50 protein-coding genes (2 of these 50 cut by a window edge) are annotated in these 57,671 nt (G+C 40.8%); 18 read left to right on the forward strand and 32 right to left on the reverse strand.

Annotated features, from left to right (window positions below; translation table 11 throughout):
• A protein-coding gene (locus QNI22_RS34135; RefSeq protein ID WP_314518200.1) for a sensor histidine kinase crosses the window boundary here: on the reverse strand, positions 1 to 964 show its 5' portion. It extends 563 nt beyond the left edge of the window; 964 of the gene's 1,527 nt are visible here — the first part of the coding sequence; the start codon lies at positions 962 to 964; its stop codon lies off the left edge, out of view.
• Between the two features lie 270 nt (positions 965 to 1,234).
• Between QNI22_RS34135 and QNI22_RS34140 the strand changes: the two genes are divergently transcribed.
• Positions 1,235 to 1,369: a hypothetical protein gene (locus QNI22_RS34140; protein ID WP_314518202.1), complete on the forward strand. Its 135-nt coding sequence runs from the start codon at positions 1,235 to 1,237 to the stop codon at positions 1,367 to 1,369.
• Positions 1,370 to 2,289: 920 nt separating this feature from the next.
• Here QNI22_RS34140 and QNI22_RS34145 read toward each other — a convergent pair.
• The 4 genes from QNI22_RS34145 to QNI22_RS34160 all read right to left on the reverse strand — a co-directional run bounded on the left by QNI22_RS34145 (position 2,290) and on the right by QNI22_RS34160 (position 7,981).
• Positions 2,290 to 2,733, reverse strand: a complete 444-nt coding sequence (locus QNI22_RS34145) for a BLUF domain-containing protein (protein WP_314518205.1) — start codon at positions 2,731 to 2,733, stop codon at positions 2,290 to 2,292.
• 1,113 nt (positions 2,734 to 3,846) lie between these two features.
• Positions 3,847 to 6,615: an ABC transporter permease gene (locus QNI22_RS34150; RefSeq protein WP_314518206.1), complete on the reverse strand. Its 2,769-nt coding sequence runs from the start codon at positions 6,613 to 6,615 to the stop codon at positions 3,847 to 3,849.
• A complete protein-coding gene (locus tag QNI22_RS34155) occupies positions 6,612 to 6,947 on the reverse strand; it encodes a PadR family transcriptional regulator (RefSeq protein WP_314518208.1) in 336 nt (111 codons plus the stop codon). The genes QNI22_RS34150 and QNI22_RS34155 overlap by 4 nt, the downstream gene beginning before the upstream one ends.
• Positions 6,948 to 7,612: 665 nt before the next feature.
• On the reverse strand, positions 7,613 to 7,981 hold the full coding sequence (locus QNI22_RS34160; protein ID WP_314518211.1) for a VOC family protein: 369 nt from the start codon (positions 7,979 to 7,981) through the stop codon (positions 7,613 to 7,615).
• 123 nt (positions 7,982 to 8,104) lie between these two features.
• On the opposite strand from QNI22_RS34160, the gene QNI22_RS34165 reads away from it, so the two are divergent.
• Positions 8,105 to 8,701: a MarR family winged helix-turn-helix transcriptional regulator gene (locus tag QNI22_RS34165; protein WP_314518212.1), complete on the forward strand. Its 597-nt coding sequence runs from the start codon at positions 8,105 to 8,107 to the stop codon at positions 8,699 to 8,701.
• Between the two features lie 263 nt (positions 8,702 to 8,964).
• Here QNI22_RS34165 and QNI22_RS34170 read toward each other — a convergent pair whose 3' ends face one another.
• Positions 8,965 to 10,428, reverse strand: a complete 1,464-nt coding sequence (locus QNI22_RS34170) for an MFS transporter (protein WP_314518214.1) — start codon at positions 10,426 to 10,428, stop codon at positions 8,965 to 8,967.
• 1 nt (position 10,429) lies between these two features.
• A complete protein-coding gene (locus tag QNI22_RS34175) occupies positions 10,430 to 10,993 on the reverse strand; it encodes a TetR/AcrR family transcriptional regulator (protein WP_314518216.1) in 564 nt (187 codons plus the stop codon).
• A gap of 116 nt (positions 10,994 to 11,109) precedes the next feature.
• Between QNI22_RS34175 and QNI22_RS34180 the strand changes: the two genes are divergently transcribed.
• Together QNI22_RS34180 and QNI22_RS34185 are read left to right on the forward strand one after the other, a co-directional pair.
• Positions 11,110 to 11,370 (forward strand): hypothetical protein, encoded by a 261-nt coding sequence (locus tag QNI22_RS34180; protein ID WP_314518218.1) that lies wholly within the window; start codon positions 11,110 to 11,112, stop codon positions 11,368 to 11,370.
• Positions 11,371 to 11,396: 26 nt separating this feature from the next.
• The gene (locus tag QNI22_RS34185) at positions 11,397 to 11,642 is read left to right on the forward strand and encodes a T9SS type A sorting domain-containing protein (RefSeq protein WP_314518445.1); all 246 of its coding nucleotides are present in this window, start codon (positions 11,397 to 11,399) and stop codon (positions 11,640 to 11,642) included.
• Between the two features lie 457 nt (positions 11,643 to 12,099).
• Here QNI22_RS34185 and QNI22_RS34190 read toward each other — a convergent pair whose 3' ends face one another.
• The gene (locus tag QNI22_RS34190) at positions 12,100 to 13,329 is read right to left on the reverse strand and encodes a multidrug effflux MFS transporter (protein ID WP_314518219.1); all 1,230 of its coding nucleotides are present in this window, start codon (positions 13,327 to 13,329) and stop codon (positions 12,100 to 12,102) included.
• 373 nt (positions 13,330 to 13,702) lie between these two features.
• On the opposite strand from QNI22_RS34190, the gene QNI22_RS34195 reads away from it, so the two are divergent.
• Complete coding sequence (locus QNI22_RS34195) at positions 13,703 to 13,882, forward strand: hypothetical protein (protein ID WP_314518220.1); 180 nt, start codon at positions 13,703 to 13,705, stop codon at positions 13,880 to 13,882.
• 238 nt (positions 13,883 to 14,120) lie between these two features.
• Here the strand turns inward: QNI22_RS34195 and QNI22_RS34200 are convergent, their stop codons facing one another.
• Positions 14,121 to 14,438, reverse strand: a complete 318-nt coding sequence (locus QNI22_RS34200) for a hypothetical protein (RefSeq protein WP_314518222.1) — start codon at positions 14,436 to 14,438, stop codon at positions 14,121 to 14,123.
• A 149-nt stretch (positions 14,439 to 14,587) separates the two neighbouring features.
• On the reverse strand, positions 14,588 to 14,770 hold the full coding sequence (locus QNI22_RS34205; protein WP_314518223.1) for a hypothetical protein: 183 nt from the start codon (positions 14,768 to 14,770) through the stop codon (positions 14,588 to 14,590).
• Positions 14,771 to 15,828: 1,058 nt separating this feature from the next.
• On the opposite strand from QNI22_RS34205, the gene QNI22_RS34210 reads away from it, so the two are divergent.
• Positions 15,829 to 19,455: a VCBS repeat-containing protein gene (locus QNI22_RS34210; protein WP_314518225.1), complete on the forward strand. Its 3,627-nt coding sequence runs from the start codon at positions 15,829 to 15,831 to the stop codon at positions 19,453 to 19,455.
• Positions 19,456 to 19,556: 101 nt separating this feature from the next.
• Here the strand turns inward: QNI22_RS34210 and QNI22_RS34215 are convergent, their stop codons facing one another.
• The 6 genes from QNI22_RS34215 to QNI22_RS34240 form a co-directional block, all read right to left on the reverse strand.
• Entirely contained in the window at positions 19,557 to 19,946 is a 390-nt protein-coding gene (locus QNI22_RS34215; protein ID WP_314518228.1) for a hypothetical protein, read from the reverse strand.
• A gap of 199 nt (positions 19,947 to 20,145) precedes the next feature.
• A complete protein-coding gene (locus tag QNI22_RS34220) occupies positions 20,146 to 21,594 on the reverse strand; it encodes a RagB/SusD family nutrient uptake outer membrane protein (RefSeq protein ID WP_314518231.1) in 1,449 nt (482 codons plus the stop codon).
• A 27-nt stretch (positions 21,595 to 21,621) separates the two neighbouring features.
• Positions 21,622 to 24,813, reverse strand: a complete 3,192-nt coding sequence (locus QNI22_RS34225) for a SusC/RagA family TonB-linked outer membrane protein (RefSeq protein WP_314518234.1) — start codon at positions 24,811 to 24,813, stop codon at positions 21,622 to 21,624.
• A gap of 1,180 nt (positions 24,814 to 25,993) precedes the next feature.
• Complete coding sequence (locus QNI22_RS34230) at positions 25,994 to 26,707, reverse strand: response regulator transcription factor (protein WP_314518236.1); 714 nt, start codon at positions 26,705 to 26,707, stop codon at positions 25,994 to 25,996.
• Between the two features lie 176 nt (positions 26,708 to 26,883).
• Positions 26,884 to 27,534 (reverse strand): hypothetical protein, encoded by a 651-nt coding sequence (locus QNI22_RS34235; protein ID WP_314518238.1) that lies wholly within the window; start codon positions 27,532 to 27,534, stop codon positions 26,884 to 26,886.
• A 481-nt stretch (positions 27,535 to 28,015) separates the two neighbouring features.
• Positions 28,016 to 29,014: an SDR family oxidoreductase gene (locus QNI22_RS34240; RefSeq protein ID WP_314518240.1), complete on the reverse strand. Its 999-nt coding sequence runs from the start codon at positions 29,012 to 29,014 to the stop codon at positions 28,016 to 28,018.
• A gap of 413 nt (positions 29,015 to 29,427) precedes the next feature.
• Here QNI22_RS34240 and QNI22_RS34245 point away from each other — a divergent pair, with 413 nt between their 5' ends.
• The 4 genes from QNI22_RS34245 (at position 29,428) to QNI22_RS34260 (ending at position 32,910) form a co-directional block, all read left to right on the forward strand.
• Complete coding sequence (locus tag QNI22_RS34245) at positions 29,428 to 29,715, forward strand: hypothetical protein (RefSeq protein ID WP_314518241.1); 288 nt, start codon at positions 29,428 to 29,430, stop codon at positions 29,713 to 29,715.
• 831 nt (positions 29,716 to 30,546) lie between these two features.
• Positions 30,547 to 31,359: an oxidoreductase gene (locus QNI22_RS34250; protein ID WP_314518242.1), complete on the forward strand. Its 813-nt coding sequence runs from the start codon at positions 30,547 to 30,549 to the stop codon at positions 31,357 to 31,359.
• Positions 31,360 to 31,611: 252 nt separating this feature from the next.
• Entirely contained in the window at positions 31,612 to 32,055 is a 444-nt protein-coding gene (locus QNI22_RS34255; protein WP_314518245.1) for a hypothetical protein, read from the forward strand.
• A 39-nt stretch (positions 32,056 to 32,094) separates the two neighbouring features.
• Positions 32,095 to 32,910, forward strand: a complete 816-nt coding sequence (locus QNI22_RS34260; protein ID WP_314518247.1) for a helix-turn-helix domain-containing protein — start codon at positions 32,095 to 32,097, stop codon at positions 32,908 to 32,910.
• Positions 32,911 to 33,590: 680 nt separating this feature from the next.
• On the opposite strand, the gene QNI22_RS34265 is transcribed toward QNI22_RS34260, so the two are convergent.
• On the reverse strand, positions 33,591 to 33,776 hold the full coding sequence (locus QNI22_RS34265; RefSeq protein ID WP_314518248.1) for a hypothetical protein: 186 nt from the start codon (positions 33,774 to 33,776) through the stop codon (positions 33,591 to 33,593).
• Positions 33,777 to 33,800: 24 nt separating this feature from the next.
• Between QNI22_RS34265 and QNI22_RS34270 the strand changes: the two genes are divergently transcribed.
• The 5 genes from QNI22_RS34270 (at position 33,801) to QNI22_RS34290 (ending at position 41,056) form a co-directional block, all read left to right on the forward strand.
• Positions 33,801 to 35,885, forward strand: a complete 2,085-nt coding sequence (locus tag QNI22_RS34270) for a tetratricopeptide repeat-containing sensor histidine kinase (protein ID WP_314518251.1) — start codon at positions 33,801 to 33,803, stop codon at positions 35,883 to 35,885.
• A 350-nt stretch (positions 35,886 to 36,235) separates the two neighbouring features.
• Positions 36,236 to 36,865: a response regulator transcription factor gene (locus tag QNI22_RS34275; protein WP_314518253.1), complete on the forward strand. Its 630-nt coding sequence runs from the start codon at positions 36,236 to 36,238 to the stop codon at positions 36,863 to 36,865.
• Between the two features lie 562 nt (positions 36,866 to 37,427).
• A complete protein-coding gene (locus QNI22_RS34280; RefSeq protein WP_314518255.1) occupies positions 37,428 to 38,294 on the forward strand; it encodes an outer membrane protein in 867 nt (288 codons plus the stop codon).
• A gap of 788 nt (positions 38,295 to 39,082) precedes the next feature.
• Positions 39,083 to 40,708 carry a sensor histidine kinase gene (locus tag QNI22_RS34285; RefSeq protein WP_314518256.1) on the forward strand — a complete coding sequence of 542 codons (1,626 nt, stop codon included), beginning with the start codon at positions 39,083 to 39,085 and terminating at the stop codon, positions 40,706 to 40,708.
• Between the two features lie 117 nt (positions 40,709 to 40,825).
• Positions 40,826 to 41,056, forward strand: a complete 231-nt coding sequence (locus QNI22_RS34290; protein ID WP_314518258.1) for a hypothetical protein — start codon at positions 40,826 to 40,828, stop codon at positions 41,054 to 41,056.
• Between the two features lie 194 nt (positions 41,057 to 41,250).
• Here the strand turns inward: QNI22_RS34290 and QNI22_RS34295 are convergent, their stop codons facing one another.
• The 4 genes from QNI22_RS34295 to QNI22_RS34310 form a co-directional block, all read right to left on the reverse strand.
• Positions 41,251 to 41,817 (reverse strand): cupin domain-containing protein, encoded by a 567-nt coding sequence (locus tag QNI22_RS34295; RefSeq protein ID WP_314518259.1) that lies wholly within the window; start codon positions 41,815 to 41,817, stop codon positions 41,251 to 41,253.
• 623 nt (positions 41,818 to 42,440) lie between these two features.
• Positions 42,441 to 43,190 (reverse strand): SDR family NAD(P)-dependent oxidoreductase, encoded by a 750-nt coding sequence (locus tag QNI22_RS34300; protein WP_314518261.1) that lies wholly within the window; start codon positions 43,188 to 43,190, stop codon positions 42,441 to 42,443.
• Between the two features lie 64 nt (positions 43,191 to 43,254).
• Positions 43,255 to 43,983 (reverse strand): NADPH-dependent F420 reductase, encoded by a 729-nt coding sequence (locus tag QNI22_RS34305; protein ID WP_314518263.1) that lies wholly within the window; start codon positions 43,981 to 43,983, stop codon positions 43,255 to 43,257.
• Between the two features lie 36 nt (positions 43,984 to 44,019).
• Positions 44,020 to 44,598: a Crp/Fnr family transcriptional regulator gene (locus QNI22_RS34310; RefSeq protein ID WP_314518265.1), complete on the reverse strand. Its 579-nt coding sequence runs from the start codon at positions 44,596 to 44,598 to the stop codon at positions 44,020 to 44,022.
• A 286-nt stretch (positions 44,599 to 44,884) separates the two neighbouring features.
• Here QNI22_RS34310 and QNI22_RS34315 point away from each other — a divergent pair, with 286 nt between their 5' ends.
• Both QNI22_RS34315 and QNI22_RS34320 read left to right on the forward strand, forming a co-directional pair.
• A complete protein-coding gene (locus tag QNI22_RS34315; RefSeq protein WP_314518268.1) occupies positions 44,885 to 45,022 on the forward strand; it encodes a hypothetical protein in 138 nt (45 codons plus the stop codon).
• 348 nt (positions 45,023 to 45,370) lie between these two features.
• Positions 45,371 to 46,507 (forward strand): hypothetical protein, encoded by a 1,137-nt coding sequence (locus tag QNI22_RS34320; RefSeq protein WP_314518270.1) that lies wholly within the window; start codon positions 45,371 to 45,373, stop codon positions 46,505 to 46,507.
• A gap of 1,132 nt (positions 46,508 to 47,639) precedes the next feature.
• Here QNI22_RS34320 and QNI22_RS34325 read toward each other — a convergent pair.
• The 7 genes from QNI22_RS34325 to QNI22_RS34350 all read right to left on the reverse strand — a co-directional run bounded on the left by QNI22_RS34325 (position 47,640) and on the right by QNI22_RS34350 (position 52,672).
• Positions 47,640 to 48,443 carry a helix-turn-helix domain-containing protein gene (locus QNI22_RS34325; RefSeq protein ID WP_314518273.1) on the reverse strand — a complete coding sequence of 268 codons (804 nt, stop codon included), beginning with the start codon at positions 48,441 to 48,443 and terminating at the stop codon, positions 47,640 to 47,642.
• Between the two features lie 439 nt (positions 48,444 to 48,882).
• Complete coding sequence (locus QNI22_RS34330; RefSeq protein WP_314518276.1) at positions 48,883 to 49,185, reverse strand: DDE-type integrase/transposase/recombinase; 303 nt, start codon at positions 49,183 to 49,185, stop codon at positions 48,883 to 48,885.
• A complete protein-coding gene (locus tag QNI22_RS34335) occupies positions 49,176 to 49,550 on the reverse strand; it encodes an IS3 family transposase (protein WP_314518279.1) in 375 nt (124 codons plus the stop codon). Before QNI22_RS34335 ends, QNI22_RS34330 begins: the two co-directional genes overlap by 10 nt.
• 814 nt (positions 49,551 to 50,364) lie before the next feature.
• A complete protein-coding gene (locus QNI22_RS34340) occupies positions 50,365 to 50,772 on the reverse strand; it encodes a nuclear transport factor 2 family protein (protein ID WP_314518282.1) in 408 nt (135 codons plus the stop codon).
• 216 nt (positions 50,773 to 50,988) lie between these two features.
• On the reverse strand, positions 50,989 to 51,312 hold the full coding sequence (locus QNI22_RS40430; protein WP_419836262.1) for a TetR/AcrR family transcriptional regulator: 324 nt from the start codon (positions 51,310 to 51,312) through the stop codon (positions 50,989 to 50,991).
• A gap of 279 nt (positions 51,313 to 51,591) precedes the next feature.
• The gene (locus QNI22_RS34345; protein WP_314518283.1) at positions 51,592 to 51,981 is read right to left on the reverse strand and encodes a RidA family protein; all 390 of its coding nucleotides are present in this window, start codon (positions 51,979 to 51,981) and stop codon (positions 51,592 to 51,594) included.
• A 127-nt stretch (positions 51,982 to 52,108) separates the two neighbouring features.
• Complete coding sequence (locus QNI22_RS34350; RefSeq protein ID WP_314518284.1) at positions 52,109 to 52,672, reverse strand: Crp/Fnr family transcriptional regulator; 564 nt, start codon at positions 52,670 to 52,672, stop codon at positions 52,109 to 52,111.
• Positions 52,673 to 52,783: 111 nt separating this feature from the next.
• Between QNI22_RS34350 and QNI22_RS34355 the strand changes: the two genes are divergently transcribed.
• Positions 52,784 to 53,731: a hypothetical protein gene (locus QNI22_RS34355; protein ID WP_314518286.1), complete on the forward strand. Its 948-nt coding sequence runs from the start codon at positions 52,784 to 52,786 to the stop codon at positions 53,729 to 53,731.
• Between the two features lie 103 nt (positions 53,732 to 53,834).
• Here QNI22_RS34355 and QNI22_RS34360 read toward each other — a convergent pair whose 3' ends face one another.
• The 4 genes from QNI22_RS34360 to QNI22_RS34375 form a co-directional block, all read right to left on the reverse strand.
• On the reverse strand, positions 53,835 to 54,392 hold the full coding sequence (locus QNI22_RS34360) for a hypothetical protein (protein ID WP_314518288.1): 558 nt from the start codon (positions 54,390 to 54,392) through the stop codon (positions 53,835 to 53,837).
• A 66-nt stretch (positions 54,393 to 54,458) separates the two neighbouring features.
• Positions 54,459 to 55,337 (reverse strand): hypothetical protein, encoded by an 879-nt coding sequence (locus QNI22_RS34365; RefSeq protein ID WP_314518290.1) that lies wholly within the window; start codon positions 55,335 to 55,337, stop codon positions 54,459 to 54,461.
• Positions 55,338 to 55,609: 272 nt separating this feature from the next.
• On the reverse strand, positions 55,610 to 56,260 hold the full coding sequence (locus QNI22_RS34370; protein ID WP_314518293.1) for a response regulator: 651 nt from the start codon (positions 56,258 to 56,260) through the stop codon (positions 55,610 to 55,612).
• A gap of 132 nt (positions 56,261 to 56,392) precedes the next feature.
• Positions 56,393 to 57,671 carry the 3' portion of a tetratricopeptide repeat-containing sensor histidine kinase gene (locus QNI22_RS34375; protein WP_314518295.1) on the reverse strand. Its footprint extends 740 nt past the window's final position, so 1,279 of the gene's 2,019 nt are visible here — the last part of the coding sequence; the start codon falls outside the window, past its right edge — the gene reads right to left on this strand; its stop codon occupies positions 56,393 to 56,395.

A 57,671-nucleotide genomic window follows, 5' to 3' on the forward strand; every position in this document is an offset into this window, starting at 1 on the left:
AAGTTGACATGCGATTGGCGGCTGATTGCATCCGTTCCAGAAGAGAGATGCCCTCACCTAATGCCTCACTGTGTTTGATTTTGAGCGTATGAGCGAAAACCTGAATCTTGCGAAGTGGTTCCTGCAGATCATGTGAGGCCATATAAGCAAATCGTTCCAGTTCAGTATTGGAATAATGTAATTGTTCATTGGTAATAAGTAATTCTTCATTGGTAGTTTGTAGTTCCTCATTGGTGTGAGCCAGTTCGTCATTGGTATGAGCCAGTTGTTGATTAGTCTGCTGGAGCTGCTCATTAAGCAGGCTAAGCTGACTTTCATATTCGACTCTTTTCTGAAGCAGATACTTTATCACCGTAAAGGTTAACAGAACGATGAGTACATAGGAGATAATAATCCAATACATACTGTATTGTGCTCTTAAAATCGATTGATCCAGCTCCCTGGTTCGTATCCCGAGCAATGTTTTTTCTTCCTGTTCAAAGATAAAGAGCAACTGTTTGATCTGATCCATTCGTTGTTTTCCTACCTTTGAATGATAAAACTCATTCATTTTCTCAGGGTGTGTATTGGTTAATTCAATACCTTGTACGGTAACCTCTAGTTTTTTTTGGACAGCCTGCCGAATGGCCGGGATCCTGGCCTGCTGGGTAGGATTATCTTTGGTAAGACTTTCCAGTCTGATAATGGAATACTCCACTGAGTCAATCCCTTGAAAGTAGGCTTCCAGATAGGTACTGTCTTTCGTTAACGAGTACCCTCTCTGTCCGCTTTCGGCATCTTTGAGCAAGGATAAAACAGTTTCAGTAGTTAATAAGACCTGATTGGTATGGTTGACCCATTTACTTTTATCAATAAGCATATGCATGCTTCGGTAAGCCAATAGTCCGGTTAGCAACAGCACCAATGCACCTGTCAGGTAAGCTATAAAAAAAGTGATGCGAAGTTTGTGATCTTTCTGAGCCATAAACTTTGTAAAATTACCGCCTCATCTGTCTCCTCTCAGGCAAAACACTACTAAGGGAGCGTTCTAAGTTGGTCATTGGTAAACATCCATGCCATGTTAACTATCCCTATAAAGTGGTATATATATGCTGTAGTATATATATGATTTATTCACTATCAGTGTAACAATACTCAACAGTGTCTCTTTTTCCTCAAGTATCAATGCTTCTACAGTTATCTGATCCTATAGGATTACCTGGATTGATAAGCCATATAAGCCTGTCTTAAAAATTTGAGTCTTTCTATTCACACATTACCATCTTTAGCATATCCATTATTTAGCGTATCCGTTATTCATCGTATCTGCTATTCATCGTATCCGTTTGACGGACTGCCTGAACTGGGTGCTTATCCAAATGGATACTAAGAATTCTCAACGAAAGAGCAAGTGTATCGCTACTGTATTGCTTGTTGTAGCCTAGGGATTGTTGCACTGCTAACGTCTCAATAGTGAGTCAAATAGAGTCGCAATACAACCGATTGCTTACTTTCAATCTATAATCATGTTTTTTTACTATAATCCTCAATCATGTTTTCACCATAATCATGTTTTCACCATAATCCTGTTTTTGCTACCGTTTTTTGTTCTGATATCCAAAAAAATCATTCCCTTATTTTTGACCTGGATTCAAGTCCGATACCTTCCTCAAACGATTATCCATCCCGAATCTGCTTTCTTGGGCGTGCTCTCAATTGTGTTCTTTATCTCAATTGTGGCCTTCAGATCAGTTCCTTTTGAAAGCAAAATACCCTAAGCATGATACCTTGGTTAAAAGCATACTGGCAAAGGGGTCTTTTTAAAGATCATATTCTTTATATGGTATTGGGCATTGATGCAAGCCTGCTGGTAACCGTTTTGTATTGTAGCTGTTGGTCGTTTCTTATTTGTTGGTCGTTTCTTATCCGACATACTGTTATCAAGCCATACGGTAGTCATTGTATTTTTGCAAAATACTACATCTGCAGGCCGACTGTGGTTTTTCGATTGGCTGTCGGCAAAACAAATTGTTCTGTAGTAAGCATATAATACGAAACTAGTAGAGTAGCAGCAAAGTAACTGGAAATGGGTTCAATCAGCCTGGCGGAAATCCCCACTCTCTGAGAAATACCTACTCTCTGAATAAGTTCTTGCCAGCAGTGCCCCAGAGCGGATGGATAAGAGCTCGTAGCAGAATGGGCGCGTTGGATGTGATTCGGTTTTTACTGACCCGTTACCAATTTGTCCCCAAAGGACGAGGCGAGAACCGCTGCCCGAAACTGTTTCGGGCAGCGGTCATGCCTTGCAGATTATGCCTTTACAGGCTGGGCAATCGGTTCGAAAAACTTTTTAAGCAGTATCAGTGCCCGTGAGTCGGATTGAGTCTGTCCGGTCAGTAATTGTTGGAATGTCTGCTTGTCCTGGCCGGTGATATCGGTTCTGAATGCCAGTTCACTGTGGGAAAGAGCTTTGGTAGCCATATGCCAGCTGGGGAAAGCCCGCTCGGAAACAGGCCCGTAGCAGATCATACGAACCTGCCCGTGCCGTGGATCGGTTTTGATCTGGTCGTACAGGCTCAGAATTGTCTTTGCATCCCCTTCCAGATACTGAATGAAGTTGGTTTCCGAATAGAGCAGTACCCCGGTGATGTCCAGGCTTGCATTGTTTTTCTGGCATGAGGCCACTATTTTTTCGATCTCGGCTGCAGTGCAACTGCTTTTTCGCGAGGAAACGTAAACCAATTGTGATAACATAAGAATGTAAAGGATATATGTTAAAATAAATTAAAATTATAGATTAAAATTGGCAGTCAAGAAAACATGCAGTCAAAGACCACTGCAGGCAGGAAACAATGATGGTGCATCTCTGATATGTAATGCCAATGACATTCTCTTAGCTGAATACAACAAACCAGCTATAGGTAACTATATATAAATGCAACCTCGACAGTGATCAGACACAAGATAATAATAAGTGCCAGCCGGGCACGAGGTTGGGGCTGGTCAGGCAACAACTGGTCAGGTAGTAGGCAGCGGCTCCTGCAAATCATAGTAGGCCACAAAGCAAAGCGTTCCAGCTTGGAAGCCTGCAACTGGTGGTTGGCTTTTGGTCAGCCAGTGCCCGATTAGACTTTCCCGCTTAGACTTACTGAGCTGCCCGGTCCGTAGGTGATGATTTCCCCCCAGCTTTTGGGGGAATGTCTTTTGCGTTATGATTCGACCAAAGGAGTTGGTCACTGGCTTAGCCCGAGGAATGCCAGCGGTACTGTCCGGCGTCATTTCTGAGCGCAACTCGTGATGAAGCAAATAATCACTGACAACCATGATTCGTAAGCTGTTCAGTCTGCTTCCTTGTTCTGGAGATGCTTCATGTATTCCCACGAATCCCACATATTTTCCACTCTGGAATACTCCCTTCACCTGCTGGAAAGCTACTCGTTGGTATCTGTCATGTCCGAGACCCAGACTACCCATCTACATTGAGCAGATACAGGATTGAGCAGATACAGGGGACTAACCTGCTGGAGAAGTACCAATCCATAAGTATCGTACAGACAAACAATCAGATGCAGAAATGAATTTGCAAACAAGGCCAAAAGGAACGTGTCTAATCCGGATTCATACCAACAAAGGCGTTTCTGTGCAAGAGGTAGTTGTTGAGTAAAATCAATTTTATCTCAGAAAAGAATCTGAGATAGAATTATACGATAGTGGAAAACACCTTAGTGTAGAGTGGATTTATCAGAATATGCAATTTTGCATATTGGTCTGGCAAAAAGGAACATTATGTATTAATTGAGTCTTATCGGTCATACCAGCCCGAAAACATGTCTTCTCAAGCTCTTTTGACTTTACTCTTTTCAAGACTCATTCGGTTCGCAGGCTTTTGACCGGGTTGGCCAACGCCGTTTTGATCGCCTGATAGCTTACAGTGAGCAATGTGATGAGCAGCGCCGCTGCGGCAGCCACCACAAAAATCCACCACGATAGTTCAATGCGATAGGTATAGGTTTGCAACCATCGGCTTAAAAAATACCAGGCAATGGGCGTTGCCAGCAGACAAGAGACAACAACCAGCACGAGAAAGTCTTTGGAAAGCAATTTCCACAGATTCCCTACGCTGGCTCCGAGAATTTTGCGAATGCCGATTTCCTTTCGGCGCTGCTCGGCTGTAAATGAAGCCAGTCCAAAGATGCCCAGGCACGAAATAAAAATGGCTAGAACCGCAAATACCGATGCCAGCTGCCCGATTTGTTGCTCGGCACTGAACTTGCGTCCGTATTCGGAATCTACAAACTGATAATCGAAAGCAGCAGAAGGAACAATTCGTCTGAACACTGCTTCGATGGCTGGAAGTGCTTGAGTGGCGCTTACTGTAGGGCTGATCTTTAGAACGATGCGATTGGTTTCTCTATGTGTTGCATCCAGGAAAAAGAAACCTCGCTTGACCGGCTCATAGGGCGACTGCATGACCATATCTTTGACAATACCCAGCACACGCCACGAGCGGCTGTTGTCGTTGTATTTAATCGTTTGACCAATCAAATTCTGAATTGAGGACTTAGCCGGACTAATGTATCTGGCGGCAGCTTCGTTGATGATCACACCGGTTGAGTCAGTGGAAAATTCCTTGGAAAAATCGCGACCAGCTATAAACTGCCAGCCTACGGTTTTGCCAAAATTATGGGAAACCCGGATTACTGAAAAATCGGAAGCCAGCTCGGGATCTTTGCCTGTCCAGGTGTAGCCGCCCGAGTTGTTCCAAACGGCGGTGAGCGGACTGGACGAATAGGCAACATCAGACACCATTCCTGTATTGATCAATTGACTGGTGAGTACCTGCTGCCTGCCTTTGTAATTGGGATCATTGTGAGGCACATGAATCAATCCCTCCCGGTTGTAACCCACTGGCCGATTCTGGGCGTGCTGAATTTGCCGGTACACAATAATTGTTCCGATGATCAAAGCAACAGAAACGGTAAACTGAACCACCACCAATAGTTTGCGGGGCAAAGCTGCGTAGCGACCCTGGCGCAGGGTGCCCTTGAGCACTTTGATCGGTTGAAAGGAAGAAAGATAAAATGCTGGATAAAGTCCTGCCAGAAAACCAGTGAGCAACAAAAATACAAGGCAGACCAGCCAGAACAGCGGCTTGTCAAGTGGAAACGTAATGTCTTTGCTTGCCAGTTGATTAAACCAGGGTAATGACAGTACAGTTAATACCACAGAAGCCACAAAGGCCAAGCAGGCAATCAGAAGCGATTCGCCAAGAAACTGACCGACCAGCTGGCTGCGCACAGATCCAATGGCCTTGCGAATACCAACTTCCCTGGCCCGTTTTTCGCTACGGGCCGTACTCAGATTCATAAAGTTGATACAGGCCAAAAGCAACACAAACACACCAATAATACCAAACAACCAGACAAAGGTAATGCGGCCCCCAACAGCGATGCCATTTTCAAATTCGGAGTACAAATGCCACTGCTTCATCGGATATAAAAACAACACAGGCTTGTATTTGGCTATATCCTTTGCAAAATCTTTGGGAAATTGCCTGGCATAAAAATTTCGGATTGCCGCATTGGCCGTTTCGACAGAGGTGTTGGGCGCAAGTTGTACAAAGATGGTAAACGAACTGTTGTCCCACTTGTTGACGCATTCTTTCACCCAATCGTTAGAGGAGACCCACAAGTCCCAGGGTGCAAAAAACTCTAAATCGCCGAAGCTGGTATTCTGCGGCAAATCTTCAAACACGCCCGTAACCGTTACATCTATCCGATTATCAATTTTCAGGGTTTGGTTGATCGGGTTTTCATTGCCAAAAATGGCTTTTGCTTTGGATGCTGAAAGAATCACCGAATGCGGATCGCTTAGCGCAGATGCGTTGCCATTCAGCATCTTGAGTGAAAGCATATCAATCACACCAGGTTCAATGAACCTGCCGTAGGAAGGTATCTTTTTGTCTCCATATGAAACAGTAAAATCGCCCGCCCAGAATGTCATCAGAATGTGTTTGAAATAGGGTTTATAGTTACCTTTCAACGCGGTGCCCAATGGAATTTGTATTGATTCGCCTGTAGTGGTAACTCCTGTGCCGGGGTAGGTGCTGAAATGCCGTATCTGTGCAATATCGGCATAGTTGGGATGGGAGGTATCGTAGCTCACTTCGTCATAGACCCACAAGCCGATGAGCGTTGCCACGCACATGCCGACAGCCAGTCCGCCAATGTTAATGAAAGAATAAGCTTTGTTTTTGAAAAGATTACGAAGGGCGATTTTCAGGTAGTTGCGCAGCATGATGGTGTCGATTGCAAGTGGATGGATTGGTATGTTTGAATGGATGGATACAGGAGCAAGCAGGGAAGTAGATACCGGTGAATGAACCGGCATGGAAGAGGAGCTTTCTCTTTTGCCCAAAAGAGGCATCCGTCCGAATGGCCTCAGCAGCCGCAGGGCATTGTAGACATAGCACCAGTCGGCAGTCCGCTTGCCACGGGTCTGCAGCCAATAAACGTACAGTTCGGCTAGATCCCCCTGCACCTCTTCCAGGTCCTGATCCGGGCAGAACCGTTCCAGTAACGCTTCCGCCCAGCGGGGCGGGGTCTTCCGATGTGGATTGATAGGGCTTTGCTTCATATGCCTTTAAGCTGGAGGTTTTTCGGAATCAGCGACCAGTACCGGTTACGCAACTGCTGAATATCTTCCAGGGCGCGGTAACCGGCCAGAGTGATGGCAAAGTAGCGTTTCCTCCGCCCACCCCTTTGGGCGGTGGCCCCTCCCATCCAGGAGGAAAGAAAGCCCTTTTCTTCCAATCTCTTCAGGGTGGTGTGCACGGTGCTGAAGTCGACACTTCGCCCGGTCTGTCTTTCTATTTCCTGAGTGATGATAGCCCCGTAGGACGGCTCGGGTAGGACGGCTATGGTTAGCAGCACTACTTCCTCAAATTCTCCCAAATAGGTTCGTGTCATATGCTTTCCTAAAAAATCATTCTGTCAAAGTATCCAGGAAAAGTGTTTGTTAAAAGTGTCTGTTAAAACTTTCCGGCAATGACCCGTTGCATTGCCATCAAATGCCCGGTAGAATTGTATGGTTATTTCTTTGGGTTTTGTAGATCAAATCGTGGGCCAAAACCAAAAAATCTCTTAAACTCTCATTTACGGCCCTAAAACCTGATTTAGGTAAGTATCCCTTGTCCGAATGCGGACAATTTCTGTACGTAACTGAACACTAGGTAGCTAACAGGGCATAAACTTTACTAAGCACGGACACCTGCCAAGCACAGAGTCAATAATGGAGAATGGCAATAAGCAGGAGTTAAGCACAAACTGACCCTAAATCCTAAGCTTGACAAACGACTAAGTTTACTCAAGCCCACAGGATGAAGAGCTTCAGTGCAGGAAAAAAACTCAGGGTGGGTTTGAACTGCGGAAGTAATTACTATCCTGTTTGGTTAAAAAATCTCCATGGGTTTTCAGATACGTTTCTATTCTGGTAGTAACTTCTCCCTGGTAAAATAAGACCATATACTATTTGATCGGTTCTTACCTGATGCAGTCTTTATTTTATAGAGTTTACTCCTTCCGGCAGCAACAATATATAATTTAACACTATCGGCTAGCCACATCCGCTTCGATTATTGATCCTTATTCATCCAAAAGCGTAGGATGTTGCCATCCGGATCGGTAAAGCTGGCAATATAAGCCCCTTCTCCCAAATCCATAATAGGATGGAGTAGCTTAATATCGTGGGTGGCGACAAAACTTTCTATATCGTCTACCACAAAAGAGAGTACGATTGTCTCGTTTGGCTGCTTATTCTCTTTTCCTTTAAGCACCGCGTAGTGAATACCATTATAATCACATTCCCAATGTTCCGGCATGTTACCATGACGGTTAAGTACTAAAGGTATACCTAACACGTTTTTATAAAATCTTGCCAACCGTTCCGGCTGAGCAGATGACATGATGACTCCTGTCAATCCCTTTACGAATAAATTTTCCATAATTATATCATGTATGATGTTTATAATCACAAATATATATCATGAATGATACAATAACATCATATATGATGTTATTTTTTATTTTTACGATAAATAGGATGCATATGAACAAATAGGATATATATGAACAAAACAGTCGAGTTAGTTAACCTATGGGCTAAGTATGAGCAGGAAAATCCTGCTGCTGAATTAAGTCAGTTTTGCCAAGCCTATTTGATCAGTCAGGAGCAAAAAAATAAAAAGGCTGACTTTTGGCAGTCACCCATTCCACCTGATAATATCAGTATGCTCACTAAGCTTATTGGAAGGATTGCCAAACTTCACCATCTCTATGCTGTTATAGCCTTTAAGGAATGTGGCATCAGTAGTTTTGACGAGTTTTTATATCTTAACTCGATTGCCACTGCACCCAATTCAAAGAAAACCAATGTCATTTTAGCCAATTTCAATGAGTTGTCATCTGGTTTACTGATCCTTGACCGGTTAAAGAAAGCTAACCTGATTGCAGAAAAGGAAGATGAGCTGGACAAGAGAAGTAAACCCATATCGATAACCAAAGAAGGGGCAAGGGTATTAGAAGCTTGCTATCAAAAATTAAGTCAAGTCAACCAGATGTGTTTTGGCCAGTTAACCCAGGAGCAAATACAACTGGGTATACAATTGTTGCAACCTATTGAGGCTTCACTTGCCAAGCAATGGTTAGCGGACAAAAAAAGATAATAGGAAAGAATATGCTTAGTTTATATGTAGATGTCAGAGGAAGTACATCAGTAATGATAGATCTTTTCTAGGATAAAATTCAGTCAGATTCAAGCAAGTAAAATAGATAAAATGTTACCGCTTAAGTAATTCAGGGCTTACATATCTATATTCATGTAACCAAGATGCATTCAACCATTTTTCCATTGCCTCACCCTGGTCGGAATTAGTAGAAAACACATACCCAAAGCCTTTCTGTCCGTTAATCTTTTTGTTAATGTTTGTTAATCAGCAGAGATAAACTGATCTTTTGGTTTTGAGATTGCAAGCGGGTTTGTATTGGAAGAAGAGGGATTTTCTGACTGGCTTTGACCGATTGTATCTGGAAGCAAATACAACATCAATCCTACCAAGGCAACGCAAACCAGTAATCCAAGCAAACCCGCATGGTAAGCTGCTTGCCAGCCATCCTTGGAGAAATAAAAGAAAATCCCTCCTAGTATACTGATCCCTAGCGCGGAAGCTGTTTGCTGAAAAGTTGAATAAACTCCTGCTGCCGCGCCTGCATAGTGTGTCGGAACGTTTTTAAGGGCAATATTCAGCAGCGATGGGAGCACAAGTCCATTGCCAAGTCCCCATACTCCCGTTAGCCCGATAATAAGCCAGGCACTCATTCCCGGTTTCCAAAACTCCAGCTGCAGGTAAAAGGCTAAAGCCAAGATACCAACGCCTGTTTGCAAAACACGTTTTCCGAACCTGATTATCATTTTGGAGGCCACAATCGAAGAGACAACAAATAAGATTCCCGGTGCAACAAAATAGAGTCCACATTGCAGTGCAGAAACACCGATGCCGTTCTGAAGATAGACCGCACTCAACAGCAGGTAGGCTGTATGCAACATAAAATGAAACAATACTGCCATCAGGCCAATATTGAAGTCTTTTATCTGAAACAGTCTTACATCAATCAAAGGGTTTTTATTGTGGACAAGCTTGTATTTTTGATTGTAAATAAAAAATACAAAAATACCAAATGACAAAACAATTAATCCTATACTCCATACAGGCCAGCCTGCTTCCCGGCCCTGGATCAAGGGGTAAATAAGACAAAATAGCGCTACTGTCAGAATTACTATCCCTGTATAGTCAAATGCTGTACTTTGATGTTTTTGGGTTTCACTCACATAGGTGTGGGTAGTCCAAAGTGTAACCATACCAATTGGCAGGTTAATGAAAAACACAAGTCGCCAGCCTTCTATCACCCAGTGAGTGTCTGATAAATATCCTCCCAATACCTGGCCAATAACGGCTGCCACGCCAAGTGTAATCCCAAATAAGCCAAATGCTTTGGCTCTTTCTTTTGTATCGGTAAAAAGTATTTGTATGAAAGCAATCGTTTGGGGAACCATAAATGATGCACTCAGTCCCTGAAAGAACCGGGTCAGATTAAGTTGAAAGGCAGTCATAGAAAGTCCGCACAGACAGGAAGTAACTGTAAAAAAGAACATTCCCCAGAAAAAAACCTTCTTACGTCCAAAATGATCCCCTGCCCTGCCGCCTGTGATAAGGAATGCTGCATAGCCCAGAAGATATCCTGCAATTACCAGCTGAAGTTGGGCATTGGTTGCATGTACTCCTTTTTTGATTGAGGGAATGGCCACATTGATAATAAATACATCGATGACAGAAAGCAACGGTGCTGATAATACAATAATCAGTTCCAGCCATTTATTTGTTAGCTGTTTCATATCAGATAAGTTTTTGAATGATGTTTTTTGCAGATTCTATTTCACTGGGTTGTTTAAAAACAGAGCCTATGGCGATGGCACCCTCTAAGGAGAGAAAGATAGTCTGTGTCAGTTCCTGATCGGTCAATAGCTTTTTGTGCCCTGAATTGGCCACAAGTGCGGCTATGAAATCTTTACTATGCTGCTTTGCCTGCTGTATCTGTGATAGGACACGAGGATCACTCATGCCTGCTTCATCATTTGCCTTTATGAATGGACACCCCCCAAACTGACGTAGTTGCTGCCGTTCCATATGGTAGTCAAAAATAGCCAGTAACTTTTCCTTCGGATCTGCCACCTGGTTAATGACAGTTTCAAACCTGTCAAACCAGCGTTCATGTGTGCGCTTTATATAGGCAATAAGCAAGTCGGTTTTAGTCTGAAAATGGTTGTACAAAGATGCCTTAGCAATATCGGACTCTTCTATCACCTGGTTAATGCCTGTATTACAATACCCTTGCGTGTAAAAAAGTCTTTCGGCTGTATCGAGTATCTTATCAGTTACTATTTGTCCTCGTTGTTTCATAGCACAAACATACAATAAATAGACAAATCTGTCTATTTATTGTATGTTTTTTTGAAAGAAATTTCGCTCGTCAAAAAGCATAAGATAGATGAGCCGTTTATGTTGCGAGTGCTTCTATGGTGGTAAATGCTCTATATTGGTCAGAAGGCATTACCAAATGTGAGAGTAGATCACTAAGCATTCCGCTTCAGGCAGGCAAACGGTATTATATTGAAGCTCTTCATAAAGAAGCCACCAGTGGTGATAATCTGGCAGTGGGCTGGCAAACACCTCTGATGGCAACGACAGCCACTCCGGTAGTTATACCAGGCACCTGCCTGTCTCCCTATGGAATAAGCGGAGCCAGAGAAGTCACAGCTGATAGAGAGAACAAGTAATCAACGCCGAAACTACTCAGCTAAACATACTACCAAACCCTACCACAGGTAAATTTACGATTGTAGTTACAGTTTCCTATTCAGGTCCGACGTCTTTGGATCTGTATACAGCCAATGGAAAGTTAATCAACCGGATTTTTGAAGCTACACTGCAGGAAGGTCAAAGCAAGCAGGTTCAGTACGATGGCAGTAATCTGTCTAATGGACTGTATATTCTGCATCTGCACACACCCGGAAAAATTCAGTATAGAAAACTGGTCATTAATCGCTAACTGGTTTTCAGCAAACACCTTTCCAGCATGATATACTTCGAACGTAAGACTAGTAACAAGATTATTAATCAGAGTATTAACCGGATTGAGCGTAGAGGTGGTTTGAAAAAGAAAGGGTAAGTTCGTTTGGTTCGATACAGCGGTACAAATACATATTTGTACTGCTGTTCTGCGAGGACCTAATACAATACTTGTGTCTGGGTATCTAATAACAGAATCTATATAACAGAATCCAGAACAAAAAACCATACACCAGCGCTCCTATCAGATTGTACTAAATTTTTAATCTAACTCAAACCGTTCATGCAGTCTGCATTAAAAACAGGCTGCTTTTAATGCACAGTCATCTGCGTCAAGTTTTACCTACGACAGTTACAAACTATGGAAAAGAAAGTTTGAACAGTTATTGCTAAACAACAGATACTGGAACAAGAACAACGCCGGTAACACAACAGCACTAGTGACTGACGACTACCCTCTCGCTGGTCACCCCTGTAAATTTTCCGCGGTTTATACGAAGGCTGATAAAAAATAGCACAAAGGCAATACCTGCTGTGCCACACATTACCGCTGCCAAGGGTACAACAGAAAGGCTGTCAAAAAAGCTAACACTGGTTGATACCAGCGCGCCAATACCTAATTGTAATGCACCAAACAGCGATGAGGCTGTACCTGCATTTCTGGAAAATGGAGCAAGGGTTAATGCAGCCGCATTGGAATTGATCATGCCCAGGCAGCACATGAACAGGAAAATCATCACAATAGTACCCCAAAAGCCAAGTACACCTGTTACCGAACCGATCAGGAACAATATTCCCACCAGAGCCTGTGCCGGCAAAAAAACCTTAACGATCTGCTCACTGGTAAAATAGCGCAATACCAGACTATTCACCTGGCTTGAGCCAATGAAACCAACTGAAATTCCGGCAAATATCCAACCGAAGACGGTGTCATCTACCCCAAATACTTTCATAAATACCAGTGGCGACCCGGCCACATAGGCAAATAGTCCGGAAAAGGCAAAGGAGCCAGTGAAGGTATAGGTGTAGAACTGCGGGATTTTAAACACATTTAAAAAGCCGGTTATGATGGGCTTTGGTTTCAATGAAATGGTAGGATCAGGTCGATAGGTATTGGGCAACACAAGTAGTACGGCTACCAAAATAAAAACAGCCATAAGGGCTAATATGATAAATACCCACTGCCATCCGGGTCCTGCCGTTACATAACCACCAATAGTAGGGGCCACCATGGGCGATGCGCCTACTACCAACATGAGCAGCGCAAAAACTTTGGCATTTTCATTGACTGGAAACAGGTCGCGTACCATGGCCATGGATGCTACCGCCGCCGCGCAACTTCCTATAGCCTGGATCACACGCAAACCAATCAGTTCATCCAGTGTAGTAACCATCGTACAACCGATAGAGGCAATAATGTAAATACTTAACCCAACAAACAACGGCTTTTTGCGGCCAAATTTGTCTAGTAGCGGTCCATACAATAGTTGTCCTGCTGCCAGACCAATAAAAAAGCTGGAGAGTGATAGTGCTACACCGGCCACGTCGGTGTGCAAATAGGTTGCAATAGCCGGAAATCCCGGCAAATACATATCTATCGAAAAAGGACCTAACGCTGTTAGCGTTCCTAGTATTAGAATAAGCGAGATGTAACGTTTTCTACTCATGATTTTTATTTACCTGTGCGCATAGCAATGATTTACCAGAATTTGACTTCCCGGTCAGCAGTGTTCTTTCAGCTATGTTCTTATAAGCTTTATCGACTTCAATTGGTTCGCCCTTTATCAGTTTTACATCAATCCTCTACATCAGAATAAATTTTATGAGCTATGAGGGATTCAGGCATTTTCTTTATATCCTTTAAACTTCCAATCCTGGCAGTGTATGTAGTATGGTGGAACTTATAGTATTGTAGAGTGGGTAGCTGGTATGAATCAAAACCAGGTGCTGAGCTTTAATCAAGGTCGAATACTGTATTTCTAAAGTCTGTTGACAAGATAAATGAACCGCAAGTGGTCCACTTTAGTTAGCTTACTCTTTATGGCAGGGATCGCGCCGGACATAAAAACTCAGGCACTTTCTGAGTCATTATACACCTGTAGGCGCCAGGTTCAAAAGAAAGAAAATCCATGGACCTTTGCCAATAATGTAAGTTTTCAGCCCAGTCCGCTCCTTGTCAATGCATCTCCTTCAACAGGCTATCGACTTTCAGAGAAATGAATCATAGGTCTGGGTCCCTCCTATCAGTATCCTCTCCTATCTGTATGTGAAAGAGGGTCTGAGCAAAGCTGTTCATCTGATAAAGGATACACTTATTCTTGCGGGAAGAGCTTTTTAGCCTCCCGCAGAATTTATAAAAAGCTATTTGGACAAGTAGAGTCAATCCGATGAACTATTCTTAGTATGATAACAATCATACCAACCTTACTATCATCCTTATCTACAAGTTAAGAAGATATTAAGGATTTAGCCATTCTTCTATACTATACTTGTCAATCTGTTTGTTGATCCATTCAAAAACAGGTTCACGATCCTTTCCTGTTAATCTTTTTATAGGCTGGCCTTTCAATAAATTAATTAACCTGCCATCTTCTTCTTTGGTTGGATCTAATTGAAATTTCACAAATCCATCTGCATGAAAATATCTCTTATCAAGGTTTTCAGTCACATATTCCGCTATTATACATGTATTCTCTATTTTACGAAGTATAAAACGTTTATTCAGATTTTGATAGTCGGTTCGTATAGCCTGCAGTAACTTTACATATTCCAGCATATATTTTTTTGAGATAGTGTGTATCAGTTAATCCGGCTGATAGACAATAGGTAAACCTTTCTTATCAAGTCTTTGCGCTAGCCATATAAGTTAGCCTTCGTATCAAAAAGTGCAATTAGCTAAGTTTTGGCTATCCATTCTACGCTGAATTAAGGCTTACTCAATTGTATCCCGACACATGTAGTCTCATTTGACAATACGTCCATAGTAAACATCCATAGTAAAAAGTCCTGATAGGCTCTGTGAGGCTTTATATTGAAGGATAAAAACGGAGTTATTTCATGTAGAATAGAAATAGATTGTGCCTGCATTCGTACAGACAATTGATACATACAATTAGTATATACAACTTAGTACATACAATTGATCTTGTCACAAAGCGCCTTTTCGGGGCTTGCAATCGGAGCTATCTGTTTGGGCTGTAATCTGACACTTGGCAGACCAAAGCTGTCATAGGGAAAAGAAATATGCTGATAACCAAACCTGCATTTGGATGTTTTATAGGTTTTGAGACGTTCAGTGTCACAGAACTTATTTCATAGACGCTTTCGGGAATAATCTCCCAATACGATAAAGCCGATTCGAGGGAAACATAACTGGCTTTGTACAGATGATTAGCTATAAGGAAAGGCTCCGGACCCGGCAATTCTGCGTTTGCTCCAGGTACGTAAAGGCCTTTCTTTAACGAGGCTAACTGGTTAGTTTTTATCAAGTCACTGATCTTATCGTCTGGACGCTTCTAGTCTTTAAGCATTTCCAGCATAAGCTGCCTCGAGAATAGAGCATTGGCAAACTGTCTGGCTTTTCTGGTAAAAACCAGAATAATAGATTTTCAACACATTATACTGTTACACTTTCGGTCGTCTATCCGATTAACGACCGAAAATGTAACAGATGATTATTTCTTCAATGAAGATAAAAGCTGTAGTAGGGAGTCTTGAGGGCTTTTTTACTCTCTGGTTGTCTAACTTTTTCATAGCCTTAAAAACAACAAAACCCAACAGTATGTAACTGGCAAGTTTGGGTAAGAAAAATATGCCATTCAAAAATCAGGACAACACTCTTTATATTCGTATTTTGGGTATTTTCCAAATATGCAATCAGACTGCTTTTAGCAACAATAGCCAGCAACTACAAGAAAGGTGGAATTTGCTATTAAGGTTAAAATTCATTTATTTGGAAAGTATATGAAAGCTAAATTGTCTGTCTGAAATACAACCTGGCAGGTAAATAGTTTAGTTCAGGTGAAATAGTTCAAAATCAGAAAGAGATAGTTTAAATTCAAAAAGAAATCAGGTACAAATTTCACATATTTTATTGGTACTATACCCTATTTGTACTATACTCCGCTCATACAAACGAAACCAACCTATCCTTAAATCTGTCTGATATGCAACTACTTCCTTTGATACGAAAGGAGAACATCTATCTTTTTTGTACCTATATAGCGTTTTTTTTGTCTTTGCTACTCTATAGTGGATGCGCAGAAAGAACCGCAGAAAAACAAACAGCCTTATTTGAATCACTTCCCTCCTCTCATACCGGAATTACATTTACCAACCGATTGCAGGAAAGTCAACAACTCAATATTGTCACGTTTGAATATTTCTATAATGGAGGGGGGGTTGGAATTTTGGATATAAACAACGATGGCTTGATGGATGTAGTGCTGGGAGGAAATATGGTTCCTTCCCGACTGTATCTGAACAAAGGTGATTTTCGCTTTGAAGACATCACCATACAGGCTGGTATGCAAACCCAAGGGTGGGTAAGCGGAATTTCAGTAGCGGATGTAAATGCAGATGGGTATATGGATATCTACCTGTGTAAAGCAGGTCCTTATCGGGCATCCAAACCCGATCGAAACACCAGACAAACCAATGAATTGTACATCAATCAAAAAAACAATACATTCAAAGAACAAGCCCAACAATACGGACTCAATTTTACCGGTCATACAACCCAGGCAGCCTTTTTTGATTATGATCGGGATGGGGATCTGGATTGTTATCTGCTTACCAATGTAATGGAATCTGTGGGTCCCAATATTATTCGTCCGAAGGTGTCTGATGGCTCTTCCATTACTACCGACAGGCTTTACTGCAATAACGGAGATCAAACGTTTTCGGATGTAAGTTTAAAAGCGGGCATTGTACATCAGGGGTATGGACTTGGACTAGCCATTACCGATATCAATCAGGATGGTTGGCTGGACGTGTATGTATCCAATGATTATTTGTCCAATGACCTGCTGTATATCAACCAGCAGAACGGCACCTTTACAGAAGAGGCTTCTGTCTGTTTCAAGCATCAGAGTTACTCAGCCATGGGCAATGATGCTGCCGATATTGACAATGATGGACTGGTCGATATTGTGACGGTAGATATGCTGCCAGCCTCTAACGAGCGGCGTAAGCTCATGCTCGGATCGATGAACTATGACCGCCATCTGGCCGAACTTCGGGCGGGATATGCGCCCCAATATGTACGCAATACATTACAGCATAACAATGGCAATGGCACCTTCAGTGAAATTGGTCGTCTGGCAGGAATTCATGCGACAGACTGGAGCTGGGCTCCATTGCTGGCAGATTTTGATAATGATGGATACAAGGATCTGCTCGTTACCAATGGCTACCCCAAAGATATCACCAACCGGGATTTTGCACTTTACCGGATGGAAGCGTTTCATTCGACCTTGTCTGATGCTCAGTACAGGAAACAACTGAGTGGGATGTTAACATCTGTTAAAGGGGCATTAGTGCCTAATCATTTGTTTAAAGGTAGCTCTGACATGCTCTTCTCAGATCAGTCAGAGGCATGGGGAATGTCGGAGCCTTCCTATTCGAATGGAGCAGCGTATGCTGACTTGGACAATGACGGAGATCTGGACCTGGTGATTAACAATATTGACCGGGAAGCCTTTGTCTACCGTAACCGACTAAATGAGAAATCCAGTTCTGAGAAATCCGTTCAAAGTAGACATCATTTCCTGCGCATTGTCCTTACTGGAGAAGGAAAGAATACGCAAGGATATGGGGCCAAGGTTGACATTTTTTATGGCAGACAGCATCAGTTCTTCGAACAGTCTCCTTTGCGGGGTTATCAGTCAAGTGTTGATCCTGTCTTACATGTGGGTTTAGGGAATATAGATCAAGTTGATTCACTTATTGTTACCTGGCCCGATGGAAAAAAAGAGTGTGTCAGACAGCTGCGTGCAGACAGAACACGGACCCTTTCAGCTGTTAACGCTCATCATATCCGGCAAGAAGTTAAACCTGCTGAGAAGGTACTGTTCACAAAAGCACCTATACAGATGGACCTTGACTATAAACATACTGATGAACCTTACATTGACTTTAAAATACAACCTTTGCTTTTGCATCTGCTTTCCCAGCAGGGACCCGGGCTGGCAGTAGGGGATATGGATCAGAATGGGCTGGAAGATTTTTATGTTGGGGGTGCCTTTAACCATTCCGGAAGGCTTTTTTTTCAGCATCAGGGAGGCACTTTTAAACATAAGCCACTGGTAATGGGAAAAAAATATGAAGAAGATGAAGGCGTTTTACTTTTTGATGCTGATGGAGACAAGGACCTGGATCTGTTTGTGGTGAGCGGCAGCAGTGAATTTGCTCCCGGCTCAGCTTACTATCAGGACCGGTTGTATCACAACGATGGAAAAGGAAACTTTACGCTGACGCCTGATGCATTACCCCGTATGCGTAGTAGTGGCACCTGTGTCAGTGCCGCCGATTATGACCGGGATGGAGATCTGGATTTGTTTGTGGGGGGCAGTGTAATACCTACCCGCTATCCGTTCTCTTCCAAAAGTTATATTTTACGCAATGACAAGGGACGGTTCATAGATGTAACCTATACACTCGCTCCGGAGTTAACCTCAGCAGGCATGGTTAGCAGTGCGCTCTGGACAGACTTTGATCAGGATGGCTGGATGGATCTGATTCTGGCAGGCGAGTGGATGCCCATTACCTTCTATCACAATCTAAAAGGGCGATTTGTAAATGTGACCGAGGCCACAGGGCTCATTCATACACACGGTTTGTGGAACAGCATCACTGCTGCTGACTTTGATGGAGATAACGATACTGACTACGTACTAGGAAACCTGGGACTTAACAATGAATACCATGCATCTGCTCAAAGACCCTTGGTACTATATGCCAACGATTTTGATCAGAATGGAGTAGTTGATCCGGTCATTTTTCAGGTAAGTGGAGATACACACAAAAAAAATGATTCACTCTATCCTGTGCATTCACGGGATGAAATGATAAGTCAGATGAATTATCTGAGAAAAAGATTTCCAGCCTACGCTCCCTATGCCCGTGCCACGCTGGCCGATATCTTCTCTGTTGAAGAACAAAAGGCTGCCAGCGTATTTTCCTGTGAACGTCTGGAAAGTGTATATATTGAAAATAAAGGCAAAGGAAAGTTTGCCTTAGCTGCCCTTCCACTGGCGGCTCAGGTAAGTCCGGTCTTTGGCATGGTAAGTGGTGATTATGATGGAGACAGTTATCCGGATTTACTTTTAATCGGAAACTCGTATGCTACCGAGTCCATTACCGGATGTTATGATGCATCGGGTGGGCTATTGCTGAAAGGAAACGGAAAGGGAAAGTTTATCCCTGTGCCCGCGCAGAAAAGCGGATTCTGGGTGGATAAGGATGCAAAGGCACTGGCAGAGGTCTGTTTGTCTTCGGGAAAAAAAATCCTTCTGGCAACACAGAATAATGATAGCCTGAAAACATTTCTTGTTTCCAGGCCTTCGGGTAAACGAGTCTTTACCCCTCAAGCGTTGGATGCATGGGCAGAGCTTCGTTTTCCATCAGGCAGAGTTCAGCGACTTGAGTTTTATTATGGATCTTCGTATTTATCCCAGTCTACCCGTAGTTACTGGATAGAAGCTTCCTGTCAGCTGACTGTATATGACTTTCAGGGGAAAGCACGAAAGATTATACCGACTATTGCTTTAAATAAGCATAGCCCGATTTACTGATTTTTGATGCAATCTTTCATTTAATAGCATTTTCTATTTAATAGCAGTTTCGGGAAGACTTTTATAACAGGTCCCAAACGATCCCTTCACGGGTAGTCCCTTTAACGGACGACGCCGTCTGTCAAACCTGTCCGGGAAAAAAAGCGCATTTCAAAAATAGTCTGATTTTTGCCCGACAGCATAGGTTCTTTTTGTTTTTTTAGTACCAGCACCTGATCGTTGAGCCGCATAATCCGGTAGCCACTCAGAAACTCACCTGTACTATCCTGGTAGACGAGCGAATCCCGTTCTATAACCTGGTAACGTAGTCGCCGGGACTGGCGATGTTTTCTTTCTGTTACCCAGCCAGAACCATCATACTCGTATTCGCCCCACTCTGTAATGGGTGTATTATAGGGCATGCCAAATCCATTTGCATAATTGTAGACAGAATCTGTCTTCCAATTGCCCAGAAAATCGGTATTGGTATAGGACTTGGGTTGACAACACATCAGTAAACAAAAGCAGGTGACTAGCAAACCAACCCAGACAATGAAACGGAGTAAAGATATGCAATAGGAAAATAAGCAATACATTAGGCGAATATTCAAGATGAGTCAGGAAACTAAAATACTACTTGTCTGGTTTCTTTCAGGCAAGTAGTATTCTTTACAGAAGATTATTCTTGGGATTGTTATTGATAGAGAATTATTATTGAGCATAATTCTCATTTTGTTTGAGCACACCATTGCTCAGATCAATCTCCCGTTGTGGCAAAGCGAAATAATAGTGTTTTGGCCGTTGGAAGTTACGCGCCGGTTTAAGAGGTCCTCTGTCTTTTTTGTAATGCGCCACAATATCAATAACACCCGCTTTATCCCATCGCATCAGGTCCTGATGACGCTCATTTTCGCAAGCAAGCTCCACACGTCGTTCATGAATGATATCTTCCATAGTTGCACCACTCTTTGGCTGTAGTCCGTTCCGGATACGTACCGCATTCAGTTCCGCATCCCCACTCTGTCCGGACTGAATTTTGGCTTCTGCTACCAGCAAATACACATCCGCAGAGCGTAACAGTGGTGCATTCTGTCCCTGATCGAGCCCTCCGGTAGTACGCCAGCTGGCATATTTCCGAAAGTGATACCCTGTCTGAGACAAATCTGTCGTATACTGCTGCACCCCCTCTTCTCCTCCCAGATCTACCTGATCCCCTGGTCTAAAAACGGTATAACTCAGGCGGGGATCACCTTCCTCAAACTCATCAACCAGATCCTGGATAGGTTCCTGAAAGTCCCATCCACCCCATGGACGAGGTGTAGTATAGATCGCCGGGCAGTCATCTCCTGTCCAGCCATCTTTATATTGGAGGGCAAAAAGCACTTCCGGATTGTTTTCTGTGGCAATCTGAAAATTTTCAACAAAACTATCTGCCAGCTTATAGGCTGCATTGGTTGTAATTTTTTCGCCGGTTTGGATGGCCTTTGCCCATTGCTGCTCATAGACATACAGCTTGGTCAGAAAGCCATAGGCAGTGCCTTGTGATGCTCTGCCCAGATTATTGGCATCGTAGCTTACTGGCAGCATATCTACTGCTTTGAGCCAATCAGATTCAATCTGGGTCTGCATCTGCTCAAAAGTAGATTTGGCTTTATTCAGATTGCCTGCCAGCACATCTTCCTCTGTAAAAACAGGAACTTCTCCATAGATCAGATATAATCTCCAGTACGCAAACCCTCTCAGAAAATACGCTTCGCCCAGACATCTTTTTCGCAACGACTCATCCATCTCAGCTTTTGAGGCATTGATCAGTACAGCATTGGCACGGGAAATCATCTCATACTTGTATGACCAGCTATAGCGCAACTGAGGATTACTTGGATCAAAGGTAAAATCTTCAATAGCCTGATCTTCTCCATGGTCGCCAGCTCTCCACATATCATCCGAACAAATATCAAAGGTCATCTCTGCATGGCCCAGAAAATCTTCTGCCAGCATTGGCTCATAGATCGCATTGGTAGCGGCAACGACATCATCGGCATTGCGCCAGAAACGGTCAGAAGTAGACTGACCATACGGAGTAGAAGTGAGCAGATCATCACTACAACCAGAGAAGGGAAACAGTATCAATACAGATAAAATAAAAACGATCTTTTTCATATGCATTTGCGATAGAAGAATCAGGAATTAAAAGGAAACACTGGCTCCGATAGTAAAGGTACGGGCCTGCGGATATTGCGCATAGTCCACGTTCTGCTGGGCAAATTGTCCCTGCGAACGGTTTCCATCAGCAAAGCCCAGTTCCGGATTCATACCCGAATAAGGGGTAATGGTAAAGATATTCTGACCAGTTACATAGATCCTCGCCTGAGAAATATGCAGCAGATCCAGAATGGCCTTTGGAAGAGTATACCCGAGTGAAATATTTTTTAGCCGCAAAAACGAACCATTTTCTACAAACAGATCAGATGTCCGGTAGTTCAGGTTATCACGTTTGGTACTCATACGGGGAATAGAGTTGCTGGTACCTTCCCCATGCCAGCGATTGATTGTTTCCACATACATATTAAACGGATAAGTAGGATCAATTCCCTGCATCCTGTCGGCATTGTAAATCTGTGCGCCACCCACTCCCAGAAAGAAAAGTGTCAGATCAAAGCCTTTGTAGCTTAGACTCGCATTGAGGCCATAGTTTACCTTCGGTTGTGGATTGCCAATAATGGTGCGGTCCCTATCATCAATAATGCCATCTGCATTCTGGTCCACAAACCGTACATCACCTGGTTGAATTAGTTCCTGTTCCCGCCGATTATCATTGGCAATACTGGGATCATTGTCAATTTCAGATTGATTCTGATAGAGCCCGTTTGTTTTCCAGCCATAAAAGGTACCATAGGGATGTCCTTCATAGCTACGGGTGATTTCCTGGCCTGTTCTGCCATAGGTTTGTGCAGAAAGGAAGTTCCCGTTAAAAAGGCGGGTCAGCTCATTTTTGATAAAGGAAGCATTGCCACTTAATGAATAACTAAGCTCTCCGACCTTACCACGATATACCAGTTCGAGTTCCAGACCCAGATTACGCAACTGGCCTACGTTCTGATCCGGGATAGTCGCTCTACCATTGGATCCTAATGAAGGAGGAGGCAGAAGCATTTTCTTGGTATCTTTGATAAAATAGTTTACTGTAGCTAAAAGGCGATTTTGCAGAAATCCGGCTTCTAATCCAACGTTTGTCATTTCAGCCGTTTCCCAGCCAATATTAGGGTTCGGAATCCGGCTTTGAGCAGCACCTGTTGTGTTCTGTCCCCCAAATGAATAGCGGTAGCCTGAAGTAATCAGCGCCAGGTATTGCAACGCATCCACGGCCTGATTACCTAATTGCCCCCATCCTCCGGTGATTTTGAGGTTACTAATGGTCGAGGTCAGGTTCTGAAAAAAGGGTTCACTCGAAATACGCCATCCCAGTGAGAAAGCAGGAAAGTACCCCCACTTTTTTCCTTTGGCAAATTTGGAAGATCCATCTGCCCGGAAGGTAACTGTTGCCAGATAGCGATCTTTAAATGCATAATTACCTCTGGCAAAGACAGATTGCAATGCATCATAATCGCGTGTTCCATAAACTTCTGTAATTGCCTGGGCGGCACGCAGATAGCGCATATCAGGTGATTCATCCAGAAAGTCTTTGCCTTGTGAGCGGTTATAGACATCATTAAACGTCTGTGAGGTATACCCACCTACCAGAGAGAGTGTATGGGAAGCAAGCTGTTTGTCAAACGAAAGAAAATATTCCTGCAAAAAGGCATAGTATTTTTCATTGCTGACTGTGAGCGAATTGCGCGAGTTTGTACGAATCTGATCATTGACAATAATGTTAAATTCACGTTTGTCAGTAATGGTACCATCCAGGGCAAAGTTGGCTTTGGCTTTCAGGCCTGGTAATAGCTCAAACTCTCCGTTTATACTTCCCAGAATGCGGTTGCGAACAGAATTTTTGTCCTGTGTATCTATGGTAAAGACAGGATTGTTAATATCGCCAAATTCCGAGCTGATCTGAGAGGTACTATAACTTCCATCCGCTTTTTCTACAGGTAGACCCGGATGGAAACGGATGGCACTCCATAACAATCCATCCTGGGCTGATAAGGTATTAGGCGCATTGTCTTTCTGGTTGGTAAACTGCAGACTCTGGCCAATTTTAAACCGATCGCTGATCTTGTGATCGGAGTTGATACGGAAGGTATAGCGGGTATAGTAGGATTTGCGAATCATCCCTTGTTCATCATAATATCCTCCGGAAAGAAAAAACGAAGATTTCTCTCCTCCTCCGGCCATAGACAGATCAACATTGGAGGTAGTACCCTGTTGCAGGATCTCTGTCTGCCAGTTGGTTTGCTGCGTCTGATAGGCAGCATTCTCCCAGATTGGATTAATAGCTAATCCGTCGTTGGTATATCGCTCCCGCTTTAACTGAGCCAGTGTAGGGGCATCCAGCACATCAATTGTCTTGATACGGTTGGATATACCCGAATACCCATTGAGTGTAAAACGGAGTTTTTGTCCTGTTTTGCCCCGCTTGGTTGTAATAATAACTACTCCGTTTGCAGCACGGGTCCCATAGATAGCCGAAGAAGAGGCATCTTTGAGGATATCCATCGATTCAATGTCGTTGGGGTTAACGTCATTCATGCTGCCGGCAGGGACTCCGTCGATGATAATCAGCGGATCAGCATTGTTAACTGTTCCTATGCCTCTGATGCGTATAGAGCCCGCATTACCCGGAGCGCCCCCGTTGCGGATAACATTCACGCCAGCTGCTCGCCCCTGAAGGGCCTGTTGTGCTCCACCGGATGGAAGATTTTCAATCTCAGTACCTTTGACAGCCGAAATAGCGCCTGTTACATCTTTTTTCTCCTGAGTCCCATAACCTACTACCACTGCTTCTGTCAGTGTTTGTATGTCTTCAACCAGATTAATGTCTATACTTGTTTGGCTCCCAACTGTGACTTCCTCCTTCAGATATCCCACAGCTGTAAAAACAAGAATAGTTTCCGGACCTTCAACCTGTATGGAATAATTGCCATTGACATCGGTAGAAACGCCTGTGGTGGAGCCTTTGACAAGCACGGTCACACCGGGTAAACCTTGTCCATCACTTCCTCTAACTTTCCCTTTGATGGGGATATCAACGATTGGAATATCAACAATTGGAATATCAACTGGCCACTCCACTACATGTATAAGAGTGATATCACTCAGAATAGACTGTGGTGCCGTATGATTTGCCAGAGCTGACTGGATGGGGAAGGCCTGAATTGCCAGCCCGGACAACAGAAAAAAACAAAACGACTTCCTCCAAAAAATTCGTAAGGATTTGATCATAGACAGACTAGTTGATGTGTAAAACAGGATTAGACATAGACAAGCTTGGGGATTTATTGACAGAGTAAAGAATTGTATTGCTACTTATTTGTTAATTCCCTGTAAGCTAATTTTTTCTGCACCTACCCATAAACATACTAACCAACCGTTAGTAAAGCCATCCTATTGTTCACGGATTTTGATTCGTTGTATGGGTCTTATCTTAATAAACTTTATCAATCATATAGCTACTGATCTGGAGTAGAGAAAAGTCGCCTTATCTACCTATAACTTTGTAACAAATCCTGGCATTATAACTAACCTGTCTCCACATACATGAAAGTCACATAATGGATGTTACAATGGATGCCTGACCGAGTAGCTCTCGGTATAGATTTCTCTTTTACTATTCCCTGTTTCTATAGGGCATCAAAACTGATTTTCTGAATACTTGGATTGGAACAGATAATTATTCACTAACACCTGGCTTATAGAAGCCTATGACTTACTATCATCTACAAATATTGCCTAAGACTTATTATCATCTGGCTTATGCATCATCAATGTTTCACTGCTATTATCAGGTCACTGCAATCTATTGCTGTTTGGATCTTCGGGGTGCAATGACAGTAGGTAGTCGCCAGTATTACAGTATATTAGAGAAGAAAGATAGTATTTTTTTTCTGTGAGTCAAATATTCTTCCCACAAACTAAACTTCTTCCTTGCAAACTATCTTATCAGCTTTTTTATTGTCTTCTCTGGACACAAATAATCCACTATCATTACATAGTTACAGGTCAATTATTGAAGTTATTGTAACGGGTAGTAAGGTATACAGATTTGCAGAAAGACAGAAAAACAACCAATTAACAAATCTTTAAATCTGCTCTTTGGTTTTATCTGTTTTTTTAGAAGAACAATCTGTACCTACCTGTCTCCAATAAGAATACTATCACCTGTCAAGTAGTTTGTTAGCCATATTTGCACAATACTGATAGCCAAGCCCAATTCTTTCAGCATAATGCATCAAATGGACAAAAGGTGTATAGTCAGTTAAAAATAATTTGGTTTAAGTTATATCTGAGAAAAGATATAGTTGAGAGATAGGATATAGTTGAGAGATAGGATATAGTTGAGAGATATAAAGCAGACAGGTAATAGATCAGGAGCCTAATTGCGCGGATACTCATTACTTTGGTATTAGTTATTTTCGGGTTCAGGATCAAATTTATAACCAATTCCTTTTATGGTTTTAATGTAATCGACCTGTATACGTTCCCGGATTTTCCGAATGTGCACATCTACTGTACGTGGAGTAATATGCGTACCTGTCCCCCAAACATAGGTTAACAACTGTTCACGCGTAAATAGCATCCCCTTATGTTGAGCTAAGAAATGCAATAGTTCAAATTCTTTTTTCGGTAACTGGACGACATTAGTATGATAAGTAATGGTATAGCTGTGACTATCAATTTTCAGATCAGCTATGTGCAACTCACTTGTTATTTGCTCCTGTGCGCTTTTATGCTTGAATAAAGCTTTCAAACGACTCACGAGCGCTCGTGGTTTAATGGGTTTTACCACATAATCATCTGCGCCAATGTCAAACGCAGCTACCTCAGCATATTCTTCTATACGGGCTGTTAAATAAACCAAAAGGGTATCTTCAAGTGTGGGTATTTGTTTGAGGAGATGTCCGGCTTCAATTCCATCCATGATAGGCATCGAAATATCAAGCAGGATCAGATCCGGAAGAAAGGACTGTGCCAGTGGAATCGCCGTTGAACCATCCCAGGTAGTTTTGACCTGGTAGCCTTCCTTACTTAACGTATATTCAAGCAGTTCAGTAATTTCTTCATTATCATCCACCGCAAGTACTTTGTACCCTTTTGGTGTAATCTTTGACTGATTCATCAAGTAAAAAGGTTCAAGTGGTCAGCCAAATTTAGAAACTATGATCCAAATTTGTTCTAAAAGCCTGAACTTGTTGTGATTTTTTATTGGGATTACATACCTATTAAATAATTTATATCAGAAAGTATCTATATCAGTAAATGGTTTCCCTGTAACAGGTTTCACTTTTGAATAAATTAAGCATCTTCCCACACATCGGTAAACAAAAGGTCAAATATAGTAGCTTCATGCATTTCTCTCCGTTGTGTTCCTATTTGTAATACCCGATAATGTAATAATTCCGTTGGAAATAATTGCAGTCTGGGAAGGAATTTCGGATAAGCCTCAAGAATTTGGTCAACTATGGGAGCTATTGCAGAAGGAGACTGATTCCAATAACGTTCAAATGGCGGTGGAGGGGGTGGATTTCGATACAATTCTTCTAACATCGCATCCGTCATGGGTGGGTGTTCTTCATGAACAGTTTCTGGTTTATGCTTCTTTTCATTGATGTAGTAAGCATGGTAAGGCATTAGATTACTATAATGAAATACTACAGTATAATCGTTTCCTGACATATTCCAGAATGAAATAATCACTTTATAACAGGAACAAATACTTGGGGTATAATTACGATCTTGAACAAATGAATTTGGATAGGTCTCACTTATATAGTTGAGAAAATCCTCCCAATTTGCTTTAGATCCTTCATATTTTTTATGAGTCAAAGTTTGGTTTAGAATTTCCAAAGAGGTCTCATAATTAATGCTCCAGGGAGAGATATTTCTTGGGTAGAAATGATAAAGTGTGGTAATTATTTCATTGATGAAATGACCTGTAATTTTCATTGTAGCACATTTATCAGTAAGATGTAAAAACTAATTAAAGGCAAATTGATCTGCAATAAAATCATCCGTCTGTAAATAAACTCTTTTATGGCTATTCACTGTAAATTACATCTTATATAATTATTAAATATGTCTATAAATTAGCTACAATTAGTTAATGTGTAAGATACTTTTAGAGGATGATTGAAATAAAAGTGACTTAATTTATTTATATCACAAAGATCTTTCATACAGGTATTCTGAATGTAGCCTATCTGTAGAAAGTAGAAATAAGCAAGTTTGTACAGGTATGTGTTAATGTGCAGGTATGTGATAAAATGAAAGAATGACTAAGCCATTGAAAAAGAGTGTTCACAAAGCAACTTTGCTTAAAAACTGATTTCCAATGGCTTACACAAAAAAGATAAATATATGTATATCACAGTAAATGGTTGGTTAATTGTTTTTAATCCAGTCAACCATTCACTGATTATCCCTATCGCTAAGGGAGTCCTCCTCCACCGGCTGCACCATAGATTTGTCCGGTAGCATAAGTGGCATCACTGGCAGCCAGTTGTACATAAATCGAAGCCAGCTCGGCGGGCTGACCTGGTCTGCCCATTGGTGTATCCCCTCCAAACTTCTGAAGCTTCTCCTGGGTAGCTCCACCACTCACCTGCAAAGGTGTCCAGATAGGACCCGGTGCTACTCCATTCACACGAATGCCCTTTGGACTGAGTTGTTTTGCCAGTGAACGAACAAAATTGGTAGTAGCCGCCTTGGTCTGTGCATAATCATATAAGTCTGCAGAAGGGTTGGTAGCTTGTTCTGAGGAAGTGCCAATGATAACTGATCCGGGTTTGAGATGAGGCAAGGCTGCTTTAATGATCCAGAAGGGAGCATAGATATTGGTTTTCATCGTCCAGTCAAACTGTTCAGTGGATATATCCAGAATAGATGCCACTGCTTGCTGGCGGGCGGCATTGCTCACTACAATATCCAGACCGCCCAAGCCATTGACTGCCTCATTTACCAGTTTTTTGCAAAAAGCTTCCTCACGAAGATCTCCTGGAATAGCAATGGCTTTGCGGCCTTCTTTTTTGATCAAAGCAATTACTTCCTGGGCATCAGCCTCTTCAGAGGGCAGATAATTGATAGCCACATCGGCTCCTTCGCGCGCATATGCAATAGCGGCTGCCCTGCCCATTCCTGAATCGCCACCTGTAATAAGAGCCTTACGGCCTTTCAGACGACCAGAACCTTTGTAGCTCGCTTCTCCATGGTCTGGCTTGGGGTCCATTTTGCTGGCTAGCCCTGGCCAGGGTTGTGTCTGTGATTTGAAAGGAGGCCTGGGATACTTCTGGATCGGATCTTCCAGTTGAGCAGTCGACTCTGTATGAGGCATTTGGCCAACTGCCAATCCGGGTGTCATGGCAGTGGCCAAACCGGCACCTAAACCACTGATGGCCTTGCGCCGGGTAATCATTTCTAATTTTTTCATAGATTGCTGTTTGTTTTATTTTTTTATAAATAATATATTCTCTAAAACATGTTCATAAATACTACGTTTGCCTCTTCTTATGAAGCAGAAGCGTTGAGAGAAGAACTACGTTTTCACATTAAGACGTTCCTAAAGCGTATGATCATTCTACAGCCACTAAAGGGCACTAACATCTTATTAAAGTAATAGGGATAAAGTGGTAACATGTAAACACGTTAGTATAGCATCGAGATTTAATGTAGTATCGAGTTAGTGTGTAAGTTGAAAACACTGTGCCCTGAGTGGATGATTTTTGGGCTTGTAAGATGATGCGGATAATTCTCTACTGCGGTGCATTATCTCTACAAACCTGATCATCAAATACATATACTTTTCTAAAGGGTTGATGTGTCTTACTAATATGGATCATACCTATGATCCATATTAAGTATGAAGGATTGAGATTCTGTATTAATAATTCCTTATTAACAATTAGTGAGAATAACTCAAGCAGGTGGAATTCAGCTAAACCGATTGCACAAGAGAATAAAAGGCTTCTAATAATGCTGGGTACAATCGGTATAGGAACTGTGGTTGTATCCATTTTTGGAAAAGAAAAAGTGCTGGGTTGGCTTGATCAGGCGGCAGAGGTGAAAAACCAGCAAAGCCAAAAAATTAATAAACTCTATGAAAACAAAATTGCCTCCACAACTATCTCCTAAAGAATGCCCGGTGAGCAATCAAGGCATCCATCGGTAAGCCGCCCATCTGTAGAAAGCAATTCATCCCCAATGATTATTCATCTGCTCTTGACAGTTGGGTTATATCAATTGGGTACACCTGGCTGTTTACGCATCATTCCCTGCAGAACCACCCGCAGGATTTCCAGTGTGACGATCCCCAAACACCAAGAGGATATTTTGAGACTTTGGAAATAGCTAGCCAATTTGTAGCCTATAATCACTATTTTATAAACACCATTAATCCAGAACTCAACTTACATTAAAATGGACCTGGCTTCTTGTTTACATTTCTTGTTCCAATTTCCAGATCCAATCATCCAAAGATTCCCTTGGGTGATCGGAAAATGATACCAATCAACATCGTCCAATCAGCAACGTATTGTGGTTTAAAAAGTTGGCCGAATCCCGGATCTGATCGGCCTGCCTGAAGGACAGATGCTTACTCAGTTGTACATGATGACAAATAAGCCGGTTATGATCCATTATCACTTTTAACTTACAAGCTGTCAGAAAAACAAGTAAAAATGAACAACGATAACAAACTATATTCCATTTCTTATCATCGATAGGTGCATTCAGACTTGCATCATGTTTTGTTGTGTGTTTTTAATATGTGTGTTTTCAATAATTGATCGGTTAGAGGAAAATCTAAAGATTAGTCTACTGAGAATAAATAAATAAGAATAAATAAAAATGAGTAGAAATTAACCATCAGTTTGAACGTTTCAGCACACAAACCTGGACGTTTCAACAAAACACACATTGCAAGCCTAAATTACCTTTGTACTATACCTTTTAAACAATACAGATATGAAAAAAAATGTTTTAGTTACAGGCGCTTCGGCAGGAATTGGCAAAGCAACCGCAATTTATCTGGCACAAAATGGCTACAATGTGTACGGTGCTGCACGTAGAATGGAAAAAATGCAAGAACTCACAACCTACGGGATCCAACCGATTGCATTGGACCTTACTGAAGAGGAAAGTATTCAGACTTGTGTTGAACATATTTTCAAAGAAGCAGGTAGCATTGATGTATTGGTAAACAATGCAGGTTTCGGTTCGGAAGGTGCCATTGAAGACGTGACAATGCAGGAAGCAAAGTCTCAAATGGAAGTAAACGTATTTGGGGCAATGCATTTAACTCAATTAGTTTTACCGAAAATGCGAGAAAACAGATACGGTAAAATCGTAAACATTTCTTCCGTTGGCGGAAGAATTGCTTTGCCACTGAGCGGGTGGTATCACGCAAGTAAGTTTGCCATTGAAGCCTTGAGTGACTCGATGCGAATGGAAGTAAAACCATTCGGTATAGACGTAATTGTTATTGAACCGGGCGGAATAAAATCAGAATGGGGTGAGATCGCCATGCAAAGTTTGGTTCGTGTTTCAGGAAACTCTGCCTACAAAGAAATGGTCAAAGGAGCAGAAAAAGGGTATAAACGAACAGAAAACAACAACTCCGAACCTATTGTAATTGCAAGACTGATTAAAAAAGCAATTGAAGCAAACAAGCCAAAAACACGCTATGCTGGTGGTTCGATGGCAAAACCGTTGTTATTTTTACGGAGTATTTTGTCTGATAAAATGTTAGAGAGATTAATATTGAGCCAAATAAAATAACACCTTAAAAAGTATAAACTAATGAAAAGCAGCATCAGTCGTTAAGCTCAAAGTCAAAAGACACACTATCAAAATCCGCTTAGTTAGAGTAAATTAATTAGAGTAAATTAGTTAGCGTAAAAGGAGTCAACTAAAACTACCAGGTGAACCCTGAGTAAGTTAAGTACCAGTTATTAAGTACCAGTTGTTAAGAGTAATTCTTATGCAGTTGAACTATAAAACTAAAGAAAAATCTATATCACACTTTTGGCAATGCATTCATCGGTTCGCTGGCTGGTTCTGACAAGTTTGCTTTATGCGATTTACCGCGCCTATTCAGGATGGTTTTCAGGCAAACCATTTTCAAAATTTGACCATACAATTAGACTTGTTACTTCAACAATTTCCCATATTCAATTAGGTGTCGGGCTTTGTTTGTACTTTGTCAGCCCGATCATTGACTACTATTTGCATAACTACAAGGATGCAGTCAAGGATGAACAAATGCGTTTTTTCGAAATGGAACATGGCTCAATGATGTTACTTGCAATTGTAATTATTACCATTGGCTCTGTCCAGGTAAAAAACACAATCAAGGACAACGAGAAGTTTCGCACGATGGCTATTTGGTTTACAATGGGACTTCTTGTAATCCTGATATCTATTTCGTGGCCATTTTCACCTTTGGCAAGCAGACCCTATTTTAGAACATTTTGACAGTTAGATCTGATTAGGATTCACATAAAATAATATATTATGGAAAGCAGCTTGATTCTTCAGCATAATATGGTGTATTCCTGTAGTTATCAAAAAATAAAGAGCACTGAACATTACTTTCCTGAACACGCTTTAGGAATAATGCTTTCGGGTGAATCACTCTATTTTACAAACCAGAGCACATTTGTAATGAAAGAAGAAGCAATTTGTTTAATGCGCAGAAATCAGTTATTCAAAAAATTGAAGAACCTTGGTCCGAATGGTGAACCCATCGCGTTAATCAGCCTGTTTCTTGACCAAAAATCTTTGAAGCAATACGCAGCCGAAAATAATATTACAAAACAAAGTGCCTATAAAGGGACACCTATGATTGATCTGACGGGAAATGTGTTTTTGAAAGGTTTCTTTGACTCATTGCTGCCCTATATAGATAGTCCCAAGAAACTTACTGCAAAGATTGCCGAACTTAAAACCTGTGAAGCCATTGAGTTACTGCTTCAAACAGGGAGTGTATTTCAAAATTTTCTGTTTGACTTCAGCGAGCCTCATAAGATAGATTTGGAAGCATATATGAACCATAATTACAAATATAACATTCCCCTCTCATCGTTTGCCAAACTCACCGGTCGTAGTCTTTCCACATTTAAAAGGGATTTTACAAAGCTATTTGAAACAACACCCGAAAAGTGGTTACAACAAAAGCGTTTGGAGCAAGCCCATTTTTTGATTTCAAAGAAAGGCCAACGTCCCTCAGAAGTGTATTTAGAAGTTGGTTTTGAAAACCTGTCCCACTTTTCATTCGCTTTCAAAAAGCAATTTGGTTATGTACCGACGGAGCTAACAAAGACAGGATAAATTTCCCCTTTTGTATATTTTCAGCCGCTATATAACCAGCTACTGCAGACGACAAAAGTTACAGCCGCTAACAATAGTTTGGCTCAATGGGACGGACACACAAAATGAAAGGTTCCTGCTTGGATTCAGTATATATGTAGTTCAGTATCTGTGTAGGTTGACAGTTCCGTTCTTCAAAATGTCCACTGTGCCAGGCGTGGAATAAATCGAAACATTGTGTTCTCATCCCCTCCTGATGAGACAAAATCAAAAAATGTTTTTATACCTATCAACAAAAAAATGATATCCAGCTGCCTTATTTTCCCATTATACTTGTATGAATTATTTCCAAAAAAACCAAATGAAGCTCTGCAAGATGGCAGAGAGAAAAAAAGTTTGTATCTTTTAGCATAGAAATACCTTTTTAATGATTCAAGAAAGCCTCAAGTAATTGATCCCTTGCAAAAGTGTTTCTGTGCTCAGAGCCTTTAACTGATAAGAACAAATGGCAAAGACGAACACGCTAAGTGAAAACGGCAGCAAACAGATGGAAGTAAACAGCTTAAAGCAGGCAGACAGAATCAGGCATGAGGGTCAACACATAATCTTACGGATAAGAACAATTCATTCTATCTCTGGTATGCTATCATCTGCACTCTTTTATGCTATCCCCTATTCTCATTGTCGTTTTCTTATCTTTACTATTTACCTTTCTGTGTCTGATTACCTTTCTGTGTCTGATTACCTTTCTGTGTCTGATTACCTTTCTGTGTCTGATTACCTTTCTGTGTCTGATTACCTTTCTGTGTCTGAAACGCAAATTTTTCCTTTTCACTATTCTGACTCGCCACTTTATATCCGGTTGTAGCTGTCTTAAAAGAACGCATTCAATAGAGCTGAAATGGATATTTTTGGCAGCACTGGGACTAATAAGTGGAAGCTTATATGGACAATTTATAGCAGGATTACCTAAAGACAGCCTGCAAAAAGTGTTGCGCACCACACCTGCAGATACAAACAAGGTATTGTTATATCTGACACTGGGTCAGCAATACGAAGGCAATCAACCTGATTCTGCCATCTATTTTTATCGGCAGGCCCGAGACCTTAGTGAACGGATTGGCTATATGAGTGGTGTTGTCAAATACATCAGCAATTACACTGCTGTGCTCAATACCCAAGGTAAATTTGACGAATCACTCCGTCTGAATCTACAGGCTGTAGCCTTGTGTAAAAAACATAGATTGACCCAACAGTTATGGAAATCCTATGCGAATGTAGGTAGTGTCTATCAGTATAAGGAGGATTACAGACAAGCAGCCGCTTATGAATTAAAAGCCCTGGCTCTTATTGAAAATCAACCGTTTGGACAAGCCATCAGTTTATTGCATAATAATCTGGCCGGACTTTACATTAATCTCAGAGAATATACAAAAGCGTTATCTCATGCATTGCAAGCTATGCAGGCAGCCGAAAAAGGAGAGGATTCCTATGCTATCGGCCAGGCATGTATCAATGCGGGCAATGCTTATCTGAAGATGGAGCAACTATCCAAAGCCATTCATTATCAGACACGGGCTTATCAGACCGGACTAGCGCTGCAAGATCTGATCCTACAGGAAACCGCTCTGATTAATCTGGGACAGATTTATAATAGTCAGGGTCGGGCGGATTTATCTATGCAGGTATTCAAAAAAGCCTTACCATTGGCGGATGCAGTAGAAGATCTTTCAGCAAAAGCTTATATCCTGCAGGGGCTGGCCCGAAATTATTTTTTAAAAAAGCAACTTCTCTTCGCTGCTGCTACAGCGGACAGCGCTATTGCCCTGGCAAGCGAAAACAATTTCAAAGAGATCCTTTCAGATCTATACCGTATGCGGGCTGAAATAGCACTTGCGCGTCGGGAAGATCACTTAGTAATACCATTACTTGACAAACAGGACTCGATCCGGCAGTTGATTCATAATGATCAGATAGTCAACAACATTCAGGAACTGGAAACCCAGTACCAGCTGCAAAAACAGCGCAGCAAGGCACTGCAGCAAAATTTGCTTCTGCAGAAAAAGACAACGCAGACCCGTCTGCAACGTAACTGGCTCATTGCCTCAGGAATCGTTTTGGCGCTGATGATACTTCTTCTTTTATCTGGCTATCGTTATTATATACAGCGACAGACTTTGTATCAATCCACCCTTGCTACGCTACAGGCTCAACAGGAAAATGTACGGTTGAAAGCATTGCTAGAAGGACAGGCACAGGAACGACAACGCATCAGTCAGGAGTTACACGATGAAATAGGTTCAGGCCTTACCTCTATGTTGTATTTAACACACTCCCTGCACAGTTCCTACCATTCACCTGTAGTTGATTCTCCTGAGAGGGAGCAGCTCCGGAAAGTAAATCCGGAAAACGTATCATCAGATACAACCTTACAAAAGCTAAGCAGAACGGCCAGCGGACTCATTGAAAAAATGAATGAGGTAATCTGGTTGATCAATGATGAGTATAATACTTTGCCAGATCTACTGGCATACATTCGTGTTAACCTGGCCGAAACCCTGGAAAATGCAGGGCTTCCCTATCATTTTTTTCCGCCTCCATCTGTCCCAAAAGTTTCACTTGGACAATCCTTCCGACGCAATGTATATCTGATTCTGAAAGAAGCCGTACATAATACTATCAAGCATGCGGATGCTTCACAGGTAGAGCTTCGTATTGAGTGGAAAGAACTCTCTATAGAATATCAGCAACTACAACAAGGGTTTAGTCAAAGGGCACAAAGAGGAGAATTACTGTTTTATCTAAGGGATAATGGCAAGGGTATAGATGTAGAATCTAAGCGGGTCTTTGGCAATGGTCTGAAAAATATGCAGCGACGAGCCTCAGAGATTGGCGGTGAATTGTTATTTTTATCTGAGGGGGATAGTGTTGATTCAAATAGTAAAATGTCACAAGGCACTATCCTCTCTCTTCGTGTTTTTATTGAGCTGCAATAGCTGCATCAATCAACTAAACAACCCAATCCATAAGGTAGCTAACATGTGTGGATTGGGTCAAAGTATCAAAACACTGATTTGATACTAGGAAATGCATAATAAACCGGTTTTATCTGGTAACTATACCAGATAAAAAAGCTCTGGTTTTTGATCAACTAGCTTTTCTGTAATATTGTATCCATTATTATACCCATTATCGTATTCTCATTAGTGTACATATTAGATAGAGACTAACTATATTGAATGTACTTGGGAAGATAGTAACATAGTTCTGAAGATAGTAACATATGTTCTATTGAGAATAAAGAACTGCTTTTGTAGCTTGCATCTTTGCTGATTAGAGAATGATAATGGAAAAGCCAATTCGGGTTAGTATTGTAGAAGATATAGTAGAAGTTCGGGAAGGATTACGCTTTCTTCTCCATCAAACTGGTGAATTTGTCTGTGTAGCCACCTATGAAAGTGCAGAGACGGCACTGGCAGGTATGGAAGATAATCTACCCGATTTACTGATAATGGATATCAGCCTGCCTGCCATGAATGGACTTGATTGCATTCGTTCTATTAAGAACTTTTATCCCTCTGTTGAATGTATTGTCTTTACCATCTACGAAGACAGTGAACAGGTTTTTGAAGCGCTTCAAGCAGGTGCAAGTGGATACCTGCTCAAAAAAACACAACCCCATAAGATCATTGACGCCTTAAAGGAACTGGCAGCTGGTGGTTCTCCCATGAGTGCATCCATTGCGCGAAAAGTAGTCACTGCTTTTCAGGAAAAGGCAATACAAACGGAAGAGTATCATCTTTCTGAACGTGAAAAACAAATTCTGGATGGCCTTTCCAAAGGACTTTTTTACAAAGAGATCGCTCATCAGCTATCCATCGGATCTGGTACAGTCCGTCAGCACATTCATCGTATTTACAAGAAACTCCATGTACAAAACCGCACCGAAGCCATCAATAAAGTTTTTGGAAGATAAGCTTTACGGCCTTCTGCAAATGATCACAAAGCCTGCTACAGACAAGTGCTAAATATACAGAGTTTCAGTGTAGTATATATTACCAGGAAATAGCCTGCTTACTCAATTTATTCTGCTGCGATCAAGAACTCCCACTGATTTTAATACCTTCTAGCTGTGTTCCTGTGTTCCTTTTTTCAAGTCCTGGTATTAGGTACGCCAGCTGTTATTTTCTGTTACGCTTACTTTCTTCCCAGATGCAGACAGAAGGCCATTGTAAGGTATGTTCTCATGGTAACTTATATTCTATTGACATAAGGGTGGAAGGTGCTTTACCTTTGATTCATCAGACCAATAGGTCAAAGTCTGAATCCATACATCAGACACTGATTGTATATGTTTTTTGTATATGCATTCTATCTGAAAGTGGATTTTATATTCTCTAACATATTACAACTGTACCAGATCATGACAATATATATTCTGCCTTTCTGTTTTTTCTGTTAGCAGCTCGACTATGCTTTAACCCAATTCTTGCCTTGTATCCTGAATTATTTTGATAGTATTACTTATCCTACAACCCATGCAAAAATCTATTCTTACCACGTTAGGCTGCCTGTGGCTCATATCCATACTTTCTGCTCAGCAACCTCTCTTTGCTCAGCAATTTACTCAGTCCACATCCCTTTACCAGATAAGCTCAACATATTTTCATTCCTACCCGCCTATACAAATAGGAGATTACTCTATAAGTCACAGTTCAGATGCACAATCAAAAGTGGGTTTAAGAAAACGGATCTATCTTCCTACGCAGATGGATCTTCACATGAATAAGGCATCTGATACTGCTTTACAGGTTGAATCCATTTCTACACAATCAAAGTCCAGCTATCCCTTATCGCAGTCCAGCTATTTGTTAGAATCTAAACCATTACCCAAACGAATGCTAGGTATCAATCCGCTGGGTGTACTGCAGTTTGGTCCTGTCTTTCAGGGTGAATTCCGTCTGACAGAACAAGGCTACCTGATGTCTCATGTGAGAATACCTTATCTGGGCTTGTTGTATCATATAATTACTATAGGCGGAGAGGAAAATGTGACTGTTTCACCACTGGCACTGGGCTTGGGAGCAGGCTACAAAAGTCTTTTTCTTACTCAGAAAGGTGCATTTTATATTGGTGGCCTGGCCGAATACTCTTTCGGAAGTTCAACCGGAAATGATGGCAGTGACTGGGAAAGTCATTTCAGCAATGTCGCCTTACTGGCCAATGGTGGCTACCGATGGCGATGGCCTGAAAAAAAATATGTTTTAAGTCTGGGAGCCTATATGGGGGCATACACAGCCTTGAAAGATGAATGGTATTATACAGCCTCGCCTGCCGAACCTAAAGACGAACGTTCTACTACGTTATTGTTTATGATTGAACTTACATTTGGTTGGGAAAGATAAAAGCCAAACCAACCTCTGTTGCTCTTTTCAATCACTCCCTGGTCCATGGAATATAAAGCGACAATCTGAGAATCAGAACTCCCCCTCTGCCAGATAAAAGTATCTTTCTACGGATGCTAAAGTGATTGTCTTTTATTATCCGCTTAGCCATGAGCTTGTTCTTGACTAAGCGGAATCATATTGAGTTGCTATTACTTAATTAATGCAACAATTTCTGAAACAAGCTAGGATTGACTACTACTCAACCAAAGTAAGATCAACTACTTCAGAACCCAAGTGGAAAATCCTGAGTAATGCCGATTAGTGTAGCATCAAATCCGTCATTAGTCCGATCCGTCCCATATGTTCCCAACTGGTGTTGGCGAGCCCTTTGTACGGCGTTATTAAGTTCTGTCCGAAAATCAAAAACAAGCTTTCATAATATGTTGGATAAGCCAAGCCTTCCTCTAAGGCGTTAGATCCACCCAATTTTATTCCGAGTAACACTCACTTAGCTTGCTTTGCTTAATAGGACATTTTACTACAGGCATTTACCTTCTACCAAAGTTATTCCTGCTTTTGGTAAAGTTGTTTCTTTCCTGATCTGGCATACAATTGAAACTCGTCTTATTCCATTTCAGGCTGTAAGCGCCAATACTATACTAAATTTATAGTATACTAAATTTGTCATTTTATGTATCAAATTGACAAATACAACGTAGTAGGCTAAAGTAAGAAATGGATTTTTTCTCCTTATGGAGAATGCACTAAAAGGTGTATTATAATAATGTTACTTTAAATGATTTGACATGATAGAATGGATTGATTTAGTGGACAAGCGATTCATGCCACACGGACATTGTTATTTTTGGGAACCCTTTGTTTTGTGGCCCTATGCCATCTCGGATAGTATCATTGCCATTGCCTATTTTTCGATTCCCTTAGCCTTGGGTTATATCTATCTGAAGAGGAAGGATTTTTCATATATCTGGATAGTTATTCTATTTGCTGTTTTTATTTGTGGATGTGGCATTACCCATATTTTTGATGTAGTCAACATCTGGAGACCCTTGTATAAGCTGGATGTCATTGTTAGAATCATTACGGCTCTGGCCTCTCTGGGTACTGCCGTGGTGCTTATTAAAATTACTCCTAAGATTATTGACATTCCCAGCCTGGATGAATGGAAAGATCTCAACAACCAATTACAACATGCCAATGAGGAACTCTACGCAGCCAATGAGGAATTACAGGTTCAGCTTGAAGAACTCAGACGGAAGGATAAGACAATTCAGGCTTATAAAGAATTTGAGCGGCTGATCGAATCATTACCTCAACTGGTTTGGACTACTAATCCCTTTATTGGGGAGGATACTTCTATTTATATTAATCACAACTGGTATGTTTACACTGGCTTGTCCACTCATAATGACTTTGATACAATTTATTCTGTATGTGTACCCATAGAGCAGCAACAGGCAGTAAAAGAGCATTGGCAACACTGTCTGCAAACCCATGAAAGGTTTGAAAGAGAACTACTATTGAGACGGTTTGATGGGCAATATCGTTGGCATTTGAGTACGGCAGTCTATTCGGTTGCTACCAACCACTGGGTTGGAACCTTTACCGATATTCACGAACAGAAGCTACTTTCTCAGAAAATGGAGGAAATGACTCAGCAACTGGCCCTATCAAACCAGGAACTTTTAGCAAGTAATCAAAGTCTGGAAAAAGTCAATGAGCAGCTATCGAGAACCAATGAAGAGTTAGATCAGTATGTTTATAAAGTTTCACATGACATCCGTTCTCCTATTGCTTCGATCATGGGACTGCTTGGACTTATTAATAAGGAAATACTTCCTGCACAGGAACTACAATACCTACATTTAATGGAGAATCGAATTAACCGGTTAGACGATTTTATCAAATCTGTACTCTCACACTCGCGTAGTTTGAATACTGCTGTTAGTATGAGTCCGATTAACTTCGATAAAATTATTGATCAATGTCTGGAGGAGTTGCAGTATTATCCAGAGGTAGATCAACTTCATATAAAAAAGGAATTGCCCCAGACAGGTATTTTCTGGGGAGATGAATTACGATTAAGTATTATCTTCAAGAATCTGATTTCCAATGCAATCAAGTATCGTAACAAGCAAGTAAGAAGCATGCTTATTATCAGTGTTAGCGTATCAGCTCAGCAAGCATTTATTGTATTACAGGACAATGGACAAGGAATACCTGACCAGTATCAACAACAAGTATTTACTATGTTCTTCAGAGCAACAGAGAAAGCAGATGGTTCTGGATTAGGGTTATATATTGTCAAACAAGCCGTAGAACGCATGGGAGGAACCATTACCTTACAGAGTCAATTCGGGAAGGGAACAGCTTTTACCATACAGCTGCCGAACCAAAACTATTCGCATCTTTAATCTGATATACTTTTGATCACTATACTATCATAATCACTATACTATCAACGAAGAATAATTTACAAGAAGAATACATATAGTCCAAGCCAGACTGATTTCAAAAGTAAGGTAAGAAGTATGGAAGTAGATGCAAATCATTTGGAAAGCGTCAAGGCTAAAAATAGCTGCACAATTGAGTGTTTAGGGTTGATTCAGCATCCATTCCAGCTTACTTCTTCAACTCCTCAATTACCCCTGAAATCGACGCTTACACAGCTTAAACGCATACTACCTATAAAATTTATGCCTAACAAAGGAAGTGGGTTTGTACAAAACCGGATATTTACGAAGGGTTCTCAAAGTGGTTAGCTAGTTCCCACAATGGATGGTAAAAGATATGGCAACTAGCTGTTAAACAGGTATAACCAAAAGGTTATAACAGGTTGGTTCTTCTTTATTTCTTTTTGCTCTGAATTTCTTTTTTGCGCTGAAATAATCCTGTAAAATAGAGCAAATATCATTTGCTAGTATCAGCTTAAGCAAAGGTTGCGCCACGATACTGCCTATTCCAAAGGCAAGGGAGGGCCAACTACTTTCATCTCATTTTTGGCAAACTCCTTGGTGATTTCATCTGCAGAGGGTTCATGATCGAGTGATGCCACATTGACAAAAAAGTTTTCCAGTTTGCCCGCCGGTTGCAGTACAACCAACATCTTCCCTTTATCCGAGACCTGAGTCCAGGCATGAGGCACTTGCCTGGGAAGGAAAATAGAATCCCCAACGGTAAGAGTGTATTTATCTTCACCCACCTTGAACAAATACGAGCCCTCAATCACATAAAATATCTCATCCTTTGAAGGGTGGACATGCAAAGGAGTACCTCTGCCTTTGCTAAGGGAGGTTTGTTCAAAAATGGCCAGATCGCCATTGGTGTCACTACCCGATATTTTTACATCCAGCATATTCTGGTTTACTCCCTTTAACTTTAAATGTCCGTGTTTTCTTCCTTCACCGGCTGAAACTTTAAAGCCTTTTGTCACCCGATCAACTAGGTGTCCAATCCTTGCAAAGGATAGGGAGGGTAGGGTAATCAGACCAGATAAAGCTGAGATAAATGTAGTACGTTTCATAGGTATACGGATGAAGTGGATAGTCAAACAGGACATGGAAGTCAAACAGGACTGTGACATTTTTATTTTGTATAAAACTAAACAGATGATCTGGCTTATTCTATAACCCGTTTTACAACTATGTTGCTCACATACCTGGAAAAGAACAGTCACCCTACCCCAAAAGGGTCAGATGACTTTCTGAAGCGAATTATCTGTTAGGTCTTTATTCTGTGGGCAACTAGCTTAAAACTAGCTTCTAGTCAGACAGGCACTATACATCCGGCTAAATACACTACGTCTAACTAGATATACTCTGGGATACTACATCTAACCACCTATAGACATAGCTTTGCCACCTAAACAAAGTAAAAATGAGCCCCACTAATCAGAAGCTTCCAACTCAAGTGTACTTTTATCCTAGAAATGGAACGTGGTTTTTGCACAACTCTGGCAGTTGAATAACTTTTTGAGAGAGGAATATCGGATCAGGATAGTTTTGATTACAGATGATTCAATCTAAACACTAAAATTATCTCTATAAAAATGTATAGTTTGGAAGCATAATAAAACAGACAACAGCTCTCTTAGCAGATAAAAAGCTGTTGTCTGTTCTGTTACGTTGTCTGTTCTGTTACAAAGTGTTACGCATTTTGTCCACCATCAACAGTTAATGTCGAACCTGTAATAAAAGAGGCCTCTGGACTTGCCAGAAAAGCGACTGCCGCTGCAATCTCTTCCACTGTTCCATACCGACCCAATGCCAGACCGGATTTTACGCTCTGGGCGAAATCTGTATTATCCGGATTCATATCGGTTGCTGTAGGCCCTGGCTCTACGGTATTGACCGTTATTCCTTTTTTACCCAGGTCCCAGGCCCATCCCCTGGTATAAGCGGCAACAGCTGCTTTGGTGGCTGCATAGTCAGCAAACCCTGAAAATCCTCCAAGACGGGAAGCAAAGGTAGAACCAATGGAAATAATGCGTCCGCCTTCGCCGATATATCTGGAAGCGATACGGGTAGCAGCTGCCACACCACTCAGGTTAACTGCCAGAATTTTTTCCAGTTCAGCAGGATCTGTTTCCGTTGTATCTACAGGACTATATACGGAGATACCGGCACTGTTAACCAAAATATCCAGTTGTCCATACGCTTTTATCGTTTCTTCCACTGCCAGCTCCAGGGATTTGGGATTACCACTATCGGCTTTGATAGCGAGCGCATGCCCTCCCTTTTTTTCTATTTCCGTAACCAGAGCTACGGCCTTCTCTTCGGCATTCAAATAGGTAAAGACCACACTGGCACCATCTGCAGCCAAACGTTTTACGATTGCAGCACCAATGCCACGACTTCCTCCTGTGACCAATGCTACTTTGTTAGTTAAAGGTGACATATATATTGATTAATTTGTTTTATAAGCTGATTTATAAATTGAGAAAATGAAAAACTGTCTTCGATTAGCTTAACTTGATTAAATTATGGACAGCTAATACTCCATTGGGAAACTGTTGTAGTTTACCTCCTTCATCCAGCCGCCCCAGATCAATACCTGCAAACCCCAACCGGTTTACTATTCCTGCAACAATGTCTTTGGCAGTCTGATCATTCCCTGAATAAAACAGCACTCTATGTCCTGCTGCCTGATTCGGATCTGCGGCTACCAGGTGAGGAGGTAAAGTATTAAAGGCCTTTACGACCCTTGCTCCGGGAAATAATTCGGCAACCACTTCACTGGACGTTTTAACACCCAAATTAGCCAATTTAAATCCAGGTAAGATGGGATTGGTAGGATCTATGACAATACGACCCTGTAGACTGGGTATACTCAAGGCAACATCTCTGAGTTTCTGCCAGGGTACAGCCAGAAATACTACCTCTGCTGTAGCTGCCTGCTCTACACTGGTGCTACTGACATTGTCTCCTAACTGATGTGCCAATTCAGCAAGTGTTTCAGGACCGCGGCTATTGCTGATCATTACCTGATATCCGGCCTGTGCAACCTGTTGAGCGAACGCTTTTCCGATAGCTCCAGCTCCTATAATTCCTATTTTCATATCTGTTGGGTTTAAAATCTCTGATTGATTAACAATCTGATTAACAATACAAAGTTGCACCCGATCAGGGTCTTCTCCATTGACATTTACAGGAAAAATACCTTTAGCTATGCAAAGAAAAAGTCTTGACAAATGTCAAGACTTCAGAATCCAGAGTGGAAAAACGGGCTATTTTTTAACGGCCAGATGTCTGATCCGGCTTAGTGTTTCCGGAGAAACTCCCAGGTAGGAGGCGATCATATGCAGTGGAACCCGATTGAAGATATCAGGATACTTTTCGATAAAGTTGAGATATTTCTCTTCAGAGGTATAACTAATCGCGGCGTGGATTCTCTCCTGAGAGGCAATATAGCTGCGATGAATAAGATTGGTTATCAGCTGATCAAAAGCAGGAATCTGATCGCGTAAGGCTTCAAAGTCTTGCCTGGGAAACAAAAGTAATACTGAATCTTCGAGTGCATCAATATTGTATCGGGAAGGGGTACCATTCAGTAAGCTTTCTCTGTCTCCCGCCCACCAGTTTTCTATTAAAAATTTCAGAATATGTTCGTTGTCATGTGCATCGACACGGTAAGTTCGCAGACATCCTTTGCATATAAAGGCATAGTATCTCCATACATCACCTTCCTGCAACAAATATTGTCGCTTTCTGAGCTTTTTAATAATCCCTTTTGAACGTATCAGTTCAAACTCTTCCTCGGTTATCCGAATTTTATCAGTCAGATAAGTATAAAAGATTTCAAACATGAGGGCTTGTTTTAGAATAAAAGAAAATAGACTTCAAGATAGTGATTTTTCCCATTTGAAGCGTATTTCACTTATCTATCCTGAATCATAAGCCTATACCATAAACATATACCATAAGCCTATAGCTCAACCAGACAGAACAAAGCTTTTTATATTGACAAAACAGCTAATTTGTGGAGTAAGGGTAGTACTTTTAAACAATTTAATTTATTTATCCTTTGTTGTAGCTACAGCCAACAGTTATTCTGGGAATGATGGTTTTTCAGATCAAATCAGACTATAAGCAATGGCACTATTGTTTTTAAATGCAGTAAGACCATCTGCAGCGCTTGGACTATCTCCAATCCAAAAACAACAGGTTGCTTCTTTCCGGAAAGAAGTAATTCCATTACTTTCCGTTTTTCAGTTTTCCGGACTGACATAGAAGCTGTTTGGTTATTTAGTAAGAGGTAGAATTTTACGTAAAAAACGAATATAAAAGGGTATTATCTGAGTTACTAACTCTATACTAGATTCTCTGCCTCTACTATCTATGCTTAACATTGCAACTATACAGTCACTATTTTTCGAAGAGATTTTAATTGGGGATGGTATTTTTTGGTTCTCATTTCAAAAATTACTCTTTTTTGGAAATCCTTTCCTTGTAGTAAACAACTTACTATGCAATCAAAGCTTTACTAGAAATACATCAAAGGTATTTTAATTCCAAAAATTGATTTATATCATTACTATTAAATTCGATCTATCAACTGCAACAGATAATTCGCGCAACATGGTCAAGCACAGTTTCAGCAAAATCCTTTGGGCAGTAGGCTGGGGAGTGATAAGCATACTTACACTTGCCCAGACAGGATGTGAAAAGAAAGAAAACCTCAATCCTCAGGACCGTACTTACTATATGGGTTTTACCCCTCTTCCGTACGCTTTAACGCCAGCTGCCATAGATTACACTTATACCCAACTCGAACAAAGTGCCGATATAGTCTGTCATCACTTCGACGATGGTGTACCGTGGGTGGAGGCACTGAAAGACACAGCTTTTCATCCAGGCTTACAACAAGATTGGGCTTATCGTAAATCCCGGACATTACCTTCCCAAAAGGTATTTCTGGCATTTACCCCCATCCGTTTTGACCGGGTTGCCCTGGCTTCTTACCGGGCCGCTACACCCAATATGGATATGCCCTCCCCCTGGAATACCTATTCTTTCAATCATCCGGATGTAAAGAAAGCGTACCTAACCTATTGCAAACGAGGTATCGATTTTTTCAATCCTCATTATTTTCTGATGGGCATTGAGGTGAACCTGCTTTTGAAGCTCAATCCTTCCCTTTGGCAGGATTACCTGGAGCTGCATACTTATGTTTATCAGCAACTAAAGAAAGCCTATCCAGATTTGCCTGTTGCTGTATCAGTTAGTGGCATTGATTTACTGGAAGGCTATACTGATGCAGACCACGCTCAACAAACGGAAGGTTTGACGCAAATTCTGCAACAGACCGATTTTCTGGGATTTTCACTTTACTCCTACCAGACCCGCTATCTAACAGGCGATTTGCCTACAGATATGTTTAGCCAGTTATTTTCGCTTACCAGTAAACCCATTGCCATTACAGAAACGGGATATCCGGCTCAGAGATTCTCGGTATTTACTAATTCAATTACATTTGAAGGCACAGAGGACAAACAGGATCGTTATATCAGTCAATTGCTTACAGCATCAAATCATGAAAATATGTTGTTTGTGATCAACTTTGTGCTGCGTGACTATGACCAACTCTGGCAGGCCTGGGGCAGCAAAGACGATATTACAATTCTATGGCGTGATACTGGCTTAATCGATGAGAATGCCAGTCCACGAAAGGGATTCCAAACCTGGAAATCCTACCTGAAAATACCAAAAAAATAAGCAGGTTTTAAAGTCTGCATAGTAGAATTTACCAATAAAAAATTTTAATCCATTTTTTACAGAACCGGTTTACGTATAGATAGCCTACAAATATAATCGGCAGGCTTACCAATGAATAATAATACACCGCTTCCTTGAGCCTGATGTTACTGATTAAAACTGGCAAAGCTTTAGTTGTGAAGGTTTCACAAAAGTCTTTATTTGCATTCAACGTAATGTATACAGAAGAATAGATTCAGCAAGTCCAATAGTTGCAGCACTTATTTCTCACAGGCTTGAAATCCTTAGTTATGACTGTACGTCTTATACGAATTAACGAAGAGATTAAACAAGTTATGCAATTGTTGCAGGAACTGGATGCAGTTATAGAAAGCCATGTGAGGTAGTATGTCTCAAAAAAATAAATTGATCCTTGTTGTAAATTTCCCACAGGTGCCACTACTCCTGGTATAGCGCAATTCCTTGATAATAGATTCGAAACTAAAGTCTATCAGTCCGCTTTAGATTCTGGGACCTACTAAAAGAGCTAAATAAAAGGATCAAAAATTGATCAAGAATGATAACAATTAAATACTGGATGAAGAATGCATGGGAACTACTCACTATTGCCTTACAAAATTGTGCAGTAACAGATAGACCTTTTTCTAACGAACTTCCCTGATTTTCTGGCTGGCTATGTTTTCAGCTTGTTTATTCACGGAGTAGTTTTCCGATTAATTATCCGGATTAATTATCCGGATCAGGTTTTACCAGCATTGCTCCAATCAATTGAAGTGTCCAGCGCCTACATCGCTGAAACGAAGATCAGTCCTATTCTAACCTTTGTATTTCAATGCCGGAAAGTAGATATATCCAAGGGCTTGGCGCATCAGAAAGAACAGTGTTAAAGGCCATCTTACCAATTCTGCCATCTTAGGCAGCACCACTATCGGCAATGTTGACGTGATTTTGCAAAACCGCATTGGCCTGGAAGCTAAGAAAGACGTATGAAAAAAATGCTTGAGATATACGATTTGGTTGGGAAAGATACAAAACAACATACTATCACAAACGCACTATCACAATGGGCTCCATTAATAGTTTGGTATAAACCTTAATTTGGGCTTTGTTTAAAATTGTAAGAAAATGAGTATCAGCTTATAGGATTGCAAATATCACATTGTAGTTTGAGGTATTTGGCAGGACTAAGGTTTATATAATAGTTGAAATCATTTATCAACTGGCTTTGGTCATAGTAACCACATTTGTCTATAATCTCAAACCAATCGTTCTTTGTTGCCTTTGTCGCAATACTTTGTATCATTTCAATCGCTTTTAGAAAACGTTGGTATCGGGTTAGTTCTTTGGCTGAATACCCTAAATATTTTTTATGGTTTAGCTGAATAGAGCGTTCGCTCAGGTTTTCATTGTCAGCAACTTTTTTTATCGGGTTATAGGCAGAATGCTTTAGATGTACTAGCTTTTCAACTACTACATTTCTCTCTTTCAAGTAAGGTTTACAAAATGATAAAATATAATTAACCTGATCTACTGGATCTTTGAATTGAGCCATTCCATCTCTAAGTATTGTAAAGCAGTTTTCTTCCAAAAGAGAGTCCGGATCCAAAGGTAAATTTTCGGCAATAGTAGAAGATCCGAAAAAACGGTAAAATGCATCATCTTTAAAGTTGGCAACCAATAGTTGGGTACTGGGCAGAAGAGAATAGGTAAAGGCCTTTTTAATCGGACCTAAAACAATGCATTTGTTAACCTGGATCTGTTCTTCTTCTGTGTAAAGAAAGGCACTGGCTCCAAAACTAAAAATCAGAATGGTTTGATAGGAAGGCAGAAGCGTTTTCGTTATAGAATGTTCAGATCTATTTTCCGCAAAATAGAAATGGGAGAAAACCTCACTAAACTCAGTAGAAACTGGTATTCTATACTGCAAATACTCCATAGTGCTCTCTCTATATTCTCTTTATTTTTTTAACTAAAATCTTCTCCTATTCACTTTAAGCTACTACTTTATAAAAAACATCATTTTCCTCATACTACCTTTGAGATGGTCCTAAAAACCGGGACACACGATTTGCCAGTAAATGAGATTAATTTGGTAAAGTTATTCAATTCTGCTGGACTTTTATAGCCCAAAGCGGAATACCTCCTGTTTGGAAGCATAATAAAACAGACATTTGATTACAGATGATTCAATCTAAACACTAAAATTATCTCTATAAAAATGTATAGTTTCGATTATAATAAATTTCAACGTATTCAAAACATTCCGTCTTAGCATCTTCTGCTGATAAAAAAGTCCCATTTTCCACCAATTCTGCTTTAACCAGCTCGGCTATGATAGCGAGAGAAAAATGATTCGGCAATCTGAAACGTGAGTATCATCCAGCAACGTGAGTATCATCGGATTCAGCATTATCGTATACTTGATCAGCTCTAGACATACTTTGATTGCATTTCCATTTTTTGATCAACGCTCTCAGCTTTTTGGAGACATATTGACCACCTCGATCTGAATGCAGGATTAATCCAGGTGTTGGTTTCCTGGTCTGTAATCCATTTTGTAAAGCTTCAATAACTAATTCTTCCTCCATGGTTTTACCTACTTGCCAGCCCACTACATAGCGAGAAAACAAATCAATCCAAGTAGTCAAATAAGCAAATCCGCCATTCGCTAAAGGCAAGTATGTGATGTCTGATACCAGCCCATGCGGTAGTCATTAATCTGGTTTAGTTTCTCTGCTCTCGCTTGCTCCAAAAGCAAGTTTGGTGAATTCCGTTTTCCATGTTTGGATTGAGTGGTTTTAGGTACAAAGCTTTTTGGCTGAATGGCCTGTAACTCTTTCTCTTTCAATATTTTTCGGATCTGATGTCTACCTATTATTCTACCTTGAGCTACCAATTCTGCTTGTAAACGACGAGTTCCATAGCGTCTTTTATGTTCCCAAAACAAAGCTTCAATCTGTTGATTCAGTTCCTGTTTTTGTTCTGAAACCGAATAAGTTTCTCCTTTCAGATACCGGTAAAATCCACTACGACTTACTTTCAAAACCTGGCACAAACGTTCTAGCACCCTAGTCTGAATTCAAACTCTTTACTCCATAATTCTACCCATTCATATTTTTCTTTTAGGGAGATTTGGAAAAAATAGCCACTACTTTTTAACCTGCTACGTGAATGAAGCGTATCTGCTTCATGGCATCGGCTCTAAGATATCTCGCTCTGTTTCTACCTCTCGTAGTTGCTCTTGCAACTGTTCCACTTTTTGCAAAAGCTCGCCAACTGAAACTGTTTTTTCTCTATATTGGAGGAGTTTGATTGAGCAAACTGTTCATTCTTCCAGCGATAAATCACCGAAACAGATACGCTTCGTTTTCACTAATGCCTAGTTGTTGGCTAATTTTGCAAGCACTTTGTCCATTGAGAAACATCTTTGAAGCCCATATGCGAACGGATGAGATTTACTTCGCTTTTGAAACCGGCACTATATCATGCCGATGGCGTGACAAGTTTTGTGTCCCAATTTTTAGGACCACCTCCTTTTTACTAAATCAATAGTTATTTCAGTTGTAGCCTTACCTATTTTCTTTTTAAAAGTTAGGCTTTTATACTTCCCAAACCAGTCGAAGTATAATTCCATATCCTGCTTCACCTCATTAAGATCAATATTAAGATTTAGCAATTTTCCATCCTAACTCAATACTTTCCAGTTAACCGGAAAGGAGCAACTGCATTACATTTTCTTTTTCATCCTGAAGTTTTGACATAGCTATTTACTCAACTTTTACTATTACTTCAATATAGATGAAACTGTAACAACTTTCCTATGAATACACTAACAAAAGTAAGCAGTAATGTACCACTTAAGCTTTTTGTAAAGCTTCAGAAACGGCATAACTATCTTCCAACAGCCGATACCAAACTATGTGACGATCTTTTATAGATAGCCGAATACAAAATAAGGAATTAACTATTTGATCCGTTGCAAGCATTCGGGTTGAAAACTCACCTGTAATAACAGCCTGATTATTTTCTACCAATAGTAAATCCATCTGTACTGTAAGAGGCTCAGTCTGAGACCACAGAAGTTCATAGAAATTTTTCACATCCTGTTGGCTATGTCTTCTTCCTGTCCAGTGAGCCAGGGTTTCATTACCTGGTATGTACCAGTCTACTTTTTCTGCAAAAAGAAGGGTTAAGTTATCCAGATCTCTATTGGTTAGATGTGTCAGGAAATCCTGTACTAGCTGTTGGGTATTTTCAGTTGGCATATGAAGTTTGATTATCTGTGTTAGTCTATAACAAAGCTAGATAATCTCTGCTGGAGAATATTGATATTTTACGACAAAAAAGTGCAGCGTCCTTTACATAACCTAAGTTTCTTTAGTGTGCAGTCTGACAGACAATCTCAGCGTTTTTGAAGTACAGTGGAAAGATTTTTCAGGATATTTTTATTCTTCCCTTTTTCAATAAGTTCGGTTAACGGGTCAATAATACCTAACTATTGTTCTTTGCTTTCTTTCAGCAGTATAGGTGAGAAACCATATTGTTCGAGGAAGCTGAAATAATCTGGGTTGGAGACAAAAAATATAACAAGGTTTCTCATCATCCCTATGATCGTTTCCTTTAAAGGGTGGCTCAGACTGAAAGTTTTTAAAAACTACCACCTCAGATTCTCGTACAATCTTCTGGTACAATTCGTTAATAATTGTCTCCTTGCTGTCAAAGTAGATATACGCCGTCCCGATAGCTAACCCTGCCTCTTTTGCTAACTTCTTCATATTGAGATGATATAACCCTTCCCGGTTCACCAGTAAGTTGTATAAGTTTCCATCATTTTAGAAGGGTACTTCCTGAAAATTCTAGCCAATATCGCTTAAATTAATTTACAATAGATCTCTTCAGCAAAAAGTCTGTTATACATATATAGAAATAAAAATACGATAAAAACGGCACATGAATGAAAATTCATTCATTTATATACACAAAGCTTCTCGGTTATGAACTGTGTAGTTAAGCAATAATCTTTTCTATCTTACATAAAACAAAAGACCTGGACAGTTAATACAACCAAGTCTTTTGCTTTAAGACTATTTCACAACAGTAGCTTCCAATTCGATTTTCAGGGTTTCGAAAAGGCTTTTCACTTCAAGCAGAGTGGTAGCTTGTTGTATACTGTGTTTTGCAACCCAGTCCTGAAATACATCAAAACAGGTAAATAACTCTGCTGATGAAGTAGTGAAGACATTCAACCGCACAATATTCTGGCATTCGTATCCTGCTTCATGAATCACTTGTTCCAGATTCCGGATGGCCAAAAGTAATTGCGTTTTCATATCATCTGTACTGGATCGTCCATCGGCATGTACTGCAGCCTGTCCTGAACAATAAAGTATACCTTCTGTTTGTTTTACTTCAACAGCCTGCACGTAACTACGTTGATCCTGCCATTGCCAGGGATTAATTGCTCGTTTTTCCATTTGTCCATGTGTTAGTTTATGCCATTACAGGCACAACAGTGAATAAAAATATACACGACAAAGGTCTGCAGACTACAGAATTTCTTTGTGTGACAAACATCACAACTTCACATTTACAAAAAGCAGCCTATGAGGATAGCCGACTCAAGGTTTCGCGCGAAACACCCAGATAGGAAGCGATCAACGTTTTAGGTACTCTCTGCAATAGAGCAGGATAACGTCTGAGGAGCTGCTCATACCGCTCAGTGGCATTAGAAGTTAAAAAAGATAGAATACGTTGTTGTGAGGAAATATGTCCTGAATTAGCTTTGGAAAGAAAGAAATGTTCCATCTTCTGAAGACCTGCACATAGTTTCTGATAGTTTTCCAATGAAAGACAGAGTACATGAGTAGGTTCAAGGCATTGTAATGAAAAAGTTGCTTTGGTCTGGGTATGATAAGCCAGAAAATCGGTTTCCCACCAGTCTTCCATAGCAAATGAAACAATATGGTGCTTTCCAGCTTCGTCGTTGTATCCCAGCATTAAAAGTCCTGAAAGCACAAAATAGGCATACCTGACATTTTCTCCTTGCTCAATCAAAAACTCGCGTTTTTTATAGTTTTTCTCTATAAAGTGAGAAGACACAAATGCAAATTCCTCATCTGTCAGAGGTATTATCTTGTCTATATGTGCTCTTAGTTTTTCCTTCATGCAACTAACAAATATGGAAATGGTATTGAGCAAAAGTAACATATAGTTCACTACTATTTTTAAATTCGATTACAAGTGTTTTCTTTATACCAGAATTAGCTTATTTTCTCTATGCGTAAACTTTTTGTTTTTCTATTTTTGATTCAGTCAGCGGTTGTACTCTCTATCTCTGTAACCGCTCAACAAATAGGTTCCGACAGTGTGTCAATGATCCAGAAACGCTATGGCTTAGATCCGACAACTCCACTTACGCAACGGGTACGAAAAACCTCCGATAGCGTATTGGAAAAATTCAAAGAGGCAGGGATGAACCCAAGCGAACACAAAGTCACTCCAGAAGAGGAAAAAATCATAGCCGAAGCGTTTGCCACTTTGCCACCTTTGCATCAACGTGTACTCAAGGAACACTTACGCAGTATCAACTTTCTGGACAATATGCCCAATACTGCACTGACTTCCACTATAAATTTTGAGGACAAGTTTACCCTGTATGATATTACGATTCGGGCTGCTATTCTCAAACAAACGATCTCAGAATGGTTAACAACTAAAGAACTTACCTGTTATGATAGTACTCATTCTCAAACCAAAGTTTTTCTGATAGCAGGAGAATTAAATGCACTGGTGTATGTACTATTGCATGAAACTACCCATGTTGTAGATGGATCGCTAAAATTAATTGCAGAACCACCTTCTTCTGTTGCCAATTCCTTTTCAGCAGCTTTCACAAAAGGGATCTGGACAGCAAGAACCAAACTGGCAAGTTCCTATCAGGACTCATTATTGCTAGCTAATCGGTTTCAATCAGGTAAAGCTGTGCCTGTCAGTTATGCACGAAAACTATATCAGTCACTGGCCAAAACACCTCTACTTTCGCTGTATAGTACCAGTAGCACACATGAAGATCTGGCTGAGTATCTAACAGTATATCACCTGACACATAAGTTAAAACAACCCTTTAAAATTGTTGTAGAGAATAAACAAAAGTTTGTTTATGAACCTTTTAATTCAAAGTTGGTAAAAAGCCGTACGAAGCTATTGGAGTACTTTTATATATAAAATGACTCTACACCATCCTAACCCAATAAGAAACGCCCTCTCTTCATTATTGAAAAAAATAATGAAGAGAGGGCAAACTTTTAAATGAAAATTGTCATTCGTTCTATTGAGCGGTATATGTCACTTCATTGGTAACATAGGTCAACTTTCCATTTACATACCCATCAGTTGCTTTGAATTTTAAACGCAACGTTGTATCGTTCAACTCCACGATTTCAGCCTCGCTCCCTAACAGAAAACCAAGCATTGCATTTTTATTATCCGTAGTCGGAACTGGCAGTCCGCTCAGCAATAACTTTTTATTATCGTGACTCAACTCCCATTTTAGATTGTTCACCTGACTAACTGACTTCGTGCATACTTTTGCACCTTCAGAGTAATTGGCATTTTGATCACTACTCAATATCAAAATATTATCGTCCATACATAGGCCATCTATCCCCCGCTTGTACCCATTGGTATTCAGGCCGGTTACCTTCCAGGATTTACGACTGCCACCTGTCAGTGATTGTACAGCAATAGAAATGTGTAACTTAGGGTCTAACTTGAGGTTGGAATTGGTTACTTTAGGCTGTGCAGAAACCTGTTTCGAAACCTGGGCCTGTGTAACATATGAAAATAGCCCCAGCAGGCAGACTGTAAAAATGGATCTGATAAGCATAATAAAAGAAGAGTGATAAAAAAAGTGGTTTCCAGAATAAGAACACTCTGGAAACCATTCATAGAATTATTGATAGAAGTAAGTAAAGGCATAAGGGCCTGGGTAGTAAGCAGAATTGGTATTAGTTGCTAACAGTTGCGCTGCAAACCCCCAGCCACTGTCATAACTATAGTTTACACTTACATTAGAAGCAAGCCCTGTGAGATCTGTAAAAGTATAGGTAGTTACATTATTGGTATAAGACAACCATTGACCAGGAGTACGAGCAAGATCATACGCAACAGTTTCCATCCACCAGAAAGCAATGTTTGATTTAGCTGTAACCCATGGGCTTAGGTGTGAATCATACCTAGTTGCCTGAATAGTAAAATTACCATAGACGGGAGATCCGGTTCGAGTTACAGTATTCAGATTCCCGTTTGACAAATAGGTAAAGGCATACTGGTTGTTAGCACCTGCAATATTGTACTGAAAGTGATCAATCCGATTGGAAGCATCATAGAAGAACGACTGGCTAAACTGGAAAAAACCATTCAGGCTACAACTGGCTCCGGTAATTTTCCCATCGGTGCTTGTTGACACATTGATTACTGTACCATCATCTCCTGTTACTGTGGTTAGACGCAGATTGCTATCATAGGCAAATCCCCAGCGGGTAGTTGTAATTCCACGTGATGGTGCTTTGAGTGCATCACTGATAACAGCCATATTCGGTACTTTACTGCCACTACGGTAATAAAAGTTGATTGTTTTCCCTGAACCCAGCGAAATACTGGAAATATAGCCAAGCTGAATAGAAGGAATACTAATGCCTGCTCTTGCACTTTTGTCTGTAGAGCCATCTTGTGGAACAATATCATTTTCTTTTTGGCAAGAACTCACAAGAGTAATTAGCACCAGTAAAACAAAAAGAAGTGGGTTTGTGTGATTTTGATAGATTTTCATAAAAAATTGAGTTGAGGTTTGTAAAAGAGATTGATTTACGTAGTCCTCATGCCTGAACAAAACAAAACTTTTCAGTTACTCTCTCAGAATAAAAGTAAAGTACCGAGTAGCTATTTTGCTGAGATTGTGACAAAGGTAAAGACACCAGCTACATGTGATCAAGACATAAACATGTGCATTTGAGTAGGTGATTAAGAGAGGATACCAGCACAAAAAAATAAAACCCGCCTTTGTAGAGCGGGTTCTGTCAGACAACAAAGAATAAGTCTGTTTTACACCAGTTTGTTTTTTAACGCTTTGGCTACGGCTTCTGAGCGGGAATGAACCTGTAGCTTTTCATAGATACGTTTGATATATCCTCGTACTGTATCGATAGCCATTGCATATTTATCTCCAATCATTTTATAACTAAGCCCTTCTACCAAACCATTTAATACCTGGGTTTCCCGTTCATTCAGTTCTATCTTTTCCTTAGGAGACTGGTTAGAAACCCTTACCATAAATAATACTTTGCGGGCAATCTCGGCACTCATAAAAGACCCACCATTGTGTACCTGCTCAATAGCATTAAGGATATTTTCAGGTTTTTCACCTTTCAGCAGATATCCCGAAGCACCTGTCACGATAGCCTCCAGAATTTTGTGATTATCTTCCAGTACACTGAGTACAATCACCTGTACATGGGCAAATGCTGCTAAGGCCTTGATTTTTTGTGTACAGGTAATGCCATCCATGTGTGGCATCTCAATATCCATCAACACTACTTGTGGCTGTGTTCGTGGTAACTCCTGTAGAAACTCATGTCCTGAATAATACTCACCTACACATTCAAAATCTTCTGAGAGCTGCAACATAAAAACCAATCCTTCACGATAGGAATGGTTATCATCTACAATGGCAACCCGCAATGGTGAATTCTTCATACATGAATCCAGGAAAATAGTGTCTTTTTGAGATCAGGACCCATCTGCTAAACTAGGATGAGTATAAAGACAAAGAAACCCTATGTAATGGTTATATGCGACACATAAACATGTGTATTACACCTACATCCTTTAAGAAGATGCTTTAAAACTAAGGCGAATTCGAGTTCCCTGTCCTGACTGGGAGTCAATAACAAGTTTGCCGCCTAGTTCGCTAGCTCTAGCCTGCATGTTGTTTAGTCCATTGCCTCTTCTGACATTACCTGGATCAAAGCCAATTCCATCATCTGCTATTTCCATACTGATTATTCCCTTGCTCTCCCTCAGTTGTACAGTTACCGAAGTGGCTTTGGCATATTTGACTACATTATTTATTGATTCTTTAAAAATCAGGTATAAAAACTTACGAATGTTCATATCCAGTTGTGCTTGTGACAGTGAATCATCGGCAACAAACACAAAACGGATATTTCGTGATTCCAGCAGTGGATTGGCAAATTCTTTCATTCGGATAATGGTACGTTCGAGTATGTCATTGTCCGGCTTGATAGTCCAGATCAGATCATTGATAGACGAGATACTACCATGTGCCTGTTGGCTGATGTTTTCCAGCAACGGGAGCGTGCGTTCCTTTTCGGCTGTCTGATTTTTCAAGAGCAGATCAGAATACAAGGCAATGCTACTCAGGTTGGCACCTAATTCATCATGAAAGTCAGCAGCAATACGGTTACGTATACGTTCCATTTCCAAGCGTTTGCGAAGCCGATAGCGTCGATAACCTACCGTTGCTGCCACACCGCTCAACAATAAACCTGCAATCAACAGAAAGACATTGCGGCGTTGCACAGCTAGCTCCAGCGATTGAGAACGGTTTTTTTCGTTGAGTAAGGCAATTTCCTGTTGCTTTCGATCTACCTGATACTGAGTTTCTACTTCAGCCAGTGCTTTTGCACTCTCTTTTTTTTGCAAAGTATCCCGTTCTGTACTATATAAGTTCTGGAAGTAATAGGCTTGTGTATAATTTTTCAGTGCTGCATGTGTTTTGGCAAGCAGCAGATAGGTATCAATTATATCAACAGAACGTTCACTTTCCTGTTGATTTGCCAAAGCAGATTCAAGGTATTTTTTAGCCAGTTCATATTGTTCGTTTTTGACATACAATTCTCCCAAAGCCTGCTGTGTTCGGGCAATGGTAGGTTTGATGTCTGTTCTTTCGATGATAGCAAGAGACTGTTTCAGGTAGGATTCTGCCTGATCTGTTTTCCCCTGTTTTTCAGCAATAGTTGCCAGCCCATGATAAGCCTTTCCAACAATGTAATTATCCTCTATTGTTTTTCCATAGTCGATTACCTGCTGGTAATATCGTCTTGCTGAATCGGTTTGATTGAGCGTCATAAATAAATCAGCCATG

This window comes from Xanthocytophaga agilis, assembly GCF_030068605.1.
Lineage (GTDB): Bacteria > Bacteroidota > Bacteroidia > Cytophagales > 172606-1 > Xanthocytophaga > Xanthocytophaga agilis.

Coding starts and splice junctions, on each gene's coding strand:
- QNI22_RS34145 (WP_314518205.1), bottom strand. CDS start 2,733: ATGTTATCACAATTGGTTTACGTTTCCTCGCGAAAAAGCAGTTGCACT.
- QNI22_RS34150 (WP_314518206.1), bottom strand. CDS start 6,615: ATGAAGCAAAGCCCTATCAATCCACATCGGAAGACCCCGCCCCGCTGG.
- QNI22_RS34155 (WP_314518208.1), bottom strand. CDS start 6,947: ATGACACGAACCTATTTGGGAGAATTTGAGGAAGTAGTGCTGCTAACC.
- QNI22_RS34160 (WP_314518211.1), bottom strand. CDS start 7,981: ATGGAAAATTTATTCGTAAAGGGATTGACAGGAGTCATCATGTCATCT.
- QNI22_RS34165 (WP_314518212.1), top strand. CDS start 8,105: ATGAACAAAACAGTCGAGTTAGTTAACCTATGGGCTAAGTATGAGCAG.
- QNI22_RS34170 (WP_314518214.1), bottom strand. CDS start 10,428: ATGAAACAGCTAACAAATAAATGGCTGGAACTGATTATTGTATTATCA.
- QNI22_RS34175 (WP_314518216.1), bottom strand. CDS start 10,993: ATGAAACAACGAGGACAAATAGTAACTGATAAGATACTCGATACAGCC.
- QNI22_RS34180 (WP_314518218.1), top strand. CDS start 11,110: ATGGTGGTAAATGCTCTATATTGGTCAGAAGGCATTACCAAATGTGAG.
- QNI22_RS34190 (WP_314518219.1), bottom strand. CDS start 13,329: ATGAGTAGAAAACGTTACATCTCGCTTATTCTAATACTAGGAACGCTA.
- QNI22_RS34195 (WP_314518220.1), top strand. CDS start 13,703: ATGGCAGGGATCGCGCCGGACATAAAAACTCAGGCACTTTCTGAGTCA.
- QNI22_RS34200 (WP_314518222.1), bottom strand. CDS start 14,438: ATGCTGGAATATGTAAAGTTACTGCAGGCTATACGAACCGACTATCAA.
- QNI22_RS34205 (WP_314518223.1), bottom strand. CDS start 14,770: ATGTATCAATTGTCTGTACGAATGCAGGCACAATCTATTTCTATTCTA.
- QNI22_RS34210 (WP_314518225.1), top strand. CDS start 15,829: ATGCAACTACTTCCTTTGATACGAAAGGAGAACATCTATCTTTTTTGT.
- QNI22_RS34215 (WP_314518228.1), bottom strand. CDS start 19,946: ATGTGTTGTCAACCCAAGTCCTATACCAATACCGATTTTCTGGGCAAT.
- QNI22_RS34220 (WP_314518231.1), bottom strand. CDS start 21,594: ATGAAAAAGATCGTTTTTATTTTATCTGTATTGATACTGTTTCCCTTC.
- QNI22_RS34225 (WP_314518234.1), bottom strand. CDS start 24,813: ATGATCAAATCCTTACGAATTTTTTGGAGGAAGTCGTTTTGTTTTTTT.
- QNI22_RS34230 (WP_314518236.1), bottom strand. CDS start 26,707: ATGAATCAGTCAAAGATTACACCAAAAGGGTACAAAGTACTTGCGGTG.
- QNI22_RS34235 (WP_314518238.1), bottom strand. CDS start 27,534: ATGAAAATTACAGGTCATTTCATCAATGAAATAATTACCACACTTTAT.
- QNI22_RS34240 (WP_314518240.1), bottom strand. CDS start 29,014: ATGAAAAAATTAGAAATGATTACCCGGCGCAAGGCCATCAGTGGTTTA.
- QNI22_RS34245 (WP_314518241.1), top strand. CDS start 29,428: ATGATCCATATTAAGTATGAAGGATTGAGATTCTGTATTAATAATTCC.
- QNI22_RS34250 (WP_314518242.1), top strand. CDS start 30,547: ATGAAAAAAAATGTTTTAGTTACAGGCGCTTCGGCAGGAATTGGCAAA.
- QNI22_RS34255 (WP_314518245.1), top strand. CDS start 31,612: ATGCATTCATCGGTTCGCTGGCTGGTTCTGACAAGTTTGCTTTATGCG.
- QNI22_RS34260 (WP_314518247.1), top strand. CDS start 32,095: ATGGAAAGCAGCTTGATTCTTCAGCATAATATGGTGTATTCCTGTAGT.
- QNI22_RS34265 (WP_314518248.1), bottom strand. CDS start 33,776: ATGCGTTCTTTTAAGACAGCTACAACCGGATATAAAGTGGCGAGTCAG.
- QNI22_RS34275 (WP_314518253.1), top strand. CDS start 36,236: ATGGAAAAGCCAATTCGGGTTAGTATTGTAGAAGATATAGTAGAAGTT.
- QNI22_RS34280 (WP_314518255.1), top strand. CDS start 37,428: ATGCAAAAATCTATTCTTACCACGTTAGGCTGCCTGTGGCTCATATCC.
- QNI22_RS34285 (WP_314518256.1), top strand. CDS start 39,083: ATGATAGAATGGATTGATTTAGTGGACAAGCGATTCATGCCACACGGA.
- QNI22_RS34290 (WP_314518258.1), top strand. CDS start 40,826: ATGGAAGTAGATGCAAATCATTTGGAAAGCGTCAAGGCTAAAAATAGC.
- QNI22_RS34295 (WP_314518259.1), bottom strand. CDS start 41,817: ATGAAACGTACTACATTTATCTCAGCTTTATCTGGTCTGATTACCCTA.
- QNI22_RS34300 (WP_314518261.1), bottom strand. CDS start 43,190: ATGTCACCTTTAACTAACAAAGTAGCATTGGTCACAGGAGGAAGTCGT.
- QNI22_RS34310 (WP_314518265.1), bottom strand. CDS start 44,598: ATGTTTGAAATCTTTTATACTTATCTGACTGATAAAATTCGGATAACC.
- QNI22_RS34315 (WP_314518268.1), top strand. CDS start 44,885: ATGGCACTATTGTTTTTAAATGCAGTAAGACCATCTGCAGCGCTTGGA.
- QNI22_RS34320 (WP_314518270.1), top strand. CDS start 45,371: ATGGTCAAGCACAGTTTCAGCAAAATCCTTTGGGCAGTAGGCTGGGGA.
- QNI22_RS34325 (WP_314518273.1), bottom strand. CDS start 48,443: ATGGAGTATTTGCAGTATAGAATACCAGTTTCTACTGAGTTTAGTGAG.
- QNI22_RS34340 (WP_314518282.1), bottom strand. CDS start 50,772: ATGCCAACTGAAAATACCCAACAGCTAGTACAGGATTTCCTGACACAT.
- QNI22_RS34345 (WP_314518283.1), bottom strand. CDS start 51,981: ATGGAAAAACGAGCAATTAATCCCTGGCAATGGCAGGATCAACGTAGT.
- QNI22_RS34350 (WP_314518284.1), bottom strand. CDS start 52,672: ATGAAGGAAAAACTAAGAGCACATATAGACAAGATAATACCTCTGACA.
- QNI22_RS34355 (WP_314518286.1), top strand. CDS start 52,784: ATGCGTAAACTTTTTGTTTTTCTATTTTTGATTCAGTCAGCGGTTGTA.
- QNI22_RS34360 (WP_314518288.1), bottom strand. CDS start 54,392: ATGCTTATCAGATCCATTTTTACAGTCTGCCTGCTGGGGCTATTTTCA.
- QNI22_RS34365 (WP_314518290.1), bottom strand. CDS start 55,337: ATGAAAATCTATCAAAATCACACAAACCCACTTCTTTTTGTTTTACTG.
- QNI22_RS34370 (WP_314518293.1), bottom strand. CDS start 56,260: ATGAAGAATTCACCATTGCGGGTTGCCATTGTAGATGATAACCATTCC.